Raw genomic sequence first — 42,378 nt, forward strand, 5'->3', positions numbered from 1 at the left:
CCCGATGGGTGCGGCCCTCTTCGCTGTCCCGCCGGTGGTGACCGCCCTGTCCGTGGTGACCTCATGGCGGTCCGGGAGTTGGGCGGTCGCGGGTCCGCTGTGTTTCACGTGAAACAGCGCTGGATGCCACCGGTGCCGTGTTTCACGTGAAACGGTGGTGAGTGCGGTGTCGGGTGGAGGGACCACCGGTGCTTGTCATCGGCCCGGGGGGACTGATGCCTGGCGCCTGGTAGTCCCCGTGCTCGGCCCGCTTCGCGCAGGGTCAGCGGGTGGCACCGGTGACGAGCCAGCGTCCGGAGCGGGTGCGCCCCCAGAGCGTGGCGAGGCGGGCCGTCATCATCAGGGTCATCGCCCACCACAGCGCCGTCAGCCCGCCGCCGAAAGCGGGGATGAGCAGGGCCACGGGGGCGAAGACCGCGAGCGTCGCCAGCATGGCGTAGGCGAGGTAGGCACCGTCGCCCGCGCCCATCAGGACCCCGTCGAGGACGAAGACCACACCAGCGATCGGCTGGGAGACCGCGATCACCACCAGCGCCGGGAGCAGCGCGTCATGCACCTTCGTATCGTCGCTGAAGAGAGGGAGCAGGAGGGGGTGCGCGGCTATCAGCAGGGTGCCCAGGACCACGCCGGAGCCGATGCCCCACTGCACCATCCGTCGGCAGACCTGCCGGGCGCCCTGGGTGTCTCCGGCGCCGAGATAGCGGCCGATGATGGCCTGTCCGGCGATGGCGATGGCGTCGAGCGCGAAGGCCATCAGGGTCCACAGCGAGTAGACCACCTGATGGGCGGCGGTCTCGGTGTCACCGAGACGGGCGGCGACCGCGGTGGCGATCATCAGGACCGCGCGCAGCGAGAGCGTACGGACGAGCAGGGGTGCCCCGGCGCGGGCGCTGGCCCGGATACCGGCCGTGTCGGGCCGGAGCGAGGCGCCATGGCGCCGGGCGCCCCGGACGACCACCACCAGATAGGCGGCGGCCATGCCGTACTGGGCGAGGACGGTGCCCCAGGCAGAGCCCGCGATGCCGAACCCGGCACCGTAGACCAGGACCACATTGAGCACCGCGTTGGCGGTGAAGCCGCCGACGGCGACGACCAGCGGAGTGCGGGTGTCCTGAAGTCCCCGCAGGACGCCGGTCGCCGCGAAGACGATGAGCATCGCGGGTATGCCCAGGCTGGATATGCGCAGATAGGTGAGGGCGTAGGGGGTGGCGGTCTCGGAGGCGCCCAGGATGTCGATGAACCAGGGGGCGGCCGGGAGGGTGAGCGCGGCGACGGCCACCCCCAGGAGTATCGCCAGCCAGATGCCGTCCATGCCCTGGCGTATGGCGGCGGGCAGTTCCCCCGCCCCGACCCGGCGGGCGACGGTCGCGGTGGTCGCGTACGCGAGGAAGACGAAGACGCTCACGGCCGTCATCAGCAGGCCCGCGGCTATCGCGAGACCGGCGAGTTGGGAGGTGCCCAGGTGGCCGATGACCGCGCTGTCGACGATCACGAAAAGAGGCTCGGCGACGAGGGCTCCGAAGGCGGGGACGGCGAGGGCGATGATCTCCCGGTCATGGCGACGACTGCTGCTCTTCGGGGTCGCGGGGGCCTGGGTCATGCGCTCCACCGTAATCTTCCACAGGTAAGACATGCAACACCATGGTGATCCTTACGGCCGGTGGCTGAGCCGACGAAGTCGTGCGCCGTTTGTTCTGATCTTGGTCCCCTGGGAAATTTTTTTCTCCCCCACAGCCAGTGGATGAAGAAAGACCAGGTCAGAGGGGATCGAGTGGAGATTGGCTCCGGTTGTCCACAGTGCTGTCCCCCGCTCCGTGCACAGGTTCTGGCGAGTTCTCCACAGCATCCGGGCACTCGTCCACATGGCCTGTGGATAACCAGATTGGCTGACGGTGGAGAGGGGCCTACGGTGGACCCTCGCCCGACGCGCCGGAAGCGGAGCCGGGCCGCTCGATTTGTCAGTGCCGTGCCGTAGAAAGAGGGGGCACGGCGAGGTCCGCTTCGCGGACGGGAGGAGGTGGCCCGGGTGAGCATTTCCGAGCCCTTGGACGACCCGTGGGCGGCCGAAGGCGGCCCCAGTGATCGCCTTCCCGTCTCCCGTCAGCGGCGCACCGAGCACGGCGGCCGTGAGGACCAGCACGAGCGGGGCCGGGACAGCGGCGGCTGGGACGGCGGCAGCGGATTCGAGCGCGTACCGCCCCAGGATCTCGACGCCGAACAGTCGGTCCTCGGCGGCATGCTCCTCTCCAAGGACGCCATCGCGGATGTCGTGGAGATCATCAAGGGCCATGACTTCTACCGCCCGGCCCACGAGACGATCTACACCGCGATCCTCGACCTCTACGCCAAGGGCGAGCCCGCCGACCCGATCACCATCGCGGCCGAACTGGTCAAGCGTGGTGAGATCACCCGGGTCGGCGGTGCCTCCTATCTCCACACCCTGGTCCAGTCCGTCCCCACCGCGGCCAACGCCTCGTACTACGCGGAGATCGTCCACGAGCGCGCGGTGCTGCGCCGTCTGGTCGAGGCGGGCACCAAGATCACTCAGATGGGATACGCGGCGGACGGGGACGTCGACGAGATCGTCAACTCCGCCCAGGCCGAGATCTACGCCGTCACCGAGCAGCGCACCAGCGAGGACTATCTGCCGCTCGGCGACATCATGGAGGGCGCCCTCGACGAGATCGAGGCGATCGGTTCCCGCAGCGGTGAGATGACCGGGGTGCCCACCGGCTTCACCGACTTCGACGCCCTCACCAACGGTCTTCACCCGGGTCAGATGATCGTCATCGCGGCCCGTCCCGCCATGGGTAAGTCCACCCTGGCCCTGGACTTCGCCCGCGCCTGCTCCATCAAGAACAACCTGCCGAGCGTGATCTTCTCCCTGGAGATGGGGCGCAACGAGATCGCGATGCGTCTGCTCTCCGCCGAGGCCCGGGTCGCGCTGCACCACATGCGCTCCGGCACGATGACGGACGAGGACTGGACCCGGCTGGCCCGGCGGATGCCGGATGTCTCCCAGGCCCCGCTCTATATCGACGACTCCCCGAACCTCTCGATGATGGAGATCCGGGCCAAGTGCCGCCGCCTCAAGCAGCGCAACGACCTGAAGCTGGTCGTGATCGACTACCTCCAGCTGATGCAGTCGGGCGGTTCCAAGCGCGCCGAGAGCCGCCAGCAGGAGGTCTCGGACATGTCGCGAAACCTCAAGCTGCTGGCAAAGGAGCTGGAGATCCCGGTGATCGCCCTCTCCCAGCTGAACCGTGGCCCTGAGCAGCGTACGGACAAGAAGCCGATGGTCTCCGACCTGCGTGAGTCCGGCTCGATCGAGCAGGACGCGGACATGGTGATCCTGCTCCACCGCGAGGACGCGTACGAGAAGGAGTCACCGCGCGCGGGAGAGGCCGACCTGATCGTGGCGAAGCACCGTAACGGCCCGACGGCGACGATCACCGTGGCGTTCCAGGGCCACTACTCGCGCTTCGTGGACATGGCGCAGACCTAAAGGCTGTCCCCCTGTCGGCGTCTCCCTCCCTTGATGAGGGGCGGAAGGTCCCTTGATGAGGGGCGGAAGCCGGATCCGGCACCGAACCCAGAGCCGCGGGTCGGTGCCGTGCCCGTGTCAGCCGGGCTGGAAGAAGGCGAGCATGCTCTGGGCGGCGTCCGGGGCCATCAGCGATTGCTGCAGCTCCGTGGAGAGCCGGGCGGCGGCGCTGGTGCGTGCGAACATCTCGCGTTCGTACGCTTCGACGGCGCGGGGAGGGCGTTCGGGGTGCGCGGCCAGCGCGAGACCGAGCAGGGCACCGTCCAGCAGTGCCATGTTGGCGCCCTCTCCTACCGGCGGCATCAGGTGCGCGGCGTCGCCGAGCAGGGTGACGTCTGGCGTCGACGGCCAGGTCAGGCCGACCGGGAGTGTGCTGATCGACCGCGGTATGACCGTGTCGTCGCAGGCCGCGATCAGTGCGGTGAACCGGGGGTCCCAGCCGGGGAGCAGATCGATCAGCCGCGCTCGGGCGCCCGCCGGGTCGTCGAACGGGATCCGGCTGGTGCTGAACCAGTCCTCGGCGGTGTTGAAGAAGCTGAGGCCGATCCGGACGCGGCCGTCACCGTTGCGCTGCGCCGCGAGGGACCGTCCGTCGCCGAGCACCCAGTAGGTGCCGCGTCCGACCATCGCCGCGAGGTCGGGATGGGTGCGGTCGATATCGGGAATGCCGATCTCGACCATGTTCTGGCCGATATGGGCCGGGCGGGCGTCGGTGAGCAGCGGGCGGACCCGGGACCGCGCTCCGTCGGCGCCGACCAGCAGGTCGTATGGCGCGGCGTCGCCGTCGGCGAACCGCAGCAGACCGTTGTCGGCGGAGGCGAAGGTGTGGCCCCAGCGCACCATGGACTCGGGGATGGAATCCAGCAGCAGGCCGCGCAGATCGGCGCGGTCGACCTCGGGCCGCTCCAGTGGGGCGTCGTCGGGCGTGTCCTCCTGGAGCAGCAGGGTGCCATCCGGCTGGAGAAGGCGCATGTCCTGGCCCGCACCGCGGGCGATCGTGTGGAACTGGTCGATCAGACCGGCCTCGCGAAGCGCCCGCTGGCCGGAGTGGATATCGAGCATGCCGCCCTGGTCGCGCGCATCGCGTGACGGGTCGCGTTCGTAGACGACGGCGTCGATGTCGTTGATGTGCAGCACCCGGGCGAGGGCTAAACCGCCCAGGCCGGCGCCGACGATGGCGATGGTCATAGTCGCTCCCTGATACACCGTACTGACCAATACACTGTATCGACCGATGCGATGTATCGTGGCGCCATGTTGGTGTGGGAGAGGCCAGAGCCACCGAATCGGCCCGTGCCGGCCCCGTTGAGCCGGGAACGCATCGTGGCGGCGGCGATCGAGCTGGCCGACGCGGACGGTCTGGACGCGGTGTCGCTGCGCAAGGTCGCCACCGTGCTGGACGTGCGTCCGATGCGGTTGTACGGCTACATCGCCAGCAAGGAGGAGCTGCTCGACTTGATGGTCGATGCCGCGCACGTCGAGATCCGGCCGGTCGGAGAGGGCTGGCGGGAGGTGCTCCGGTCTCTCGCCGAAGCCACTCGCCGCACCGCTCACCAGCATGAATGGCTGGCCGATCTGCTGGGTGGCCGACCCCAGCTCGGGCCGCACGCGCTGGCCACCGGGGAGACCGTGGTCGCCGCGCTGGGCGAGCTCGATGGGGACGCCATCATGCCGGTGGTCGCCGCGGTCAACGCGTACACGATCGGCGCGGTGCGTCGGGAGATCGCCGAGCGGCGTGCCGAGCGGGCCACCGGGATGGATGAGAAGCGCTGGCAGGCCTCGCTCGGGCCCTATCTGGAGCGGACCTTCGCCACCGGCCGTTTCCCCGCGCTGGCCACGGTGGTGCGCGACGCCGCTCACCTGGACGCCGACGACACCTTCCGGACCGGCCTCGACTTCCTGCTGGACGGCATCGAGGCCCGCGTCTCACCGTGACGGACGGCCGCCACGCAACCCGTGTCTCACCGTGCCGGGCGGTGGCGCTGGAGTGGGCACCTGGCCGTGGCGCGCGCCCGTCATGGATGGCGGTCCGCCAGGACGCAGAACTCGTTTCCCTCGGGGTCGACGAGGACGACCCAGTCGCTTCCCTCGTCTTGGCCGACGTCGGCGTGGCGGGCACCGAGGCCGAGCAGTCGGCGGACCTCGTCGCCCTGCTCCCGGTCGGTGGGGCTGATGTCGAGGTGGATCCGGTTCTTGACGGCCTTGCCCTCGGGTACGCGGGCGAAGGTCAGCGTCGGCGGCACGGGACCACGACGCTCCCGCCCCTCGGGCACCAGGGGCGAGCCGATGGTGATGAACCCCTCGCCCTCGTACACCTCCCGTACCTCGTAACCGAGGACCGAACACCAGAAACGGGCGAGCCCGTGGGGGTCGGCGCAGTCGATCGCGAGCTCGGTGAACTTACTGGCCATATCAGGGCCTCCCGGTAGGGGCGGCGGTCCGCCGGAGGGACAGCCGCCCGGCGCCCGGTGTCCGGCGGCGGGCGCTGTAGATGTCGGAACGGATGGATGTCGCGGCGGGCGGGGCGCCGGACACGGCACGCCCACACGACACCACCAAGGGTCGCCGATCAGGGTGTTCAGCCCAGGACGCCGACCGGGGGATACCGCGACGGGTTAACCGTTCGACGCCGTGAGCGGGCCGACGGTAGACCTGTGCCATGACCACATCCCTGGACCGTCTCCTTCCCGCCACCGAGAGAGCTCTGCTGTACCGCCTCGCCACCGCCCAGGCGGAGGGACGCGCGCCGTCCATCGCCGCCGGGGTGGCGCGCGAGGGGGAGGTGGTGTGGACGGGAGTGCACCCCCCACATGACGCGGACGGTACGGAGGGGCCCGGGAACGATACGCAGTACCGGGTCGGATCGATCACCAAGACGTTCACGGCCATCCTGGTGATGCGGTTGCGGGATGAGGGGCTGCTGGACCTCCAGGATCCACTGGAGAAGCACCTCCCGGGCACGGGTGTCGGTGAGGTCACCGTCTTCCAGCTGCTGGGGCACGGTGCCGGGGTGCGGGCCGAGACGCCTCCGCCGTGGTGGGAGAGGACACCGGGCTCGCTCAGGCCCGAGCTGGCGGACGTGCTGGGTGAGGAGCCGCTGCTGGGGCCCCCGGGGCAGCGCCACCACTACTCCAACCCGGGGTACGCGTTGCTCGGTTCGCTGGTGGAGGCGGTACGGGGCGAGTCCTGGGAGGACGTGCTCCGGCGCGAGATCCTGGAGCCGCTCGGGCTGACCCGCACCAGCGTCCGGCCCCAGGCTCCCGCCGCCACGGGGTGGGCGGTCCATCCCTGGGCCGACGCCGTGCTCCCCGAACCCCTGGAGGACCTCGGGGTCATGGCGCCCGCGGGCCAGCTCTGGTCGACCGTCGGAGACCTCTGCCGCTTCGGCGTCTTCCTCGCCGAGGGTGATGACCGGGTGCTGAGCGCCGCGTCCGTACAGGAGATGAGAACCCCGTCCGTGCCCGCTGAGGACGGCGAGGTCACCTATGGCCTCGGCGTGCAGATCGTACGTGGCGGCGGCCGGACCTTCGTGGGGCACGCGGGCTCGCTGCCCGGCTTCCTCGCGGTGGTCTGGGTGAGCGTGGCGGACGGGGTCGCCGCCGCGGCCGTCGCGAACGCCACCTCCGGGCCCGCCATCGGTCCCCTGGGCGCCGAACTCGTGGAAATCGTGGCCACCGCCGAGCCACGGATCCCCGGCCCCTGGCGACCGCTGCCGGAGGTGGACCAGGACCTGCTCGCCCTCGCCGGACCCTGGTACTGGGGGCCCCAGCCGCTGGGGCTGCGGCTGCTCGCCGATGGTGGGCTGGAGCTCCAGCCGCTGCGGGGCGGCGGCCGTGGGTCGCGCTTCACGGCGGCGGGGGACGGGACCTGGACCGGGCTGGACGGCTACTACACGGGAGAGACCTTGCGGGTGGTGCGCCGGGAGGACGGTTCGGTGCTCCATCTGGATCTGGGGTCCTTCGTCCTCACCCGCGCGCCGTACGACCCGGACGCCGGAGTGCCCGGAGGGGTGGACCCGGACGGCTGGCGCGGTCTGGAGAACTGAACCGGCGCCCAGGGTCCACCTGCTGACGGGCCACGGGCCACGAGCCACGGGCCGAGCGACGAGCACAGCCGGCCCCTGGGCTCAGCCGTGGGCGAGGGAGAGCGGAGCGAAACGGCGGGTCCAGTCCCCGGGCAGGTCGTCCAGGGCGTGCACCATCACCGTCCGGGAGCCGGTCCGCTCCAGCCCATGCTCTCCCAGCCAGTCGATGAGGGAGGAGTGCCGGGCGTCGATGGTGGTGCGCAGCGACTGGTCCGTGCCCCGGGCCAGCGCGGCGATCAGGGCCTGGGCCGTCGTGGTGTCCTGGGCCACCAGGGGACCGATCGCCTGGACCTCCGGAGTGGGCCAGGCCGCCGCGTACCCCGTCAGTACGCCGTTCTCCTCCGCCACCTGGAGCTGATCCGCGAAGGCGGGCAGCCGGGCCAGCAGATGGGTGCGGTCCGGGCCGAAGACCTCGGTGTCCAGCCGGACGATCGCGGCGAGATCCTCGGCGGTCGCCGGACGGGTGGTCACGGCGGTCGGCCCGGTGGGGCGCAGCCGCCCTCGGAACATCTCCACGGAAGCGACGGTGGTGAAGCCCAGCCCCTCATAGAGCGCCTGCCCCGCGTCCGTGGCGTAGAGGGTGAGCGGGCCGTCGGCGGCCTCCGCCATGACATGGCGCATCATGCGCCGCCCGATGCCCTGACGGGCATGCCGCTCGGCCACCAGCACCATCCCGATCGTGGACAGCTCCGGTGTCGAGGCCCCATAGGACTCCGGCCCATAAGAGCCATAAGAGTTGAGGACGGAGGCGGCGATCAGCCCCTTGCCGGAGGGGTCATCGATGCCATACGCCCGTCCCGCCGTGAGCAGCAGCCCCCACCGGTGCTCCTCCCGTGGCCACTCCCAGCTCTCGGCGAGATCGGCACAGGCGATGAGATCGCTGATAGTCAGACGGCGAATGGGCAGCTCAGCGGGAGGAATCGGCATGGGGATCAGGCTGGCCGACACGGTGATCGCTCGTCCAGTGCTTTCCAGGAAGTGACGGTGGCCGACCGGCCCCGATGAGATCGCCTCTCGCTCCCGTCGGTGGTACGGAGAGGACCGATCGCGCTGGGCGGGGTCAGCCGCCCCTCGGGCGGAGGGCGCGTTGTTTCACGTGAAACAGCGGCTTCCCCAGGGCGTGCGTCTCGACGGCGTGCGCTCGCGACCTCGATGTGGCACGCGTTAGCGACCCAGGTCCGGAGCGTGCATGGCGCGTACGCCCTCGATATTGCCGTCGAGATAGTGCCGCAGGGAGAGGGGCACCAGATGGACGGTGGCGATACCCATCCGGCTGAAGGGAACCCGTACGACCTCGTACTCACCGAGAGGGGCGTCGATCTCCGGGCCATGGCGCCGGGAGGGATCCATGGACTCCAGTCGGCAGACGAAGAAGTGCTGCACCTTCACGCCCGCTCGGCCGCCGTCCGTGATGTGCTCGATGGTGTCGACGAAACAGGGCACCACATCGGTGATCTTCGCGCCCAGCTCCTCGTCCACCTCGCGGTGGAGCGCGTCCACGACGGTGGCGTCGCCGGGTTCGACACCGCCCCCGGGGGTGAGCCAGTACGGGTCCATCCCCGGCTTGGTCCGCTTGATCAGAATGAGCTGGTCGCCGTCGAGCAGGATGGCTCGGGCGGTGCGCTTGACCACGGGACGTTCGGTCATGGGTAGAAAATGGCCCGTACCGCCCGCTCTGAAACGCGAGCGAGAGGCGTTCACCAGTCCACAGCGGCCCGGAGCAGCCACTCATGGGCCCGGGCGATATGCGGCAGAGCGAGAGTGCCGGTGCGCATCACCAGGAAGTATGTCCGCAGCGGTGGCACCGGAGGGTCGAGCAGGGCGACCACCCGGCCATGCTCCAGGGCCTCCGCGCAGAGATAGCGCGGCAGGACGGCGAGCCCGGCGCCCGCCGCGCAGGTCTCCAGGACGGCCCGGAGATCGGGGGCGATGACCGTGCCCGTGGCGGCGGGACGGGAATCGAAGACGGTCGACCAGTAGCGGGAGACCAGGGGCAGCGACTCATGGACCTCCACCACCGGCAGCTGCTCCAGGACCAGTTGGCCGCCCCGGAGTACATCGGGCCCGAGCCGGGCGGCCCAGCGCGGCGCGGCCACCAGGACATGCTCCTCGTCGCAGAGCGGAGTCGAGGTGAGCAGACCGCCTCGGGGACGGGCCGTGGAGATGGCCAGATCATGATGGCCCGCGGCCAGTCCGTCGAGGGTCTCCTCGGCGTTCCCGAACGAGGTGCGCAGGGCCAGACCCTGGGAGATCAGCGGGGTGAGGGCGGGCAGGGCCCGCAGGGAGGTGAACTCGGGGGGACCGGCGAGATGCAGGGTACGGATGCCCGATTCGTCGTCGAGGCCGGTCTCCGCTATCTCGATCAGGGCATCCAGATGCGGGGCGGCCCGGTGGGCCAGCTCATCGCCGATCGTCGTCGGTGTGACCCCCCGGGCCTGGCGTAAGAAGAGAGGCCGGCCGAGCTGGCGTTCCAGGGTGCGTATCTGTCCGGTCACCGCGGGCTGGGAGAGCCCCAGCAGGGCGGCGGCGCGGGTGAAGGAGCCGGCCCGGTGCACCGTGACGAATGTGCGCAGCAGGGCCAGATCCATGCCACGTGCCTCCCGGACGACGATGTCCTGCGGACCGGACAACTATAAATAAGTCGATAGGTTGCTGTCGCTACCGTGATTGGACACTGACGCAGAGTCAATTAGCCTTGTTCGAGCGGTTCTTCGGGGAGATGAACCGGGGCGGTCCGAGCCATGAGGGGGGAGGTTCGGGCCGCCTGTCACCGCTGCCTGTCACCGCTGCCTGTCACTGCCCGACGCCACCGCCCGGCGCCGCTGCCCGGCCCGGTCCGGCGCATCCCGCCACCGCCCCGGACCACCCCGCCCTGGAGCAAGCCTGTTCCGGACCACCCCGCTCCGGACCGAGCCCGCTCCGCCCCGTGTCGGCCAGGTGCGCACGCGGCACCTTCGTACCGGCGGTGCGGTTAGGACCCGCACGGCGCCTATGCCCGCGCCACCGTCTCCAGCGCCCGCAGGACATCCGCCACCAGGTCCTCCTCGTCCTCCACCCCGGCGGAGAAGCGGATGAACCCCTCCGGCACCGCGTCCCCGCCCCAGCGGCCCCTGCGCTCCGCCGAGGAACGCACCGAGCCAAAGCTCGTCGCGTCGTCCACCAGCGTGAGCGCCCCGAGGAACCGTTCCGCGTACGCCCGGTCGGGCAGGACGAAGGAGACGATCCCTCCGTACCGGCGCATCTGACGGGAGGCCAAGGGGTACGAGGGGTCCCCGGGCAGCCCCGGATAGCGCAGCCCGCTCACCTCACCACGCTCGGCCAGGGCGCGCGCGATGGCCAGCGCGTTGGCGCACTGCCGGTCCGCGCGGAGCTGGATGGTCGCGAGCGAGCGGTGCGCGAGCCATGCCTCCATCGGCCCGGGGATCGCCCCGACGACCTTGCGCCACCGCCGTACCTCCTCCGCCAGAGCGGGATCGCGGCAGGTCACATGGCCGAGCAGCAGGTCGCCGTGGCCGGTGGTCCCCTTGGTGTCACTGGCCACCGAGAAGTCCGCGCCCAGCCGCAGCGGACGCTGGCCCAGCGGGGTGGCGAGCGTGTTGTCGACGGCCACCAGCGCACCGGCCCGGTGCGCGGCGTCGGCCAGCCGCTGGATGTCGCAGACGTCGAGCCCCGGATTGGAGGGGCTCTCGATCCACAGCAGCCGTGCGCCCTGGAGCAGGGAGAGCTGGGCGTCGTCGGCGGTCGGGGCGGTCCTGACCGTGACGCCGTAGGCCCTGAGCCGTTCATACGCCAGCGGCAGCGCCTGGTAGCCATCGCTCGGCATCACGACCGTGTCACCGGCCTTGAGCTGGGAGAACAGTACGGCGGAGAGTGCCGCCATCCCGGAGGCGAAGCACACGGTCTCGACCGGCTCCCCCGGCGCCTCCAGCTCCCCGACCGCGCGCTCCAGCAGGGTCCAGGTCGGGTTGGAGTCACGGCCGTAGGTGTACGGACCGGTCGGCTCGCCCGGCAGATGGTAGTGAGCCGCGAAGACCGGGCCCGGCAGCGGCGGCTCATAGGTGACCGGATCGGGCAGCCCCGCCCGTACCGCTCGCGTACCGTCTCCGGCGGGGCCGTGGGTGCCCGTGCTCATGGCGCGCTCAGCTCCCGAAAGCCGGGACGGGCGCGTGGGCGACCGTCTTGACGAGGAAATTCATCATGTGTCTGATCGTGACAGACATGATCGGTACGACGGCAGGGGCAGACGATGAAGGCATTCCGACTGGACGAGCTGGAGGCGGAACGGGCCGCGAACGACGGCGCGTACCTCCAGTTCCTGCATGAGCGGAATATGTCGGTCGGGCTGTACGCGCTGGACGCGGGGCAGCTGGACCCCCAGCTGCCCCACAACGAGGACGAGGTGTACTTCGTCGTCAGCGGACGCGCCGCCATCACCGTGGGCACGGAGACGACCCCGGTGGGGCGCGGCAGCGTCGTCTATGTCCCGGCCGGGGTGCCGCACAAGTTCCACCACATCACCGAGGACCTGCGGGTCATGGTGGTCTTCTCTCCGCCGGAGAGCTGAGCGGGCCGCCGTGCCGGACCTGGGTGAGGCCCGGGACGGTGACCGCCGGGAACGCGGGCGGAACCGTGCGGCGGTCCCTGGGTGGAGGGAGCCCCCGAGGGGCCCTAAGGGTCCGGTCAGGGAAGAGCAAGGGATCGCGGGCACCCATGCACGGCTTCGCCCGCCTAGCATCGAAGACGACAGGCCGCGACACCGTAGGGAGAGGCAGGGCGATGGCTGTGCGGAAGATAATCACCCGGATGCCCTGGTGGGTGATGTGGGTCGTGGTGCCGTTGCTCGTCCTGGCCGTCTTCGGCGGGCTCATCGCGCATGTCATCGGCTTGGTGGTCGGGCTGCTCTTCAAGGCGCTGATCCTGGTGGCGCTGATCGCCGGACTGGTCTTCGTGGTACGGAAGTTCAGCTCCTCCTCCCGGTCGCGCGGGGACTGGTGAACCCTCCCGGGTAGGGGTGTTAACCCGGCCGGGGGAACCCGGCCGGAACGCCGGGTGCGCCCCTGGAGCCGCCTCTTACAGTGACAGGCCGTCGTCAGCGCCTCGGGGCCGCGTCCGCTCCTCGGGGCAGCCTTCGGAGCATCGCGACGGGTCCGCGGGGGCGGCCCCCGTGGGAGGGCGATCCGCCCGTCACCACGCCCGGGAGTGACCTTTGGACACAGGCACGGCCGGTGCCGCCGCCCCCACCCTGATCGGTTCGGTGCAGCGGGCGCTGCGGCTGCTGGAGGCCGCCGCGTCCCACCCGGACGGGGCGCCCGCGAAACAGCTCGCCCGGGAGGCCCGGATCTCCCTTCCCACCGCCTACCACCTGCTGCGCACCCTCACCCACGAGGACTATCTCCGCCGGGAGAAGGGGGTGTTCGTCCTCGGTGGCGCGGTGGGCAAACTGGTCGTCGCCGGAGCTGTGCAGAATCGTCGCAGCAGGCTGGAGGAGACGCTGGCCCACTGGCGGGACGCCATCGGGGTGCCGGTCTATTTCGCCCTCTACCGCGAGGGGGAGATCGAAGTCGTCGCCTACGCCGACAGCCCCTACGCCCCGGCCGTCGAGCAGTGGGCCGACTTCCGTGAGACCGGCCATGCCCACGCCATCGGGCAGTGTCTGCTCAGCCAGCTCGATGAGAAGGCCCGCCAGGATCATCTGGACCGCCATCCCATCCAGCCGGTCACCCGGTACTCCGTCGCCGACCAGCGCGGTCTGCTGGAACGGCTCTCCACCATGGGCCGGATGCAGCCGGTCTTCGAGCGCCAGGAGTACGCGCTGGGAACGGTATGCGCCGCGATCCCGATCACCGCCGGTTCCACGGCGGCGGCGATGGCCATTTCTCTACCCATCCATCAGGAGCAGAGATTGCTCCCCGCGGTCGAGCAGCTACGCAAAGGGGTGGGGGAGCTGCTTAACGTCCTCTCGCTCTCTATCAGTATCTGAAAAATCACTCCTTGTAGTCCTCTAGCGCGTGGAGCACGATTGTGGCAAGAGGGTCAGAGGGATGAATCCTGGCCGTTTTTGACAAGCTTTCAGTAGGCATTCTTCACTGCGGGGTACACGATGCGCGAGTCGGTCCAAGCCGAGGTCCTGATGAGCTTCCTTGTCTCCGAGGAGCTCTCGTTCCGGATCCCGGTGGAGCTCCGTTACGAGACGGAGGATCCGTACGCCGTGCGGATGACCTTCCATCTACCCGGTGACGCGCCGGTGACCTGGGCTTTCGGCCGTGATCTGCTGATGGACGGGATCCTCGGGCCGAGTGGGGACGGGGATGTGCGGGTCGCCCCGACCGGGCCGGAGGAGCTGGCCGATATCGCGATCCGGCTCCAGGTGGGCGCCGACCGGGCGCTCTTCCAGGTCAGCGCGGCACCAGTGGTCGCCTTCCTCGACCGCACCGACAAGCTGGTGCCGCTGGGACAGGAGCGGGCGCACGGGGATTTCGAGGGGTGTCTCGACAAGGCGTTGCGGAACATCCTGGCCGAGACGGAGGAGAACGCGGGCTGAGACGGTGCCGGTCTCGGGCGGACCGGCACCGCCGCGGGCGGATCGGGCCGGGAGTGGATCGGTGGGGCCGCCGCCCCGGGCCGGTCGGCCACCGGCGCCGGGTGCGGTCGGCTCGCCGCGCGCCGGGTTCACCGTGTGCGGCACGCTCCCCGGCCAGGTCTCACCGTTTGCGGCGGCGGCCCGTGCCGCTGCGTCCCGGGAGGGACTTCAGCCCTGGGAGCCCCGTACGGGTCAGGGGCATCCCCCGCCCCGTAGGCGTACCTGTACCGCCGTCCGGGACGGGGGTCACGGGCGCGGTGGGGGAGGGGCCCGGCGGGAGTGAGGAGGGGCGGTCCGCGCAGACCACGAGGGCCGCGAGGGCCGTGGTCACCGGGACGGAGGCGACCAGTCCGATCGAGCCGATCAGGGTACGGACGATCTCCTCGGCCACCAACTCGCTGTTGGCGACCGCGCCCACACCGCTGCGGGCGATCGAGAAGAGCAGCAGCAGGGGGAGCGCGGCGCCCGCGTAGGCCAGGACCAGGGTGTTGACCACGGACGCGATATGGTCCCGGCCGATGCGGATCCCGGCCCGGTAGAGCGCGCGGGGACCCATCGTCGGGTCGGCCTGGCGCAACTCCCAGACGGCGGAGGTCTGGGTCACCGTGACATCGTCGAGGACACCGAGCGAGCCGATGATGATGCCCGCCAGCAGCAGTCCGCTCATATCGATCTTCGGATAGAGGCCGTGGATCAGACCGGTGTTGTCGTCGGTGTTGCCGCTCAGCAGCGCCCAGCCGACGAAGAACGAGCCGAGCAGCCCGATCAGCAGCAGCGAGACCAGGGTGCCGAGCACCGCCACCGAGGTACGCGCGTTGAGCCCATGGCAGGTGTAGAGGGCGATCAGCATGATGGCGCTCGCCCCGATCACCGCGACGACCAGCGGATTGGAGCCTTCCAGGATCGCGGGAAGGATGAAGAGCGTCAGGATGGCGAACGAGGTGGCGAGCGCGATCAGGGCCATCACCCCGCGCATCCGACCCACCAGCACCACCGCGAGGGCGAAGATCCCGGCGAGCAGCGCCAACGGAACCGTACGGTCCAGATCGATCACCGCGTACTGGAGTTCCCGCGGCGCGTCCGGGGCGTAGGCCACCACCACCTCCTGCCCCTGCCGCAGTTGACGAGGGGCGTCCGGCTGGACGATCTCGGTGAAGGTACGGCCCGTATGAGGGCCGGTGGTGACCTCGATCGTCGCTTTTCCACAGCTGCCGCGCTGGGAGTTGACGGCCTCGCGGCCCTGGGGTGTGCTGGTGTCACCGGTCGGTGGCACCTGACCCGCGTTCACCTTCCGGCAGTCGATCTGCTGCACCGAGGCCACCCGGGCCTCCTCGGTCTGCCGGTCGAAGCCCACGCCGGTGGGCTTGTGGTCGGCGGAGCCACCGGGCCAGAGCACCAGCAGCCCGACGGCGACAGCGGCGGCGAAGGGCACCAGCACGGCGGCGATCACCTTGCGCAGATGGCGCGAGACCGGCGTCGCGGGGCCGTGGGAGTGCGTATGCCCATGGCTGTGGCCGTGTGCGTGACCGTGGCTGGGTTCATGCCCGTGGGCGGGGCCGTGGTTGTGCCCCTGCGTCGGTCCCCGCGTGGGTGCGGGCATGTTTCCGTGCGCGGGGGGAGGGCCGTGGTCCTGTGCGGGGCCGTGACCGTGGCCGGGGTGGGGCGCGGGGGCCGTCGTGGGCGACGGGATCCCGGGCGCGGGCTCCGGAGGCGAGGGAGGCCGCGGGTGCGGCGGCTGTCCCTGCCGCCGGTCCCAGGGCGGGTCCATGGGCGGGGGTGGGGGGTCGGGTGGCGAAGGCGTCACCGACCGATCATCGCAAGAACGGCGGGGGGCCTCTGTTCAGCACGCCAAAGAGGGCGCTAGCGTGGGGGCACTTTGCACACGCGGGAGCTCGGGGCACCGGGCTGAGAGGGCGCTGACCTCCGCACCGGCCGTCGGGAAGACGGCCATCGCGGATATGGCCGCGTCGACCGCCGAACCTGTTACCGGGTAATGCCGGCGTAGGGAGTAGGTCTCATGACCGTTCAGGACGCACACACGCCTGCCGTCGACCAGGCCGACGGGCGCACGCCGGGCTGGCACAAGGGGTATGTCCAGGGCTCTCGCCCCGACCTCCAGGTGCCCGTCCGCCGGGTGCACCTCACCAACGGCAAGGACGTGACGCTGTACGACACCTCCGGTCCGTATACCGATCCCGGGATCGAGACGGACGTACGGAGGGGACTGCCGCCGCTCCGTGAGAACTGGATCATCGGCCGGGGCGATACCGAGGAGTACGCGGGCCGCCCGGTCCGCCCCGAGGACGACGGCATCAAGCACACCTCACCGCGCGGCGGTCTGCGCAACCTCGACGCCGTCTTCCCGGGGCGTCCGCGTCAGCCCCGGCGCGGGCGTGAGGGCCGCCCGGTGACTCAGCTCGCGTACGCCCGCCGGGGGGAGATCACCCCGGAGATGGAGTACGTCGCCGTCCGGGAGAACGTCTCCCCCGAGGTGGTGCGGGAGGAGATCGCGGCGGGCCGCGCGGTGCTCCCCGCCAACGTCAACCACCCGGAGATCGAGCCGATGATCATCGGCAAGAGGTTCCTGGTGAAGGTGAACGCCAACATCGGCAACTCCGCCGTCACCTCCTCCATCGAGGAGGAGGTGGAGAAGATGACCTGGGCGACCCGCTGGGGCGCCGACACCGTGATGGACCTGTCCACCGGGCGCAATATCCACACCACCCGGGAGTGGGTGCTGCGCAATTCGCCGGTGCCGATCGGCACGGTGCCGCTCTACCAGGCGCTGGAGAAGGTCGACGGCAAGGCCGAGGAGCTGACCTGGGAGATCTACAAGGACACCGTCATCGAGCAGGCGGAACAGGGCGTGGACTACATGACGGTCCACGCGGGGGTGCTGCTGCGGTACGTGCCGCTCACCGCCCGTCGCAAGACCGGGATCGTCTCGCGCGGCGGCTCGATCATGGCGGCGTGGTGTCTGGCGCACCACAAGGAGTCGTTCCTGTACGAGAACTTCGAGGAGCTGTGCGAGATTCTCGCCGCGTACGACGTCACCTACTCGCTCGGTGACGGCCTGCGGCCCGGCTCGATCGCGGATGCCAACGACGAGGCACAGTTCGCCGAGTTGCGCACGCTCGGGGAACTCAACACCATCGCCAAGCGTTTCCAGGTACAGACGATGATCGAGGGCCCCGGTCATGTCCCGATGCACAAGATCAAGGAGAACATCGACCTCCAGCAGGAGATCTGCGAGGAGGCCCCGTTCTACACGCTCGGCCCGCTGACGACGGACATCGCGCCCGCCTATGACCACATCACCTCCGGCATCGGCGCGGCGATGATCGCCTGGTGGGGCACGGCGATGCTCTGCTACGTGACGCCCAAGGAGCATCTCGGTCTGCCCAACCGTGACGATGTGAAGACGGGCGTCATCACCTACAAGATCGCCGCGCACGCGGCCGATCTGGCGAAGGGGCACCCGGGTGCCCAGGAGTGGGATGACGCGCTCTCCGACGCGCGCTTCGAATTCCGCTGGGAGGACCAGTTCAATCTGGCCCTCGACCCCGACACGGCGAGGGAGTTCCATGATGAGACGCTGCCGGCCGAGCCGGCGAAGACCGCGCACTTCTGTTCCATGTGCGGGCCGAAGTTCTGCTCGATGAAGATCAGCAGGAGCATCACCGAGCAGTTCGGCGGTGACGCGGCCGAAGGTTCGGACACGGAGATCGCCGAGGGCATGCTCCAGAAGTCCAAGGAGTTCGCCGCCTCCGGTAACCGGGTCTATCTGCCGATGGCCGAATAGCACCGTCCAACCGAGTACGGGACCGACCCGCCTCCCGCCTACCGGCGCGGCAGGGGGGCGGATCCGCTGCCGAGCCCACCGGGCGGCGCTCGCCGCCGCCCGGTGGGCCGGGATTCACTCCGGGCGGCCCTCGCCGCCGCCGAACTCCTTGCTGGTGAAGTCCGGGCTGGTGAAGCTGGGCCGCTGGCCCGGTGACCCGCCCTCGTCCGGACCGGAGTAGTCCGGCCCGTCGTACCCCTCGGTGGCGGTGCGCTCCACCGGGCGTGGTGGCGCCTGGGAGAGCGGGTGGGCGTGGGGATCCTCCAGCACCCCGTGCAGGAAGGGCACGATCCCTCGTTCCAGTACGGCGTGGAGCCAGGCGTCCTTGGCGCGGGCGACCTCGTCGGGGAGCTCGTCCATGGGCTCCTGGGCGGGCACCTGGGTCGAGCTGTTCCGTACGGCCGTCAGCAGCAGTCCCATGGCCGCCACCAGGATCCCGGCGGCCGTGACGGCGGCGAAGAACCATCCCACCGTCACCAGCGTTCCCGCGAAGGACGGCGTCGGGCTGAGCATCTTCAGCAGATAGCCGACCAGGAGCAGGATGACCGCCGCCGTGGCGGCCAGCACGGGGACGAGAACGGTGGTGACCGCCAGCAGTCCGGCGCCACGACGCCGCGGCGGGCCGTCTCCCGAGGGAGCCGTGCCACCCACGGGCCCGGCGGGCCCACCGTGGGGCTGGGAGAGGGTTTCCTCGCGGATCCTCAGATAGTGATCGTATTCGGCGGCCGCGGCCGATGTGATCATCGCGGTCGCGTTGAGGGCCATGGTGCGCAGCTGGGTCGCGTTCAGCCGTTCTCCGATGGCGGCCAGCTCAGGCCGGTCCTGGGTATTGCGCAGTGCCTCGTCGAGTATGCGCTGGAATTCCGCTCGGTCCTCGGTCAGCAGGTGCGGAGCCCTGTTCATGTGCATCCCCCGATGCTCCGTAGGCTGATGCGCTCATCGATGGCGGACAGTGGAAGCGGAGGAGAGCCTGCTACGGGTATTCCGATGGTAGAGCGATAACGGCATCGGGTGACAGGGAATTTTCGTTATTCGGGTACCGCGAAGCCTCAATGAGGCAAAGGCAGTTGGACCACGAGAAGTTTTCCGGCCATGGTCACTCCGCCGTCCATCGCGATGGCCAGCCCGTCCGCGTAGAGATGCGGACCCTCGACGACCGGGCGCTGCTCGTCCTCGCCGTCCTCGGTGCCGACCTCGCCCAGCAGATACGGGATGGGGCTGTGACCGTGGACGATACGGCTGCCGCCATAGGTGTCCAGGAGTTCCCGGACGGCCTGGGGGCCCGCGTCGTCACGGAAGGCGAAGCGTTTGGTCAGCTTGCGGAAGAGGTCCCAGCACTCGTCGGCGTCATTGCGGGTGAGGATCTCGTGGACGGTGTCGTTGACGTCCTCGATGCTCTCGCCGTATTCGAGGTAGGCGGTGGTGTCGGAGTGCATCAGCAGGTGGTCGTCCTCCTCGACCACCGCGTCCAGCCGGGACATCCACTGGACGTGCACATCCTGGAGGCGGTCCATATCGCACTTCTGGCCGCCATTGAGCAGCCAGGCGGCCTGGAACGTGGCCGTTCCGGCACCGGAGTTGACCGGCGTGTCGCCGAAGCGCTTGGCACCGAGCAGCAGCAGCTCGTGGTTCCCCATGAGGGCCTTGCAGTAGCCGCCCGCGGCGGCGGCCTCGGCGGAGAGCCGCATCACGAGGTCGATCACGCCGATGCCGTCGGGACCGCGGTCGGTGAAGTCCCCGAGAAACCAGAGCCGGGCGTTGCCCGCGGTCCACTGGCCGTCGGCGTCGATGAGGCCCTGCGCGGTGAGGGCGTCGACCAGCTCGTCGAGATAGCCGTGGACATCACCGACGACGTAGAGCGGGCCGAGCCCGTGCGGGAGGGAGGGTTCCGCGGCGGTCAGCGGCTGCTGCCCCTCGGCCGGCTCGGTCCCGGCCTCATGGCCGAGGACCGGGAGGTCGCGCTCGGTGGGGGTGTCGTCGGCGTCGTCGGTGGCGTGCTCGTCCTCGGGCAGAACGTTTCCGGGATGGCCGGAGTACGGGGCCGCCGGGGGGAGGAAGGCGGGCGATGGCTCATACGGCCCGGTGACATAGGACGGCTGGGGGGCCCCGGACGGCTGGGGCGGGGCGTAGGAGGTGCTGTGGAGCGGCGCCCCATGGTGCTCGTGCTCGTGGGGGTGCGGGTGAGCCTGGGGGTGGTGCGAGTGGCCGTGCTGCTGGGGCTCACCAGGGTGGTGGGACGGCTGGGACTCGGAACCGGCGTGGGACTCGGAACCCGGGTGCGGGTGCGGCTCGTGGTGCTGGAGCGGTGCCTCGGCCTGCTGGAGTCCCTGGTACTCGCCATGTGGCGGGTGGGCGGTGTACCCGGTGACGGAGGAGGGGCCGCCACGCCCCTCGTGCGATGGCGCGTGCGACGGGTGCGGCTCGTGAGGCGTGTCGTAGGGGGGCTCGCGGTGCCCTTCGTACGACCGCTCGCGGGGGTCGTCGTACGGCGCCTCAGGGTGATCGTCGTAGGAGGGCTCAGCGTGTCCCTCGGAGGGGCCGTCGTGCGGGGCGTGGGGGTGCGGGGGGTGTTCGGGGGGCGGAACCGGAGCGAGGGCTTCCTGGTGGGGCGCCGGTTCCTGGGGGATCTCCGACTGGACCGGCACCTGAGCGTAGGGAGGGACGCGGAAGTCGCGTACCGTCGCGTTCCGCACCACGGGTCCCTGACCGGCCCCCTGAGTCATCGACCCCTCCACCACCGTCGCGCCGCCGTTCACCTCTCGGCCCAGCCTGGTCGGGGTGGTCCGCGGTGTCGTGCGCCCATCATAGGAATGAGGCCCGTGCTCTGTGACGCACCAGGGGTGGTGAATCCCGCGCCACCCCTGACGCGTCGGCCGATTCGTCCTTATTGGTGAGGGTCTAGTCCTGTCTGGGGGAGCGCGGCGGGCTCACGGTGGTCCGGGGCGAACGCCGCTGTGAGGAGGTCCGGACGATCAGTTCGGTCGGTATCACCTGCTCGACCGGCCGGTCCTCGTCGATCCCTTCGATGGCGTCGATCAACAGTTGGACGACGGCGGTGCCGATCCTGCGTGGCTTGAGCGAGAGCGTGGTGATCGGAGGCTCGGTCGTGGCGTAGACGGTCGACTCGCTACAGCAGACCAGGAGCAGATCGTCGGGCACGCGCAGTCCGTAGCGGCGGGCGGCGGCGAGGAGGTCGGTGCCGTTGGGGTCGAAGAGCCCGTAGACGGCGTCGGGCCGGTCGGGTCGGGCGAGCAGCCGGTCGGCGGCGACGGCCCCCGCACAGGGGTCATGGGCCGGATAGGACTCGTAGACCGGATCCTGGCCCACCCGTTCGCACCAGTTGAGATAGGCCGTGGTGGAGAGCCGGGTGTAGGTGTCGGTGGTGGTGCCGGTGAGCAGCCCGATCCGGCGGGCGCCCGCGTCGGCGAGATGGTCGAGGAGATCGAGGACGGCGGCCTCGTGGTCGTTGTCGACCCAGGCGGTGACCGGGAGGGTGCCGGCCGGCCGTCCGTCCGAGACGACGGGGAGCCCCTGGCGCACCAGCTCGGTGACGACCGGGTCGTGGTCGGAGGGGTCGATGACGATGGTGCCGTCGAGCGCGACGTTCGACCAGACGTCATGGCGCGAGGTGGCCGGGAGGATGACGAGCGCGTATCCCCGGGCGAGCGCGGCGGAGGTCGCGGCCCTGGCCATCTCGGCGAAATAGGCGAACTCGGTGAAGGTGAAAGGTTCATCCCCGTAGGTCGTGACGGTCAGGCCGATGAGGCCGGACTTTCCGGTACGGAGGGTGCGGGCGGCGGCCGATGGGCGATAGCCCAGCCGGTCGGCGACCTCGCGGACATGTCGGCGGGTGGCGTCCGGGAGACGGCCCTTTCCGTTGAGCGCGTCGGAGACAGTCGTGATGGAGACACCGGCCGCCGCGGCGACGTCCCGGATGCCCGCCCGACCTTGCCGGCTCCCCCGGCGGGATGTGTCCGTCCGGCTCACCTGGTGTTTCCCTGCTGCTGTCATGGCGAGCCGATAGTAGGGCTCGGATGGACGGTTGGGCCGGTCGCATATTCACTCGTTGACAGGCACGTTTCTGCATGATCATAGCGCATCAACTTCCTTCGAAATTAAGGAAGTTGACGGAGAATGGCCAGAAGTATTGGGCCTCTGGTCGCATCATCCTGTCGAGTGCCCGATGTTTTACCGAGGGCTCACTCACCTCTACGGGGGACGCGCGCCACGGAGTGAGCCACCGGCGTGCGCCAGGGTGGTGCGCGCCCCCTCTTTCTCCCGTTCCGACCATACGCAAGGGTGGCGAATCCTCTTAAGGTGAGCAGCATTGATTCCGACGTGGTGGTCCGGACCTCCGAGGTCCGGACCTGATGGGTCCGCGGTGGCGCGGACGTCGAGGAGGACTGCGGTGAGCGAGACGAGCCCCAAGCTGCGCGCCGAGCTGGACGGTGTCCCCGCCTACAAGCCCGGCAGGCCGCCGTCCGCCGACGGACCGGCCGCGTACAAGCTCTCCTCCAACGAGAACCCCTATCCCCCGCTGCCGGGGGTGATGGAGACCGTCTGCGCCGCGGCGAAGAACGTCAACCGCTACCCGGACCTGGCCTGCTCCGGCCTGATGGGTGAACTCTCCGACCGGTTCGGGGTGCCGCTCGACCATCTCGCGACGGGTACGGGATCGGTGGGCGTCGCCCAGCAGCTGGTGCAGGCCACCGCGGGACCGGGCGACGAGGTCATCTACGCCTGGCGCTCCTTCGAGGCGTACCCGATCATCACCAGGATCAGCGGGGCGACACCGGTCGAGGTGCCGCTCACCGCCGGTGAGGGCCATGACCTGGACGCGATGGCCGCGGCGATCACCGAGCGGACCCGGCTGATCTTCGTCTGCAACCCCAACAACCCGACCGGCACGGTGGTGCGCCGGGCCGAGCTGGAGCGGTTCCTGGACCGGGTGCCGTCGGAGGTGCTGGTGGTGCTCGACGAGGCGTACCGGGAGTTCATCCGTGACCCCGAGGTGCCGGACGGGATCGAGCTCTACCGGAACCGGCCGAACGTGGCGGTGCTGCGGACCTTCTCCAAGGCGTACGGGCTGGCGGGGCTGCGGGTCGGCTTCGCCGTGGCGCACCCCCGGGTGGCCGCCGCGCTGCGCAAGACCGCGGTGCCCTTCGGGGTGAGCCAGCTGGCGCAGGACGCCGCCGTGGCCTCGCTGCGGGCCGAGGATGAGCTGCTGGGGCGGGTGGGCTCGCTGGTCTGTGAGCGGACCCGGGTGTACGAGGCCCTGGTCCGCCAGGGCTGGACCGTGCCGGAGACCCAGGCGAACTTCGTCTGGCTGCGGCTGGGTGAGCGCAGTGCCGACTTCGCGGCGGCCTGTGAGGCCGCTGGGGTGACGGTGCGGCCGTTCGCGGGGGAGGGGGTCCGGGTGACCATCGGTGAGGCAGAGGCCAATGATCTCCTTCTCCACACGGCGGAGGCGTTTCTCAAGACGCTGTAGGGCCCTGGGGTCTGGGCGGAGGTCGCGGAGCCCGGGTAGGGCCCTGGGGTCGGGGGCCGGGGTGGAGGTCGGGGGGACGCCCCGCCTTGGGGTGGCCCGGTCCCGTTTTCTCTTTGGCGCCGCGGGGTCTGCGTACGGCGCGCTCGCGCCGGGTGGTCCGGCCTCGCCTCCGTACGGCTCGCGCCGGTGCCGTACGGCTTGTCGTCGCCGCCGTACCGCTTCTGCCCCCGGCACCCGGAATGCTGCCTTCCGTGCTGATGCCGCCCCGGACGCCGCTGGTGTCCGGGGCGGCGGTCTGTCCGGTACATGGCGAGGCGCCCTAGAGGTACCCCCCGGTCATCAGTGCGGATTTCGTATGCGCCATAATTGCTTGTGAATGTGAACGCGTTCACAAGCGTGTCCTGTTCGTCCCAGGATTCCTGGGATTAATCAGGCAAACTGCCGCTCGACCTCGTCGATGTAAGGAGAAGACGACGTGGACTTGGCTCTGGCGCCGGAAACGTTGGCGCGCTGGCAGTTCGGCATCACCACCGTCTACCACTTCCTGTTCGTCCCGCTGACGATCTCCCTCGCCGCTCTCACGGCGGGGCTCCAGACGGCGTGGGTGCGGACGGGCAAGGAGAAGTACCTCAAGGCGACGAAGTTCTGGGGCAAGCTCTTCCTGATCAATATCGCCATGGGCGTGGTCACCGGCATCGTGCAGGAGTTCCAGTTCGGTATGAACTGGTCGGATTACTCCCGGTTCGTCGGTGACATCTTCGGGGCGCCCCTGGCCTTCGAAGCGCTGATCGCGTTCTTCTTCGAGTCCACCTTCATCGGACTGTGGATCTTCGGCTGGGACAAGCTGCCGCCCAAGATCCATCTGGCCTGTATCTGGATGGTCTCGATCGGCACCGTGCTCTCCGCGTACTTCATCCTGGCCGCCAACTCCTGGATGCAGCACCCGGTCGGCTACCGGATCAACGAGGAGCGGGGCCGGGCCGAACTCACCGACTTCTGGCGGGTGCTCTCCCAGGACACCGCCGTCACCCAGTTCTTCCACACCATCACGGCCGCCTTCCTCGTCGGCGGAGCCTTCATGGTCGGCATCGCGGCCTGGCATCTGGCGCGCAAGAAGCACATCCCCGTGATGCGGACCTCGCTGCGGCTGGGCCTGGTCACCGTGATCGTCTCCGGGCTGCTCACCGCCGTCAGCGGTGACCTCCTCGGCAAGGTGATGTTCAAGCAGCAGCCGATGAAGATGGCCGCCGCCGAGGCGCTGTGGGACGGCGAGGCGCCCGCGCCCTTCTCACTCTTCGCCTATGGCGATGTCGACGAGGGCCACAACAAGGTCGCCATAGAGATCCCGGGCGTCCTCTCCTTCCTCGCCAACGGTGACTTCGACTCGTACGTCCCCGGGATCAACGACGTCAACAAGGCCGAGCAGGAGAAGTACGGCCCCGGCGACTACCGCCCCAACATCCCGGTCGCCTACTGGGGCTTCCGCTGGATGATCGGCTTCGGTATGGCCTCCCTCACCATCGGCCTGATCGGGCTCTGGCTGACCAGGAAGAGGTTCCTGCTGCCACCGGCCCTGCGGACCGGTGAGGACGAGGTGCCGCGGCTGGTGCTCTTCCGCAAGCCGCTCGGCGCGCGCTTCTCCCGCTGGTACTGGGTGATCGCCCTGTGGACCATGACCTTCCCGCTGATCGCCACCTCCTGGGGCTGGATCTTCACCGAGATGGGCCGTCAGCCCTGGGTGGTCTATGGAGTGCTGCGTACCAAGGACGCCGTCTCCCCCGGGGTCTCCCAGGGTGAGGTGCTCACCTCGATGATCGGCTTCACCGCGCTCTACGCCATCCTCGCGGTGATCGAGTTCAAGCTGATGGTGAAGTACGCCAAGGCGGGCCCGCCGGAGCTGACCGAGGCCGATCTCAACCCGCCCACCAAGATCGGCGGCGACGACCGTGATCCCGACCGGCCGATGGCCTTCTCCTACTGAGAGCCGCTGAGGAGCTGCTGAGGCATGGAACTCCACGACGTCTGGTTCATCCTGATCGCCGTCCTGTGGACCGGTTACTTCTTCCTTGAGGGCTTTGACTTCGGGGTGGGCGTCCTGACCAAACTGCTCGCCCGCGACCGCAAGGAACGACGGGTCCTGATCAACACCATCGGACCCGTCTGGGACGGCAACGAGGTGTGGCTGCTCTCGGCGGGCGGTGCGACGTTCGCCGCCTTCCCCGAGTGGTACGCCACCCTCTTCTCCGGCTTCTATCTGCCGCTGCTGCTGATCCTGGTCTGTCTGATCGTGCGCGGTGTCTCCTTCGAGTACCGCCATAAGCGGCCCGAGGAGAGCTGGCAGCGCAATTGGGAGAACGCGATCTTCTGGACCTCGCTGCTCCCCGCCTTCCTCTGGGGAGTGGCGTTCGGGAACATCGTGCGCGGAGTGAAGATCGACGGCGATATGGAGTACGTCGGCAATGTCGCCGATCTGCTCAACGCCTATTCGATCCTGGGCGGACTGGTCACGCTCACTCTCTTCACCTTCCATGGCTCGGTCTTCGTCGCCCTGAAGACGGTCGGTGATATCCGCACCCGGGCCCGTGCGCTGGCGCTGCGACTGGGCCTGGTCACCGCCGTTCTGGCGCTGGGCTTTCTGAGCTGGACCCAGGCCATGCGCGGGGACTCCTGGAGCCTGGCGGCGATGGTGCTCGCCGTGGTCTCGCTGGTCGCCGCGCTCGGCGCCAACCAGGCCGGGCGGGAGGGCTGGGCGTTCGCCTTCTCCGGCGTCACGATCGTGGCCGCCGTCGCGATGCTCTTCCTGACGCTCTTCCCGAACGTCATGCCGTCCTCGCTCAATGACGCCTGGAACCTGACGGTCACCAACGCCTCGTCCACGCCGTACACCCTGAAGATCATGACGTGGTGCGCGGGCATCGCCACCCCGGTCGTGCTGCTCTACCAGGGCTGGACCTACTGGGTCTTCCGCAAGCGGATCGGCACCCAGCACATCGCCGACGCCCACTAGTGGGGGATGTTTCACGTGAAACCGATTGACCCGCGTCTGCTCCGGTACGCCCGCGCCACCCGTGGCTTTCTGCTGGCGGTGGTTCTCCTCGGTCTGCTCGGGGCGGCGCTGGTCGTCGCCCAGGCGATACTGATCGCCGAGGTGGTGGTGGGTGCCTTCGAGAAGGGGCTCGCCGCCGCCGATCTTGTCACCCCGCTGGCCCTGCTGGCGGCGGTGGCCGTCGGCAGGGCGGTGGTCTCCTGGCTCACCGAACTCGCCGCCCACCGTGCCAGCGCGGCGGTGAAGTCGGAGCTGAGGGAGAAGCTGCTCGCCCGTGCCACCGAGCTGGGCCCCGGATGGCTCAGCGGTCAGCGCACCGGCTCGCTGGTCGCCCTCGCCACCCGGGGTATCGACGCGCTGGACGACTACTTCTCCCGCTATCTGCCCCAGCTCGGACTCGCCGTGGTGGTGCCGATCGCGGTGCTGGCGCGGATCGTCACCGAGGACTGGGTCTCGGCCGCGATCATCGTGGGCACCCTGCCGCTGATCCCCCTCTTCATGGTGCTGATCGGCTGGTACACCCAGGGCCGGATGGACCGCCAGTGGCGGATGCTCTCCCGGCTCTCCGGCCACTTCCTCGATGTGGTCGCGGGTCTGCCGACCCTCAAGATCTTCGGCCGCGCCAAGGCGCAGGCCGAGTCGATCCGTACGATCACCGCCGAGTACCGCCGCGCGACCATGCGCACCCTGCGGATCGCCTTCATCTCCTCCTTCGCCCTGGAACTGCTCTCGACGCTCTCGGTCGCGCTGGTCGCCGTCACCATCGGCATGCGGCTGGTCCATGGCGACATGGACCTCTACACCGGACTGGTGATCCTGGTCCTGGCGCCCGAGGCGTATCTCCCGCTGCGGATGGTGGGCACGCAGTACCACGCGGCGGCCGAGGGACTGGCCGCCGCCGAGGAGATCTTCACCGTGTTGGAGCGCTCCCCGGTGCCTGGCGGTACGAAGGAGCCGGGCCCGGCGCTCGGACTGGAGCTGGACGGGGTCACCGTCCGCTACCCCGGACGGGCCGAACCCGCGCTCGCCCACGCCTCGCTCACGGTGGCGGAGGGCGAGACGGTGGCCCTGGTCGGGCCCAGCGGGGCCGGAAAGTCAACGCTGCTGGATGTGGTGCTGGGCTTCACCGCGCCGGGCGAGGGCCGGGTACGGATCGGTGGCGTCGATCTGGCCGAGCTGGATCCGGCCCGCTGGCGGGAGCGGATCGCCTGGGTGCCCCAGCGTCCCCATCTCTTCGCGGGCACGATCGCCGAGAACGTACGGCTGGCCCGGCCCGACGCCGATGACCAGGCCCTGTGGGCGGCGCTGCGGGAGGCGGGGGCCGAGGGCTTCGTCAGCGCGCTGCCGCAGGGCGTCGAGACCCCGCTCGGCGAGGACGGCGCCGGGCTCTCCGCCGGGCAGCGCCAGCGACTGGCGCTGGCGCGGGCCTTCCTGGCCGAGCGGCCGGTGCTGCTGCTGGACGAGCCGACGGCCGCGCTGGACGGGGAGACCGAGGAGGGCGTGGTCGAGGCGGTACGGAGGCTGGCGGTCGGCCGGACCGTGCTGCTGGTCGTCCACCGCCCGGCCCTGCTGGCCGTCGCGGACCGGGTGGTCCGGCTGGAGCCCTCGGCAGCGGATGCCCTGGCCGGGGCGCCGGGCATCGACTCCGTACCTCCGCAGGAGCCCACGGCGGCGGGGCGGTACGACGGGACCATGCCCGACGAGGAGTTCCATCTCGCGGAGCACGGGGCGGCCGGGGAGTACCGGCTCACCGCCACCGGGGACCGGCGGGTTCCCGCGCTCACCCGGGTGCGGGCGGCGGCCGGGGGACAGCGCGGCCGGTTCTGGCTGGCGCTGCTGCTCGGCTCGCTCGCGATGGCCTCGGCGGTCGGACTGATGGCCGTCTCCGGCTATCTGATCTCCCGCGCCTCCGAACAGCCGCCCGTGCTCTATCTGATGATGGCCGTCACCGCGACCCGCGCCTTCGGGATCGGCCGGGCCGTCTTCCGCTACGCCGAGCGGCTGGTCTCCCATGACGCCGTGCTGCGGATGCTCGCCGAACTGCGGGTGGCGGTCTACCGGCGGCTGGAGCGGATCGCCCCGGCCGGACTGGGCCGCAGCCGACGCGGCGATCTGCTCTCCCGGCTGGTCAGCGATGTCGACGCGCTCCAGGACTACTGGCTGCGCTGGCTGCTGCCCGCCGGGGTGGCGCTGACCGTCAGCGTGGCGTCGGTCGGATTCACCGCCTGGATGCTGCCCGAGGCCGGGGCGGTGCTCGCGGCCGGGCTGCTGGTCGCCGGGGTGGGTGTGCCGCTGATCAGCGGCGCCATGACCCGGCGGGCCGAGCGTCAGCTCGCCCCCGCCCGGGGCGTGCTCGCCACCCGGCTGGTCGATCTGCTGCGTGGCACCGCCGAACTCACCGTCGCCGGAGCCCTCGCGGACCGGCTCGCCGGTGCCCGCGAGGCCGATCGCGCGCTCACCCGCATCGCCGCGCGGGGCGCCGCCTCCACCGCGCTCGGCGGCGGACTCGCCACCCTCGCCTGTGGGCTGACGGTCGTCCTCTCCGCGCTGGCCGGAGTGCAGGCGGTACGGGATGGCCGACTCGACGGTGTCGCGCTGGCCCTGGTGGTGCTCACCCCGCTCGCCGCGTTCGAGGCCGTGACCGGGCTGCCGCTCGCGGTGCGCTACCGGCAGCGGGTGCGCCGCAGCGCCGAGCGGGTGTACGAGGTGCTGGACGCGCCCGACCCCGTACCGGACCCGGAAGAGCCGGGGGCGGCGCCCGCGACGGCGTTCCCCCTTCGGCTGCGGGGGCTGCGGGCCCGCTGGCCCGGCGCCGGGCACGACGCGCTCACCGGGGTCGACCTCACCCTCACCCCGGGCCGCAGGATCGCCGTCGTCGGGACCTCCGGCTCCGGTAAGACCACCCTCGCGCAGACGCTGGTGCGCTTCCTGGATCCCCAGGAGGGCGACTACACCCTCGGCGGGGTCGCGGCGCACACGCTGGACGGGGACGCGGTGCGGCGGCTGGTCGGGCTCTGTGCCCAGGACGCCCATGTCTTCGACAGCACCGTGCGGGAGAACCTCCGGCTCGCCCGCCCCGACGCCACCGTGGACCAGCTGCGGGCCGCGCTCGCCGGCGCCCGGCTGCTGGAGTGGGCCGACTCGCTGCCGGACGGGCTCGACACCCTCGTCGGGGAACACGGCGCCCAGCTCTCCGGCGGCCAGCGGCAGCGGCTGGCGCTGGCACGGGCGCTGCTCGCGGACTTCCCCGTACTGGTGCTGGACGAGCCGGCCGAGCACCTCGACCTCGCCACGGCCGACGCCCTGACGGCGGATCTGCTGGCGGCGAGCGAGGGGCGGACCGCGCGGGGCGCGGCGACCGTACTGATCACCCACCGGCTCCAGGGACTGGAGGCGGTGGACGAGGTGCTCGTCCTGGAGGGCGGCCGGGTGGTGCAGCGCGGTCCGTTCAGGGAACTGGTGGAGTCGCAGGGGCCGCTGCGGCGGATGCGTGAGCGGGAGCGGGCGGCGGAACGGATGGCGGAAGGCATGGCGGACCGGACGGGCGCGGCCGTGGCGGCCGGGTAGGGACGGGTTCTCCGGGGGCGGTGGCGGGACCTCTCCGGCCGGGAAAGGGCCGGAGGGGTGTACGTATGGCTTTCCTCATGAAAAGGGAATTAATAGGCTCAAGGGCATGAGTGTGCCCGAACCGAATGAGTGGCGGACGGATCCGCTGGAGGCCGCGACGCGGGCCACGCGAAGTCTTCAGGGGCTCTCCAGCGAGCTGACCGCGCGGGTGCCCCAGCTGCTGGAGGCGATGCGCTCCGTCGGGACCGGGCTGGAGCTGCACTCCACGCTCGACCGCATCTGTGAGACGGCGGCCGAGCTGGCCGACGCGCGGTACGCCGCGATCGGTGTGGTCGACGAGGAGGGGCAGGGGCTTTCCGACTTCGTCACCCATGGGGTGGACGAGCGGGTCGCGCGGCGGATCGGACGCCGTCCCGACGGGCAGCGGGGGCTGCTCGGGGCGCTGATCCACGACCCCGTACCGGTACGGCTGGCCGATCTGACCTCCGATCCCCGCTTCGCGGGCTTTCCTCCCGGCCATCCGCCGATGCGGAGCTTCCTCGGGGTACCGATCCGGGTCCAGGGCGAGATCTTCGGCAACCTCTATCTCGCGGAGAAGCACGGCGGCGGCGCGTTCAACGACGACGACCTCCATATGGTCCGGGTCCTCGCCACCGAGGCCGGTATCGCCATCGGCAACGCCCGGCTCTACGAGGCCGCGCGCCAGCGGGAGCGGTGGATCGACGGCTCGGTCGCCGTGACCACGGCCCTCCTCTCCGGGCGGGACGCCGATGACGCCCTGGCCGTCGTCGCGGAACAGGCGCGCAGGCTCGCCGACGCGGCGGCCGGGATCGTGATGCTCCCCGCCGACGGGGGTGGTCTGGAGGTCGTCGCCGTGGCCTTGCGGGAGCCGGGGAGCCCGGGGCGCGGTGTGTCGGCTGACCAGGAGTCCGGGGTCCTGGCCGGTCAGGAGCCCGGGAGTCCGGCCGGTCAGCCGGGGAATCCGGTCGGCCCGGAGCCCGGGAGCCCGGCGGGAGGCGAGCCAGGGATCCCGCTCGGGGTGGTGGTCCCGCCGGAGAGCGAGATCGTCGCCGAGCTGCTCGCCGGGCGGCCGGTCTTCCTGACCGACGCCGCCAGCGATCCCCGTATCGTCACCACGCTGGCGGAACGGTACGGGCCGACCATGACCCTGCCGCTCCAGAGCGGCGGCCGGGTGCTGGGCGCGCTGGCGATGCCCAGGGCGCGGGGGCGGCGCCCCTTCACCGAGGCGGAACGGACGCTCGCGACCCAGTTCGCCTCCCAGGCCGCGCTCGCGCTGATCATGGCGGAGGCGCAGCGGGACCGGGAGCGGCTCGCGGTCTACGAGGACCGTGACCGTATCGCCCGTGATCTCCATGACCTGGTCATCCAGCGGCTGTTCGCCACCGGCATGATGCTGGAGGGCGCCCAGCGCCGCTCCCGGGTGCCCGCCGTACAGGACGGGGTCGGCAAGGCCGTCGACGAACTCGATGTGACCATCCAGGAGATCCGGACCGCGATCTTCGCCCTTCAGCAGGGCCCCGCCGAGGCGCCGTCGGGGCTCCGGGCGCGGGTGCTGAGGGAGATCCATATGGCCGCCGTGCCGCTGGGGTTCACCCCGGAGCACCGCTTCGTCGGGCCGGTGGACACCCTGGTCTCCGAACTGACCGGGAAGAACCTCATCGCGGCGCTGCGCGAGGCCCTGTCCAATGCCTTCCGGCACGCGCGGGCCCACCGGATCGAGGTCGTCGTGGACGCCACGGCCACCCTGCCGGACGGACGGGCCGGGGTGCGGCTGTCCGTCGCCGACGACGGGGTGGGCATCGCGGCCGGAGGGCGGCGCAGCGGGCTGCGCAATCTCGCCCGCCGGGCGGAATCCCTCGGCGGATCGAGCGGCTCCGGGCCCGGGCTCGGAGCGGGCGGCGGCGGCACGGCCCTGCGCTGGGAGGCACCCCTCTAGCGGCGTCTTCGTCGGGGCGGCGGAGCGGGAGTCCGTACGGGGCGGCGGAGCGGCTCTTCGTACGGAGTCGGGAATCGGCACTCCGTACGAGGTCGAGGCGAGGGTTTTCGTACGGGGTCGAGGAGCGGCTCTTCGTACGGGGTCGAGGAGCGGGTTCCGGATGAGGGCGGAGAAGGCGCGGGGGTCAGAGACGGCGCAGGATACGTTCGATGACGACCGCGACGCCGTCCTCGTTGTTGGCGACGGTACGGCCGGAGGCGGCGGCGATCACCTCGGGATGGGCGTTGCCCATCGCGTACGACGTTCCCGCCCAGGACAGCATCTCCACGTCGTTGGGCATATCGCCGAAGGCCACGACCTCGGCCGCCGCTATCCCGCGCTCGGCGCAGCACAGCTCCAGGGTGCTGGCCTTGCTGACGCCGGCGGCGCTGATCTCCAGCAGGGCGGTGGGGCTGGAGCGGGTGAGGGAGGCGATCGAGCCCGCCGCCGCCCGTGCCCGGGCGAGGAAGGCGTCCGGGTCCAGCGCGTCATGGTGGGCGAGGATCTTGAGCACGGGCACGGCGGACTCCCCCGGCGTCGCCGGGGCCAGCAGCTTCTCGGCGACCGCGACGGTCGCGCCCGGGTCGAAGGAGAACGGCGGCGGATAGGTGGGCTCATGGTGGAAGCCGGTGGTGGTCTCCACCCCGAAGGTGATCCCGGGCACCGCCTCCCGCAGCCGCCGCACCACCTCCAGCGCGTCCTCGCGTGCCAGCGGCCGTGCTCTCAGCAGCCGTATGCCGTCCCGTAGATCCACCACGGCGGCGCCGTTGGCGCAGATCGCCAGCCCATGGCCGTGCACATGGTCACTGACGACCTCCATCCAGCGCGCCGGGCGTCCGGTGACGAAGAAAACCTCGATCCCGGCCGCCTCGGCCGCCGCGAGCGCGGCGACCGTCCGCTCGGAGACGGACTTGTCATCACGCAGCAGCGTGCCGTCCAGATCGGTGGCGATCAGCCGGGGGACGGAAGGAAGCCGCTGAAGATCCTGAGCTGAGGTCACGCGCCCATTCTCGCGTACGGGGTTCGTATGGGAGTGCGGTACGGACCGGGGAGCGGGTGGGGCTGGGGAGCGGGCTGGTCGGGGCGGAGGCAGGAGGTCACGCCTTCCTCCCTGATGCGCGCTGAGCTACGGAAGCGCCGTATGGAGGGAGCAAGGGTCGACGCGGGTGCTCAGATCGGCTCGACGGCGATGCGGGGGTGGCACAGTCGGCGTAGATCGTCCATGTCGCTCGTGACGACGGTGACGTCGCCGTGCTCAGCGTGAGCTGTGGCCGCGAGCCCGCTGATGCGGTCGCCGATGGCGGAGGCGGCGGGACGGAGCGCGTTCTCGTACCGCCATGACGTGCTGCGGCGCGATATCGCCGCGCCACGGTAGTGCCCCCATCGGCGTCGGCGTGGTCTCCCCGCTCTGTGCCGTCGGCATATCCATGGCGGCGGCAAGCCCGCGTATCGTCGGGCTCATGCGTCTGAGTACGGTGATCCTCCCCATCCACCGGTGGGCCGAAGGGCAGAAGATCTGGCGGCGGGCCGAAGAGCTCGGATTTCACACCGCGTACACCTACGACCATCTGACCTGGCGGTCGTTCCGGGACGGGCCATGGTTCGGCGCGATACCCACGCTCACGGCCGCGGCGTCGGTGACGCACCGTATGCGCTTGGGAACCCTTGTGACGTCCCCCAACTTCCGGCATCCGGTCACACTCGCCAAGGAGCTGATGTCCCTGGACGACATCTCCGGTGGGCGGTTCACTCTCGGCATCGGGGCGGGCGGGGGCGGGTTCGACGCCACGGCGCTGGGGCAGACGGCCTGGACGCCCAAGGAGCGGGCCGACCGGTTCGCGGAGTTCGTCCCCTTGCTGGACCGGCTGCTGACCGAGCGGGCGGTGACCGTCTCGGGCACGCACTACTCGGCGGTGGAGGCGCGCTCGGTGCCCGGCTGTGTGCAGCGGCCCCGGCTGCCCTTCGCGGTGGCCGCGACCGGGCCGCGCGGGATGCGGCTCGCGGCCGAGCACGGTCAGGCGTGGGTGACCACCGGAGACCCGGCGATCTTCGAGACGGGCACTCCCGAGGAGTCCCGTGAGGCCCTGCGGGGCCAGCTCGGCCGACTCGCCAAGGTGTGCGCCGACAGCGGGCGGGATCCGGAGGAGATGGACCGGGTGCTGCTCACCGGGTTCACCCCGGACCGAGGTGCTCCGCTGGAGTCGCTGGACGCCTTCGTGGACTTCGCCGGACACCACTTCGCCCTCGGCTTCACGGAGATCGTCATCCACGCGCCCATCCCCGACTCGCCGTTCGCGGCCGATCCGGTGGTCTTCGAGCGGATCGCCACCGAGGCCCTGGCGCAGCTGCGGACGTGAGGGGTGGGCGGGTGGCCCCGGGTGGTGGTTCCGGGATGATCCCGGGCGGCGCCCGGTCCGGTGCATCGGGCCCTGGTTCCCCCCTCCGGCCGGGTGGAACCAGGCGCTCGGCGCTCCGCGAAGCTCACGGGAAATCTCCGCTCCAGAAGGTTTGATCCACAACCAACTCCGGTTATCCACAGGATTCTCCGTGAGTCTGTGGACAACCGGTGTGTGGCTCATCCCCTTTGGGTTACTTCCGTCGGTGGTTGACCTGCTGTGGACAGGGCGTCCAAGGTCCGGGCGCACACCTCCCGTTCGGTCGCGGCCGTGATGAACGCGGCCGCGTTCGCCTCACCCACCAGCCGCTGGACCGCGCGCACGGTCTCGGCCGGAAGCGGGACCGGGCGCGGTGCCTCGCCGACGGGGGGCGGTCCGTCCGCCGTGAGGTGGTGGTGGAGCTGGCGGGTGGCGAAGGCGCGCATCGCACGGGCCAGTTCGGCGTCGACGGACCGCTGGGCGAGCGGGCGCAGCCGGCGCACCAGGGCCGCGGCCTCCGTCGCGTCGGTGTCGCTGCGCGAGGGGTGTCCCAGATAGCGGGCGAAGACATGCTCGGTGGTGAACTCCAGAAAACGTGTCGCTATGTGCTCGACCTGGCCGCGCAGTTCCCGCAGATGACCGGTGATCGCCGTCATCGGCACCCCGGCCGCGTGCAACTCGACCGCCACGGACAGCTCCTGCGGGCTGGGCACCAGAAACTCGTCATCGCGCCCCGGTACCGGCTCCAGCACCCCCAGCGCCACCGCCTCCGCGACGGCGTCCTCCGCCGAAAGCCGCGTGTCCGGGGGCCGCGTGTCCGCCGGGGGCCGCGTATCCGGGGGCCGCTCGGGCGCCGGGAGCCCGTCGGTCGCCGGATGCCCGTCCCGCGCGGAGGATCCGCCCGCTGTCGGGAGCCCGTTCCGGCCCGGGGCGGCGGTGCTCGGGACGGCAGTGCCCGGAGCAGCGGCATCCGCCGGGGTCGTGGCCTCCGGCGCGGTCGTGGCCTCCGCTGGGGCCGTAGCGTTCGCCGGGGGCCGCTCCCGCGCCGGGAGCCCGTCCTCACCCGGGGTGCCGCCGAAGCGCTCCCACAGCTCCGCCCGGGTGATCCGGGCCGTCCGCTCGTCCGTCCACGGCCCGTGCACCTCGGCGACGAGCCCCAGCACCCCGCCCAGGCCCCGCCCGGTGTCCCATGCCTCCAACAGCTCCTTGATGGAGGCCAGGGTGTAGCCCCGGTCGAGCAGATCCGCGATCTGGCGCAGCCGGGTGAGGTGGGCCGCGCCATAGACATTGGACCGGCCGCGCCGCTCCGGCTTCGGCAGCAGCCCACGGTCCTGGTAGGCGCGGATGGTCCGTACCGTGGTCCCGCTGTGCTGGGCCAGGCCCTCGATCCGGTACTCGGCGGCGCTGGTGCTCACAGCGGTCGTTCCAGCCGGGCCAGCGCCCGCATCAGCCGGGGGGTGTGCCGGGAGACCAGCATCATCAGCCGGGCCTCCGGCGCCACCGGGACGATCCCCTGGTTCCGCAGCACCGCCCGGAGGATGGCCTCCGCGACCTTCTCCGGCGGGAAGTTGCGCCGTGCGTAGATCCGCGCCGCCCGCTCCTGGCGGCGGGCCTCCTCCTCCGGCCCGGCCCCGGCGAACCTGCTGGTCCTGATGATGTTCGTGTTGATCAGGCCCGGACATATCGTGCTGACCCCGATGCCCTCGCCTGCCAGCTCCGCCCGCAGTCCCTCGCTCAGCGACAGCACCGCCGCCTTGGTCGCGCTGTAGGCGGGCAGTGACTTCAGCGGGTGGAAGGCCGCGGCCGAGGAGACATTGACGATATGGCCGCCCTGCCCGCGCCGGGACATCTGCGCGCCGAAGAGGCGGCAGCCGTGCACCACGCCCCACAGATTGCTGTCGAGCACCTTCTTCCACTCGTCGGTGGTGGTGGCGAAGAACGGCCCGGTGATCCCGATCCCGGCGTTGTTGACCAGCACGTCCACCACCCCGTACTCGGCGGCGACCTTCGCGGCCAGCTTCTCCATCGCGGCCGCGTCACCGACGTCGGCCACCTCGGGCCAGGCCTCGGGCGCCCCGGCGAGCCGCGCCATCTCCGCCGTCCGCGCCACGCCCACCGCGTCCCGGTCCACCGCGACGATCCTCGCCCGCGCCTCGGCGAACGCGAACGCCGTCGCCCGGCCGATGCCGCTCGCCGCCCCCGTGACCAGCACGAGCTGTCCGCCGAACCGCTCGGCGTACGGTGCCGCCGCCGTGGTCTCCAGCGCCGCTCCGGTCCCGGCGGGGGCGCCCTCCTGCGCCAGGACGAACTCCGCTATCCAGGCCGACACCTGGTCGGGCCGGGTGCGGGGGACCCAGTGCCGGGCCTGGAGCGTACGGCGGGTCAGCCGGGGCACCCACCGCGCCAGATCGTCATAGAGCCGCTCGGAGAGATAGGCGTCATGGGTCGGGGTGATCAGCTGCACCGGTACGTGCGCGTACGCGTCGGTACGGGGGCGCCGCAGCCGGGAGCGGATGTTGTCCCGGTAGAGCCAGGCCCCCTGGGCACCGTCGCTGGGCAAGGACGGGGTGGGGTACTCACCGGCCGGGACACGCTCCAGCAGGGCCAGGGTCTTCGGCCACCGTCCGGCCAGCGGTCCGCGCCAGACCAGCTCCGGCAGGGCGGGGGCGTGGAGCAGATAGACGTACCAGGAGCGGGCCCCCTGGCCGAGCACCTGGCCGACCCGCCGGGGTGTCGGCCGGTGCATCCGCTCCTTGATCCAGTGACCCATGTGGTCGAGGGAGGGGCCCGACATGGAGGTGAAGGAGGCGATCCTCCCCTCGGTCCGTTGGACGGTGACGAACTCCCACGCCTGGGCCGACCCCCAGTCATGGCCGACCAGATGGACCGGCCGGTCCGGACTCACCGCGTCCGCCACCGCCAGGAAGTCGTCGGTCAGCTTCTCCAGGGTGAACCCGCCCCGCAGCGGTCGGGGCGCGGTGGAGCGGCCGTGGCCCCGCACGTCGTAGATCACCACATGGAAGCGGTCGGCCAGCCGCTCCGCCACCTCCGACCAGACCTCCTTGCTGTCCGGATAGCCGTGGATGAGGATGACCGTCGGCTGGTCGCTGTCCCCTCGTTCGGCGACGCACAGCTCGACCCCGCCCGTCCGCACCCAGCGCTCCCGGGCCCCGGTGAGGGGACCGGAGACGGGCTGATGGACGGGCCCGTGGGCGGTCCCGTCAGGAGAACCGGAAGAAATCACGTCTGCTCCCTCGCTGTCGGCCGCGCCTGCGGCAGATCGTCATCCCGCCAGATCGCGCTCTCGCGTGGGTCCCGGGAGTCGGTGACCCCGAGGAGTTCCTCGCCCGTCGCGCCCGTCGTCCGGACACCGAGATGGAGCCCGACCGCCCAGAGCCCGCGCGATGGGGGCACCTCCAGACGCGGGCCTGGCGGAGGGTGGCCGGCGGACCGCTGCCCGCTCCACAGCGGCGACCAGCCGTCCCGCACCCCTCGCACCGCGTCCCGCGCCCCTCCTCCGAGCGCCCGGGCGCCCCTCACCGCCGTGCACATCCCGAGCCCCCCTCCCGTCTCCGTCCGGTACGGCGCGTGTGCGCACCGTGACAGTGACGAATGTGACAATGGTCGGCGGCGACGTCAAGGGGCCCGGATCGGCCTGTGGATAACCGCCGTTGGGTCTGCGGACGGTCGTTCTTCCTGTGCGCCGAACACCCGCTTCACCCAGTTCTGGGTAGTTTTTGTCTGCGGTCCGTCCTCAAGCGCCGAACCGCAGTTCCCGGAACCGCAGCCCCGGAACTGCCGCGCCCGGAACTGCCGTCCGCGCATCTGCCGCCCCCATCCCCATCCCCACTCCCATCCCCATCTCCGTCTGTGTCCCCCTCACCAGAACCGCCGTCCCCGTCACCGCCGTCCTCGGACCCGTCGCCTCCGGTTCCGTATCCGCCCCGTACCCCGAGAGGGTCCCCACGCGTCCGGCACGACCTCACCCCCCGTCTCCTCGTCTTTCGTCGGTTCCCGCGGCCGCGCTCGGTCTCCTGCGGTAGGGCTCCCCTACGGGTCCGTACTCCTGGAGTCGGACACCGATCCCCCCACACGGTCTGACGACCGGTGTGGCCCGGGCCCCTACGGTCGAGGGGTGACTGTGATCGTGACCGAAAGCCTGAGCATGCGGTTCCCGCGGGTGACCGCTCTTGACCGGCTCTCCTTGGACATCGGACCGGGTGTGACCGGACTGGTGGGTGCCAATGGAGCCGGCAAGTCCACCTTGATCAAGATCCTCCTGGGGCTCTCCCCCGCCACGGAGGGCCGGGCCGCCGTGCTCGGTCTCGATGTCGCCACCCAGGGCGGCCAGATCCGCGAGCGGGTGGGGTACATGCCCGAGCACGACTGTCTGCCGCCGGACGTCTCGGCGACCGAGTTCGTGGTCCATATGGCGCGGATGTCGGGGCTGCCCCCGACCGCCGCCCGTGAGCGGACCGCCGACACCCTGCGCCATGTCGGTCTGTACGAGGAGCGCTACCGCCCCATCGGCGGCTACTCGACCGGTATGAAGCAGCGGGTGAAGCTCGCCCAGGCACTGGTCCACGACCCCAAGCTGGTCTTCCTCGACGAGCCGACCAACGGTCTCGACCCCGTCGGCCGGGATGACATGCTCGGGCTGATCCGCCGGGTCTACACCGACTTCGGCATCTCGGTGCTGGTGACCTCCCATCTCCTCGGCGAGCTGGAGCGCACCTGCGACCATGTCGTCGTCATCGACGGCGGCTCGCTGCTGCGCTCCTCCTCCACCAGCGACTTCACCCAGACCACGGCGACCCTCGCGGTCGAGGTCACCGACTCCGACGAGCATCCGGACGGCACCGCCGCGCTCCGCGAGCGGCTGACCGGCGCCGGACTCACCCTCCACGACCGCCTGGAGGAGGGGCTTCCGGGAGCGGGCCGCATCCTGCTGGTGGAAGCCGCCGGTGAGCAGACGTACGACGTGGTCCGCGACGCGGTCGTGGGACTCGGCCTCGGTCTCGTACGGATGGAACAGCGCCGTCACCACATAGCCGAGGTCTTCCAGCCGACGGCGACGGCGACCGCCCAGGGCGCCACCGGCCCGGCCCAGGACAGCGCGGCCCCGGCCGCGGACGACGCGAGGGGGGCGCGCACCACATGAGCAGCCACACCCCGGGGGCCGCCCCCGAGACCACCCGTATCCACAACATCGGCTACCGCAATTACGACGGCGCCCGCCTCGGCCGCGCCTACGCGCGCCGCTCGCTCTTCTCGCAGTCACTGCGCGGCGCGTACGGTCTCGGCCGCTCGGCCAAGTCCAAGGTGCTGCCGATGATCCTGTTCGCGGTGATGTGCGTCCCCGCGGCGATCATGGTCGCGGTCGCGGTCGCCACCAAGGCGAACAAGCTCCCCTTGGAGTACACCAACTACGCGGTCGTCATGCAGGGGATCATCGGGCTCTATCTGGCGTCGCAGGCGCCGCAGTCCGTCTCCAGGGACCTGCGCTTCAAGACGGTCCCCCTGTACTTCTCGCGTCCCGTCGAGCGTGTCGACTACGTGCTCGCCAAGTACGGCGCGATGGCGTCCGCGCTCTTCGTGCTCACCGCCGTGCCGCTGGTGATCCTCTATCTGGGCGCGCTGCTGGCCAAGCTGGACTTCGCCACCCAGACGGAGGACTTCGCCCAGGGGCTCGTCTCGGTCACGCTGCTCTCGCTGCTCTATGGCGGGCTCGGTCTGGTGATGGCCGCGCTCACCCCGCGCCGCGGGTTCGGTGTCGCCGCCGTCATCGCCACGCTGACCATCACCTATGGTGCCGTCTCCACCGTCCAGGCCATCGCCTGGGAGACGGGTTCGTCCGGCGTGGTCCAGTGGTTCGGCCTCTTCTCGCCCGCCACGCTCATCGACGGCGTCCAGGTCGCCTTCCTCGGTGCCACCTCCAACTTCCCGGGCGAGGCCGGCCCGAGCACCTCCGTGGGCGTGGTCTACCTCCTGGTCGTTCTCGCGCTGATCGCCGGTTCGTACGCCGCTCTGATGCGCCGCTACCGAAAGGTCGGGCTGTGACCACGATCTCCATCGACCACACCTCGCGGTGGTTCGGCAACGTCGTCGCCGTCAACGACGTGACGATGAACATCGGCCCGGGCGTCACCGGACTCCTCGGCCCCAATGGCGCCGGGAAGTCCACCCTCATCAATATGATGGGCGGCTTCCTCGCCCCCTCGACCGGCACCGTCACCCTTGACGGAGCGCCGATCTGGCGCAATGAGTCCGTCTACAAGGAGATCGGCGTCGTCCCCGAGCGCGAGGCGATGTACGACTTCCTCACCGGGCGCGAGTTCGTCGTCGCCAACGCCGAGCTGCACGGCCTCGGTGACCAGGAGGCGCGGCGCGCGCTCGCCACCGTGGAGATGGAGTACGCGCAGGACCGCAAGATCGGTACGTACAGCAAGGGCATGCGCCAGCGGGTCAAGATGGCCTCGGCGCTGGTCCACGAGCCGTCCGTGCTGCTGCTGGACGAGCCGTTCAACGGCATGGACCCGCGCCAGCGTATGCAGCTCATGGATCTGCTGCGGCGGATGGGCGCCGAGGGCCGCACGGTCCTGTTCTCCTCCCACATCCTGGAGGAGGTCGAGCAGCTCGCCGCGCATATCGAGGTCATCGTCGCCGGGCGGCATGCCGCGTCGGGTGACTTCCGCCGGATCCGGCGGCTGATGACGGACCGGCCGCACCGCTATCTCGTACGCTCCAGCGACGACCGGGCGCTCGCCGCCGCGCTGATCGCCGACCCGTCGACGGCGGGCATCGAGGTGGATCTCGCGGAGGGGGCGCTGAAGGTGCAGGCGGTCGACTTCGGCCGGTTCACGGAGCTGTTGCCGCGCGTCGCCCAGAACAACTCCATCCGGTTGCTGACGGTCTCGCCCTCGGACGAATCCCTCGAATCGGTCTTCTCTTACCTCGTATCGGCCTGAAAGGAGGCGTGACGTCGATGTACAACCCCACTGTCGCCCGGCTCACCTACCGGGCCGTGCTCGGTCGGCGCCGGGCCGCGATCCTCTTCGTCCTGCCCGCGCTGCTGCTGGCGATCTCCATCGCCGTACGGGCGTTCAACGGCGTGGACGACCAGGTCACTAACTCCGTCCTCGGCGGCTTCGCGCTCGCCACGATGGTTCCGCTGATCGGGGTGATCGCGGGCACCGGCGCGATCGGCCCCGAGATAGACGACGGCTCCATCGTCTATCTGCTCGCCAAGCCGGTCTCCCGGCCGACGATCATCTTCACCAAGCTGATCGTGGCCATCGCGGTCACCATGGCCTTCTCGGCCATCCCCACCCTGGTCGCCGGATTCGTCCTCAACGGCAATGGCCAGCAGATAGCGGTCGCCTACACCGTCGCGGCGCTGGTCGCCTCGATCGCCTACAGCGCCGTCTTCCTGCTGCTGGGCACCGTCAGCCGTAACGCCGTGGTCATCGGTCTGATCTACGCCCTGGTCTGGGAGGCCCTCTTCGGCACCCTGGTCGAGGGTGCCCGGATGCTGAGCATCCAGCAGTGGTCCCTCTCCCTCGCGGAGCGGATCGCGGGCGAGGGCCTGATCGGCTCGGACGTCGGCCTTCCGCTGGCCATCGTGCTGCTGGTCGGCGTCACCGCCCTCGCGACGTGGTACGCGGGCCAGAAGCTGCGGGTGCTGAAGCTCGCGGGCGAGGAGTAGAGACCCGGTTCCGCCCTTCGTCCCGTACGACGCGAGAGACCGTACGCGGTACGAGAGGTTCGTCCCCGTACGGTACGAAAGGTTGATGCGTACGGTACGGAAATCGGCGAAATAGTACGGAAACGGGCCGCCCGCACGGATGGTGCGGGCGG

33 protein-coding genes and 1 riboswitch are annotated in these 42,378 nt (G+C 70.6%); of the genes, 18 read left to right on the forward strand and 15 right to left on the reverse strand.

Annotation, left to right across the window (positions count from 1 at the left end; translation table 11 throughout):
- Nucleotides 1–262: 262 nt before the first annotated feature.
- A complete protein-coding gene (locus ACFVIM_RS06890) occupies nucleotides 263–1,600 on the reverse strand; it encodes an MATE family efflux transporter (RefSeq protein ID WP_384299470.1) in 1,338 nt (445 codons plus the stop codon).
- 444 nt (nucleotides 1,601–2,044) lie between these two features.
- On the opposite strand from ACFVIM_RS06890, the gene dnaB reads away from it, so the two are divergent.
- Nucleotides 2,045–3,505 (forward strand): replicative DNA helicase, encoded by a 1,461-nt coding sequence (gene dnaB, locus ACFVIM_RS06895; protein ID WP_384299535.1) that lies wholly within the window; start codon nucleotides 2,045–2,047, stop codon nucleotides 3,503–3,505.
- 117 nt (nucleotides 3,506–3,622) lie between these two features.
- Here the strand turns inward: dnaB and ACFVIM_RS06900 are convergent, their stop codons facing one another.
- Nucleotides 3,623–4,732, reverse strand: a complete 1,110-nt coding sequence (locus ACFVIM_RS06900) for an FAD-dependent oxidoreductase (RefSeq protein ID WP_384299473.1) — start codon at nucleotides 4,730–4,732, stop codon at nucleotides 3,623–3,625.
- Between the two features lie 66 nt (nucleotides 4,733–4,798).
- On the opposite strand from ACFVIM_RS06900, the gene ACFVIM_RS06905 reads away from it, so the two are divergent.
- Complete coding sequence (locus ACFVIM_RS06905) at nucleotides 4,799–5,479, forward strand: TetR/AcrR family transcriptional regulator (protein WP_384299475.1); 681 nt, start codon at nucleotides 4,799–4,801, stop codon at nucleotides 5,477–5,479.
- Nucleotides 5,480–5,559: 80 nt separating this feature from the next.
- On the opposite strand, the gene ACFVIM_RS06910 is transcribed toward ACFVIM_RS06905, so the two are convergent.
- Nucleotides 5,560–5,955 carry a VOC family protein gene (locus ACFVIM_RS06910; RefSeq protein WP_384299477.1) on the reverse strand — a complete coding sequence of 132 codons (396 nt, stop codon included), beginning with the start codon at nucleotides 5,953–5,955 and terminating at the stop codon, nucleotides 5,560–5,562.
- Between the two features lie 248 nt (nucleotides 5,956–6,203).
- On the opposite strand from ACFVIM_RS06910, the gene ACFVIM_RS06915 reads away from it, so the two are divergent.
- Entirely contained in the window at nucleotides 6,204–7,589 is a 1,386-nt protein-coding gene (locus ACFVIM_RS06915; RefSeq protein WP_384299480.1) for a serine hydrolase domain-containing protein, read from the forward strand.
- A gap of 81 nt (nucleotides 7,590–7,670) precedes the next feature.
- Here ACFVIM_RS06915 and ACFVIM_RS06920 read toward each other — a convergent pair whose 3' ends face one another.
- The 4 genes from ACFVIM_RS06920 to ACFVIM_RS06935 form a co-directional block, all read right to left on the reverse strand.
- Nucleotides 7,671–8,555 (reverse strand): GNAT family N-acetyltransferase, encoded by an 885-nt coding sequence (locus ACFVIM_RS06920; protein WP_384299483.1) that lies wholly within the window; start codon nucleotides 8,553–8,555, stop codon nucleotides 7,671–7,673.
- A gap of 237 nt (nucleotides 8,556–8,792) precedes the next feature.
- On the reverse strand, nucleotides 8,793–9,275 hold the full coding sequence (locus ACFVIM_RS06925; protein WP_384299485.1) for an NUDIX domain-containing protein: 483 nt from the start codon (nucleotides 9,273–9,275) through the stop codon (nucleotides 8,793–8,795).
- Between the two features lie 50 nt (nucleotides 9,276–9,325).
- The gene (locus tag ACFVIM_RS06930; protein ID WP_384299538.1) at nucleotides 9,326–10,216 is read right to left on the reverse strand and encodes a LysR family transcriptional regulator; all 891 of its coding nucleotides are present in this window, start codon (nucleotides 10,214–10,216) and stop codon (nucleotides 9,326–9,328) included.
- 401 nt (nucleotides 10,217–10,617) lie between these two features.
- Nucleotides 10,618–11,760 (reverse strand): cystathionine gamma-lyase, encoded by a 1,143-nt coding sequence (locus tag ACFVIM_RS06935; protein WP_384299487.1) that lies wholly within the window; start codon nucleotides 11,758–11,760, stop codon nucleotides 10,618–10,620.
- 114 nt (nucleotides 11,761–11,874) lie between these two features.
- Between ACFVIM_RS06935 and ACFVIM_RS06940 the strand changes: the two genes are divergently transcribed.
- From ACFVIM_RS06940 to ACFVIM_RS06955, 4 genes are all read left to right on the forward strand, one after another.
- Nucleotides 11,875–12,192: a cupin domain-containing protein gene (locus tag ACFVIM_RS06940; RefSeq protein WP_384299489.1), complete on the forward strand. Its 318-nt coding sequence runs from the start codon at nucleotides 11,875–11,877 to the stop codon at nucleotides 12,190–12,192.
- A gap of 212 nt (nucleotides 12,193–12,404) precedes the next feature.
- Nucleotides 12,405–12,623: a DUF5326 family protein gene (locus ACFVIM_RS06945; protein WP_384299491.1), complete on the forward strand. Its 219-nt coding sequence runs from the start codon at nucleotides 12,405–12,407 to the stop codon at nucleotides 12,621–12,623.
- A gap of 211 nt (nucleotides 12,624–12,834) precedes the next feature.
- A complete protein-coding gene (locus tag ACFVIM_RS06950) occupies nucleotides 12,835–13,608 on the forward strand; it encodes an IclR family transcriptional regulator (protein ID WP_384299493.1) in 774 nt (257 codons plus the stop codon).
- A gap of 120 nt (nucleotides 13,609–13,728) precedes the next feature.
- Complete coding sequence (locus tag ACFVIM_RS06955) at nucleotides 13,729–14,169, forward strand: SsgA family sporulation/cell division regulator (RefSeq protein WP_384299497.1); 441 nt, start codon at nucleotides 13,729–13,731, stop codon at nucleotides 14,167–14,169.
- 160 nt (nucleotides 14,170–14,329) lie between these two features.
- Here ACFVIM_RS06955 and ACFVIM_RS06960 read toward each other — a convergent pair whose 3' ends face one another.
- A complete protein-coding gene (locus ACFVIM_RS06960) occupies nucleotides 14,330–15,808 on the reverse strand; it encodes a YibE/F family protein (protein WP_384299499.1) in 1,479 nt (492 codons plus the stop codon).
- Nucleotides 15,809–16,082: 274 nt separating this feature from the next.
- Nucleotides 16,083–16,233: riboswitch (TPP riboswitch) on the forward strand.
- Here ACFVIM_RS06960 and thiC point away from each other — a divergent pair.
- The gene (gene thiC, locus ACFVIM_RS06965; RefSeq protein WP_384299501.1) at nucleotides 16,226–18,010 is read left to right on the forward strand and encodes a phosphomethylpyrimidine synthase ThiC; all 1,785 of its coding nucleotides are present in this window, start codon (nucleotides 16,226–16,228) and stop codon (nucleotides 18,008–18,010) included. Its footprint overlaps the riboswitch before it by 8 nt.
- Nucleotides 18,011–18,124: 114 nt before the next feature.
- On the opposite strand, the gene ACFVIM_RS06970 is transcribed toward thiC, so the two are convergent.
- The 3 genes from ACFVIM_RS06970 to ACFVIM_RS06980 all read right to left on the reverse strand — a co-directional run bounded on the left by ACFVIM_RS06970 (nucleotide 18,125) and on the right by ACFVIM_RS06980 (nucleotide 22,060).
- Nucleotides 18,125–18,958, reverse strand: a complete 834-nt coding sequence (locus ACFVIM_RS06970; protein ID WP_384299504.1) for a hypothetical protein — start codon at nucleotides 18,956–18,958, stop codon at nucleotides 18,125–18,127.
- A gap of 140 nt (nucleotides 18,959–19,098) precedes the next feature.
- Entirely contained in the window at nucleotides 19,099–20,061 is a 963-nt protein-coding gene (locus ACFVIM_RS06975) for a metallophosphoesterase (RefSeq protein ID WP_384299541.1), read from the reverse strand.
- 886 nt (nucleotides 20,062–20,947) lie between these two features.
- Entirely contained in the window at nucleotides 20,948–22,060 is a 1,113-nt protein-coding gene (locus tag ACFVIM_RS06980) for a LacI family DNA-binding transcriptional regulator (protein ID WP_384299506.1), read from the reverse strand.
- 397 nt (nucleotides 22,061–22,457) lie between these two features.
- Between ACFVIM_RS06980 and hisC the strand changes: the two genes are divergently transcribed.
- The 5 genes from hisC (at nucleotide 22,458) to ACFVIM_RS07005 (ending at nucleotide 32,107) form a co-directional block, all read left to right on the forward strand.
- A complete protein-coding gene (gene hisC, locus ACFVIM_RS06985; RefSeq protein WP_384299508.1) occupies nucleotides 22,458–23,537 on the forward strand; it encodes a histidinol-phosphate transaminase in 1,080 nt (359 codons plus the stop codon).
- A 475-nt stretch (nucleotides 23,538–24,012) separates the two neighbouring features.
- Complete coding sequence (locus tag ACFVIM_RS06990; RefSeq protein WP_384299511.1) at nucleotides 24,013–25,518, forward strand: cytochrome ubiquinol oxidase subunit I; 1,506 nt, start codon at nucleotides 24,013–24,015, stop codon at nucleotides 25,516–25,518.
- A 24-nt stretch (nucleotides 25,519–25,542) separates the two neighbouring features.
- Nucleotides 25,543–26,544, forward strand: a complete 1,002-nt coding sequence (gene cydB / locus ACFVIM_RS06995) for a cytochrome d ubiquinol oxidase subunit II (RefSeq protein ID WP_384299513.1) — start codon at nucleotides 25,543–25,545, stop codon at nucleotides 26,542–26,544.
- A gap of 15 nt (nucleotides 26,545–26,559) precedes the next feature.
- Complete coding sequence (cydD, locus tag ACFVIM_RS07000; protein WP_384299516.1) at nucleotides 26,560–30,150, forward strand: thiol reductant ABC exporter subunit CydD; 3,591 nt, start codon at nucleotides 26,560–26,562, stop codon at nucleotides 30,148–30,150.
- Between the two features lie 106 nt (nucleotides 30,151–30,256).
- The gene (locus ACFVIM_RS07005) at nucleotides 30,257–32,107 is read left to right on the forward strand and encodes a GAF domain-containing sensor histidine kinase (protein ID WP_384299518.1); all 1,851 of its coding nucleotides are present in this window, start codon (nucleotides 30,257–30,259) and stop codon (nucleotides 32,105–32,107) included.
- A gap of 184 nt (nucleotides 32,108–32,291) precedes the next feature.
- On the opposite strand, the gene ACFVIM_RS07010 is transcribed toward ACFVIM_RS07005, so the two are convergent.
- Nucleotides 32,292–33,146: a Cof-type HAD-IIB family hydrolase gene (locus tag ACFVIM_RS07010; protein WP_384299520.1), complete on the reverse strand. Its 855-nt coding sequence runs from the start codon at nucleotides 33,144–33,146 to the stop codon at nucleotides 32,292–32,294.
- A 460-nt stretch (nucleotides 33,147–33,606) separates the two neighbouring features.
- Between ACFVIM_RS07010 and ACFVIM_RS07015 the strand changes: the two genes are divergently transcribed.
- Complete coding sequence (locus ACFVIM_RS07015; protein ID WP_384299523.1) at nucleotides 33,607–34,503, forward strand: LLM class flavin-dependent oxidoreductase; 897 nt, start codon at nucleotides 33,607–33,609, stop codon at nucleotides 34,501–34,503.
- Nucleotides 34,504–34,721: 218 nt separating this feature from the next.
- Here ACFVIM_RS07015 and ACFVIM_RS07020 read toward each other — a convergent pair whose 3' ends face one another.
- The 3 genes from ACFVIM_RS07020 to ACFVIM_RS07030 all read right to left on the reverse strand — a co-directional run bounded on the left by ACFVIM_RS07020 (nucleotide 34,722) and on the right by ACFVIM_RS07030 (nucleotide 37,935).
- Nucleotides 34,722–35,936 carry a MerR family transcriptional regulator gene (locus ACFVIM_RS07020; RefSeq protein ID WP_384299525.1) on the reverse strand — a complete coding sequence of 405 codons (1,215 nt, stop codon included), beginning with the start codon at nucleotides 35,934–35,936 and terminating at the stop codon, nucleotides 34,722–34,724.
- Complete coding sequence (locus tag ACFVIM_RS07025; protein WP_384299543.1) at nucleotides 35,933–37,675, reverse strand: SDR family oxidoreductase; 1,743 nt, start codon at nucleotides 37,673–37,675, stop codon at nucleotides 35,933–35,935. Before ACFVIM_RS07025 ends, ACFVIM_RS07020 begins: the two co-directional genes overlap by 4 nt.
- A gap of 86 nt (nucleotides 37,676–37,761) precedes the next feature.
- Entirely contained in the window at nucleotides 37,762–37,935 is a 174-nt protein-coding gene (locus ACFVIM_RS07030) for a hypothetical protein (RefSeq protein WP_384299527.1), read from the reverse strand.
- A gap of 751 nt (nucleotides 37,936–38,686) precedes the next feature.
- Here ACFVIM_RS07030 and ACFVIM_RS07035 point away from each other — a divergent pair.
- Genes ACFVIM_RS07035 through ACFVIM_RS07050 form a run of 4 tightly spaced genes read left to right on the forward strand, consistent with a single transcriptional unit; the run spans nucleotide 38,687 to nucleotide 42,226 of the window.
- Nucleotides 38,687–39,682 (forward strand): ABC transporter ATP-binding protein, encoded by a 996-nt coding sequence (locus ACFVIM_RS07035; protein WP_384299546.1) that lies wholly within the window; start codon nucleotides 38,687–38,689, stop codon nucleotides 39,680–39,682.
- Complete coding sequence (locus ACFVIM_RS07040; protein WP_384299529.1) at nucleotides 39,679–40,581, forward strand: ABC transporter permease; 903 nt, start codon at nucleotides 39,679–39,681, stop codon at nucleotides 40,579–40,581. The genes ACFVIM_RS07035 and ACFVIM_RS07040 overlap by 4 nt, the downstream gene beginning before the upstream one ends.
- Entirely contained in the window at nucleotides 40,578–41,489 is a 912-nt protein-coding gene (locus tag ACFVIM_RS07045) for an ABC transporter ATP-binding protein (RefSeq protein ID WP_384299531.1), read from the forward strand. The genes ACFVIM_RS07040 and ACFVIM_RS07045 overlap by 4 nt, the downstream gene beginning before the upstream one ends.
- Before the next feature lie 17 nt (nucleotides 41,490–41,506).
- Nucleotides 41,507–42,226, forward strand: a complete 720-nt coding sequence (locus ACFVIM_RS07050; protein ID WP_384299533.1) for an ABC transporter permease — start codon at nucleotides 41,507–41,509, stop codon at nucleotides 42,224–42,226.
- Nucleotides 42,227–42,378: the final 152 nt, after the last annotated feature.

The organism is Streptomyces sp. NPDC057638 (genome assembly GCF_042800315.1).
GTDB lineage: Bacteria > Actinomycetota > Actinomycetes > Streptomycetales > Streptomycetaceae > Streptomyces.

Excerpts from the sequence above, each read along its gene's own strand:
- ACFVIM_RS06890 (WP_384299470.1), bottom strand. The coding sequence starts at position 1,600 with ATGACCCAGGCCCCCGCGACCCCGAAGAGCAGCAGTCGTCGCCATGAC.
- ACFVIM_RS06900 (WP_384299473.1), bottom strand. The coding sequence starts at position 4,732 with ATGACCATCGCCATCGTCGGCGCCGGCCTGGGCGGTTTAGCCCTCGCC.
- ACFVIM_RS06905 (WP_384299475.1), top strand. The coding sequence starts at position 4,799 with ATGTTGGTGTGGGAGAGGCCAGAGCCACCGAATCGGCCCGTGCCGGCC.
- ACFVIM_RS06910 (WP_384299477.1), bottom strand. The coding sequence starts at position 5,955 with ATGGCCAGTAAGTTCACCGAGCTCGCGATCGACTGCGCCGACCCCCAC.
- ACFVIM_RS06915 (WP_384299480.1), top strand. The coding sequence starts at position 6,204 with ATGACCACATCCCTGGACCGTCTCCTTCCCGCCACCGAGAGAGCTCTG.
- ACFVIM_RS06920 (WP_384299483.1), bottom strand. The coding sequence starts at position 8,555 with ATGCCGATTCCTCCCGCTGAGCTGCCCATTCGCCGTCTGACTATCAGC.
- ACFVIM_RS06925 (WP_384299485.1), bottom strand. The coding sequence starts at position 9,275 with ATGACCGAACGTCCCGTGGTCAAGCGCACCGCCCGAGCCATCCTGCTC.
- ACFVIM_RS06930 (WP_384299538.1), bottom strand. The coding sequence starts at position 10,216 with ATGGATCTGGCCCTGCTGCGCACATTCGTCACGGTGCACCGGGCCGGC.
- ACFVIM_RS06935 (WP_384299487.1), bottom strand. The coding sequence starts at position 11,760 with ATGAGCACGGGCACCCACGGCCCCGCCGGAGACGGTACGCGAGCGGTA.
- ACFVIM_RS06940 (WP_384299489.1), top strand. The coding sequence starts at position 11,875 with ATGAAGGCATTCCGACTGGACGAGCTGGAGGCGGAACGGGCCGCGAAC.
- ACFVIM_RS06945 (WP_384299491.1), top strand. The coding sequence starts at position 12,405 with ATGGCTGTGCGGAAGATAATCACCCGGATGCCCTGGTGGGTGATGTGG.
- ACFVIM_RS06955 (WP_384299497.1), top strand. The coding sequence starts at position 13,729 with ATGCGCGAGTCGGTCCAAGCCGAGGTCCTGATGAGCTTCCTTGTCTCC.
- ACFVIM_RS06960 (WP_384299499.1), bottom strand. The coding sequence starts at position 15,808 with ATGCCCGCACCCACGCGGGGACCGACGCAGGGGCACAACCACGGCCCC.
- thiC (WP_384299501.1), top strand. The coding sequence starts at position 16,226 with ATGACCGTTCAGGACGCACACACGCCTGCCGTCGACCAGGCCGACGGG.
- ACFVIM_RS06970 (WP_384299504.1), bottom strand. The coding sequence starts at position 18,958 with ATGCACATGAACAGGGCTCCGCACCTGCTGACCGAGGACCGAGCGGAA.
- ACFVIM_RS06980 (WP_384299506.1), bottom strand. The coding sequence starts at position 22,060 with ATGACAGCAGCAGGGAAACACCAGGTGAGCCGGACGGACACATCCCGC.
- cydB (WP_384299513.1), top strand. The coding sequence starts at position 25,543 with ATGGAACTCCACGACGTCTGGTTCATCCTGATCGCCGTCCTGTGGACC.
- ACFVIM_RS07005 (WP_384299518.1), top strand. The coding sequence starts at position 30,257 with ATGAGTGTGCCCGAACCGAATGAGTGGCGGACGGATCCGCTGGAGGCC.
- ACFVIM_RS07015 (WP_384299523.1), top strand. The coding sequence starts at position 33,607 with ATGCGTCTGAGTACGGTGATCCTCCCCATCCACCGGTGGGCCGAAGGG.
- ACFVIM_RS07035 (WP_384299546.1), top strand. The coding sequence starts at position 38,687 with ATGCGGTTCCCGCGGGTGACCGCTCTTGACCGGCTCTCCTTGGACATC.
- ACFVIM_RS07040 (WP_384299529.1), top strand. The coding sequence starts at position 39,679 with ATGAGCAGCCACACCCCGGGGGCCGCCCCCGAGACCACCCGTATCCAC.
- ACFVIM_RS07050 (WP_384299533.1), top strand. The coding sequence starts at position 41,507 with ATGTACAACCCCACTGTCGCCCGGCTCACCTACCGGGCCGTGCTCGGT.